The organism is Pseudonocardia sp. NPDC049635, assembly GCF_040659795.1.
Taxonomy (GTDB): Bacteria; Actinomycetota; Actinomycetes; order Mycobacteriales; family Pseudonocardiaceae; genus Pseudonocardia.
Genome location: NZ_JBFAON010000013.1, coordinates 111205 through 164320, shown reverse-complemented (window position 1 = coordinate 164320; position 53116 = coordinate 111205). Strand labels below are relative to the sequence as shown.

The window sequence follows — 53116 nt, the reverse complement described above, 5'->3', positions numbered from 1 at the left end:
CCTGGCCAAGCACCGTAACGGCCCGACCACCACGATCACCGTGGCGCACCAGCTGCACTACAGCCGCTTCTCCGACCTCGCACACGGCTGAGCGACGCCGCCCGCGGCACCGCCGGGCGGCTCAGCCCCTGCGCGCGGTCAGGCGGCACGGCCCTGCGCGGCTGGGTGGCACGGGCCCTGCGCGGTCGATCGGCTCAGCCCCCCGGGCGCCGCCGCTGCGGGATGGTCGCCGCGAGGCCGAGCGACAGCGCGGCGAGCACGCTCCCGGCTATCACCACGGGCACCGCCAGCAGCACGGCTCCGGCCAGCAACACCAGGAGCGAGACGCCCAGCAGCACCGACGGCAGCGGCCCGGCACCGTGCATCGAGCGGATCGGGCCGTGGGCGCCGCCCGGCCCGCGCAGCACGGTTCCCGGCGCGGCCGGGCGGGGCGCACCGGCCAGGGCGGCGAACCGCCGGACCAGGCGCGGGTCGGTGAGCCGCAGCTGGAACTCGATCTCGTGCAACCGTCGGGTCTCGCGTTCGCTCAGCACAGGAGCACCCCTCGGGAGGTCTCGGCCGGCACACGGGCGCGCCGGTGGGGAGCCTGGGGCGTCGTTGGTCCGGGCGTTCACGGCAGGCTACGTGACCTGATCGTGACCTTGAACGCAGGGCGGACGGCGTCACAGGTGCCGCCGCTCACCCTGCACGCGGGCCGGTCACCAGATGGAGACGCGGTCCCGCCGCGGGCCGGCCGGGGCGCGCAACCGCCTGCACAGTCCCGCCCACGACCGGTCGGGGCCGGTGGTCCTGGCCGGTCGAGCCCGTAACCAGCGAAGCTGCAGGTCGGGGTCGTCGGGATCGACGCTCACCCGGTCCCGGCGAGCGGACCGGCCGGCCGACCGGGTCTCGACGACGGTGCCGTCGGTCAACGACTGGATCCCGTAGAGGCACCCGGGCGGTACGAGCAGCATCCGCCCGTCGTCGAGCAGCGACGCCGCGAGCCTGCCGAACGACTCGGACTGCGGACGGGTGTCGATCACCACCGCGTAACCGGCTCCCCGCCGGACCCCGAGCAGCACCGCCTCGCTGCGGTCCAGGTGCAGCCCGTACACCGCGTCCCGCGCGATCCGCCGCCTGCGGCGCACGGTGAACGTGGCCGTCCCGTCCGGTCCGCCGGCTCCCGACGGGTCGACGAGCAGCGACCCCGGCACCACGGTCCTCAGCACGCTCACCCGCCGCTCCCCTCCGTCCGGTCCGGTCACGCCCGGTGGTTCGTGCCGGTCTCCGGCTCGCTTCGGCGTACCCAGGACGACAACGAGCGAGTGCGCCGCCGGTGACGCTGGGCAAGATCGCACTACTCCGAACGGGTCCGCAGGGTCCACGGTCCGTGGTGGTGTCCGGGATCGGAACGGGCTCGCTCACTACGATCGCGATGACCGGCCGTGGCGGTCGGGGACGGGGGCCGTGATGTCCGAGCCGGTGCGCTGCCGGGCCTGCCGTGACGACCGCGGCCGGATCGTCCTCGATCTGGGTGCGCAGCCGCCGTGGGACCGGATGCCCGCGCGGGACGCGCCGCTGCCCGATCCCACCGCGCCGCTACGGATGTGGCTGTGCCGCAGTTGCGGCCTGGCGCAGCTGGCCGACGACGTCGAGGTGACCGAGGAGCTGCACGGTGTGGAGCCACGGGCCTTCGTCGAACAGAGCGACCGGTCGATCACCCGGCTCGCCGACGAGGGCATGGTTCGGCCCGGCCGCACGGTGCTGGAGTTCGGCAGTCCGCACGGGCCGTCGTGGCGAACCCGGTTGACCGGGCACGGGATGACCGCGCTCGACCCGGACTCCGGCCGGCCCGCCGACCTGGTGCTGGACGTCTACGGGCTGCTGCACGAACCCGACCAGCGGACCGCACTGCGCCGCCGCGCCCGGCTGCTCGCCCCCGGTGGCACGCTCGCCCTGCAGCTGTTGCCGCTGGGCACGGTCCTACGGCAGCGGCAGTGGTACGACCTGCGGCACGGTCACCACGCCTACTGGTCGCTGCCCGCGCTCGCCGACGCGCTGGGCGAGCTGGGACTGGGCGTGCACCGCGCCTGGCGTTACCCGCTCTCCGGCGGGACCGTGCTGCTGACGGCCCGGGCCGGGGCCGAGCCGGACCCCGCCGCCCGGCGGTTGATCGAGGAGGAGGAGACGCTGGGGGTGCGGCGCCCCGCCGCGTTCACCGCACTCCAGCGGGCGGCCGACGGCGCCGGGGAGCTGCGCCGGTGGTTGCTGGCCGAACGGGACGCCGGGCGGACCGTCGCCGGATACGGGGCGGCGTCGCGGGCGATCCCGCTGGTCTGTCGCGCGGAGCTGCGCGCCGACCTGCTCCTCGCCGTCGGTGACGCGGCGCCCGCGAAGCAGGGGCGGCGGATGCCGGGTACGGACGTCCCGGTCGTCTCTCCCGCGGAGCTGGTGGACCTGCGTCCGGACCGGGTCGCCCTGTTCGTTCCCGAGCTCGCCGACGAGATGCGCGTGGCGCTGCCCGGGATCGAGGCGCGGGGCGGCCGCTGGGTGGTCCTCGACCCGGCCCCGCGGTTGCTACCGGTGTGAGCCGGGCACACCGGCCCCGCGGTTGCTACCGGTGTGAGCGGGCGGTCAGGCGGCCCGGCCGGGCCGTCGGCGGGGACGGGACCCGGCAGCCCGGTGCCAGGGGCGCCGCCGGGCCGGCTCGCGGCGGGCCGCCTCGCCGTCACCGGCCCGCTCGGCGGTCCGGGTGATGTTGCGGACCATTCCGCCGAAGACGATCCCGTGGAACGGCGCGACCGCCCACCAGTACAGGAACCCGGGTAGCCCGTGCGGGATGAACACCGCGCGCTGGTGGTAGGTCGATCCGCCGTCGCGGGGCCGGACCGTCATCTCCAGCCAGGCCCGGCCGGGGACCTTCATCTCGGCGCGCAGCCGCAGCAGCCCCGCTCCGTCGGGCCCGGCACCGGGCTCCACCAGCCGTTCCACCCGCCACCAGTCCAGCGCGTCACCGGTGTGCAGGTCGTCCGGGTCGCGGCGGCCGCGGGTGAGCCCGACACCGCCGACGGCCCGGTCCATCCAGCCACGCACCGACCAGGCCAACGGGAAGGAGTACCAGCCGCGCTCGCCGCCGATGCCCTTCACGACCGTCCACAGCTGCTCAGGTGCGGCGTCGCAGTCCCGCTCGCGCTCGTCGAGATAGACGCTGCCGCCCGCCCACTCCGGGTCGCTGGGCAGCGGGTCCGACGGCACGTTCTGTACGGTCGCGCCGGACCACCGCGTCTCCACCTCCCCGTCGGTGATCCGGGACAATGCCAGCCGGACAGCCCGGTCGTAGCCGATCCGGCCCTCCGGCGGATCGGGCACGAACGACAGGATGTCCTGTTCGGAGCAGACCACCTCGTGCACCAGTGACTCGATCAACGGGGCCGCGATCGACCTCGGCACCGGTGTCACGATGTTGACCCAGTGTGCCGACAGCGACGGGGTCAGCAGCGGCACCGGTACGACCCGTCGTCTGCTCAGCCCGGCGACGGCGGCGTAGCGCTGCATCATCTCGACGTAGGTCAGGATCTCCGGGCCGCCGATGTCGAACGTCCGGTTCGGCCGGCCGGGGATCTCGGCCGCCCGGATCAGGTAGCGCAGCACGTCGCGCACCGCGATCGGCTGGATCCGGTTGTGCACCCAGCGCGGGGTGACCATCAGCGGGAGCCGCTCGGTGAGGTGGCGGAGCATCTCGAAGCTCGCCGATCCGGAGCCGAGGATCACCGCTGCCTGCAGGACGACGGTGGGCACACCGGAACGCATCAGCGTCTCCCCCACCTCCACCCGGGACGCCAGGTGCGCCGACAGGTCGGCCGGGTCGCCGTCGGGGTGCAGGCCACCCAGGTACACGATCCGCTGCACGCCGGCCTCGCGGGCGGCCTCACCGAGGATCAGGGCGGCGCGCCGGTCGGTCGCCGCGAAGTCGGAGTCCGACAACGAGTGCACGAGAAAGTAGACGACGTCGATGTCGCGGCAGGCCTCCCGGACGCTGTCCGGATCGAGCAGGTCCCCCCGGACGATCTCGGCGTCGGGGGCCCACGGGACGTCCGCGAGCTTGTCCGGGTCCCGGACCAGGCACCGGACGTGCACCGGTCCGGTGGCCGGGTCGGGCACCAGGTCGGCCTCGGGGCCGTGGCCCAGCAGCCGTGGTGCCAGCCGGCCCCCGATGTATCCGGTCGTTCCCGTGACGAGATAGCGCACGGCGCCGATCGTCCCACCGGTTCGCCCGTCCGGCAGGTCTCACGCCTTCCCGGTGAACTCCGCGGGCGGGTTGCCGTCGCGCGGGCGCAACGGGTCGACCGCTTCCGGGGCGGCCTCCCGGGGAGCGACGAGCGAGCGCACCGCAGCGGTGAGGACCGCGAGCAAGGGCACCGCGAGCAGTGCACCGACGATCCCGGCGATCACCACACCGGCAGCGACGGCCAGCGCGACGGCGAGCGGATGCAGCCGCACGGCACGCCCGAGCAGCACCGGTTGGAGCACGTGGCTCTCCAGCTGTTGCACCGCCAGCACGATCCCCAGCACGATCAGCGCCGTCCCGATCCCGTTCGCGACGAGCGCGATCAGCACCGCGACCGCGCCGGTGACCACGGCACCGACGATCGGGATGAAGGCGCCGACGAACACCAGCGCCGCCAGTGGCAGCGCCAGCGGGACACCGGTGATCCACAACCCGAGCCCGATCCCGAGCGCGTCGACGATCGCCACCAGCACCGTGGCCCGCACGTAGCCGACCAGCGAGGCGAACGCGCGCCGTCCGGCGACGTCCACCCGTTCCCGGCGCTGGACGGGTGCGAGCAGCCGCAGGAAGCCCCACATCCGGCGTCCGTCGTAGAGCATGAAGATCAGCGCGAACAGACAGAGCGCGAACCCGGCGAGCACCTCGCCGACCGTGACCGCGGTGCTCACCGCACCCGAGGTGAGCATCTGCTGGTTGGCCTGCAGGGTCTCCAGCAGCTGGTTCCCGACCTGCTCGACGTCGACCTGGAACGGGGTCGCGTCCATGAGGCCCTGCAGCGAGGCCACACTGATGGTGAGCTGGCCGATCAGGTCGGCGGTCCCGTCGACCAGCGTGTTGACGACCAGGGTCAGCAGCCCCCCGAGGGCGGCGAGCCCGGTGACCATCACCAGTCCGGTCGCGACCCCGCGGGGGACCCGGCGCCGCTGCAGCCATTGCACCAGTGGCGCGAGCAGCGCGGTCAGCAGCACGGCGATCGCGACCGGGATGACCACCACCCGCAGCTGGATCACCAGGAAGATCATCAGGGCCAGTCCGCCGGCGATGACCAGCATCCGGGCGCAGATCTCCGAGGCGATCCGCAGCGGGACGGGCACGTCGGGGTGGCCCGTGGCCCGGCCGGGCCGGCGCTGCCCGGTGACCGGCCGGGGGGTGTCGGACCGGGCGAGGACCGCATCCTGGTCGGCCGCGGACCGGCCTGCGGAGGCCTCCGGTGGACCGGCGCCCTCGGCGAGGGCCGCCGCGGGGGACGACGGATCGTGGCCGGCGTCCCGGGGCCCGTCGTCCGGCTGGGACGGTCCCTGGCCGGCCCCGCCCGTGGTGCCGCCGGTATCCGGTCCGGGTGTGTCTCCGGCCGGCCGTGCATCACCTGGTACTGCCCGGTCCGCCATTGTCCCGACGCTAGCCCTCGCTGACCGCTCGCGCGTTGCGCGACACCGAGGCCGCTCGGCCGGCGCAGTGGGGCGGCCGGGGCGGCGGCCGGCGTACTGCGGCCCGGTGGGCGTCCACCCGGACGGCGGGGCGGGCACCGGTCCGCGGCCCCCGATCCGGGGGAACGCCGCACGGCCACGGTCGGCCCAGTGGCCGTGCGGACGGAGCAGCGTTCGCCCTCGACGCTCACCGAGCGTCGAACTACACCCGTGTAGTGGACACCCGTCCGTCCGATCTCGGCACCGACGGGTGGTGCGGTCGTCACGCGGTGCCCGATCACGGCCCGGGACGTGCTCGGAGGGCACTGCCGGCGGCCGGAGAGCAGGCGGAGGGCCGGATTGGCGACGGGATGATGGTTACTCGCTGCTCCACAAGAGCGCCAGACGGACACGCTCCGTATAGACAACTCAGCGTGACGCCGGCGTTGCGCCACCCGTACGAGCGCACTTCCCGATGCCGCTGTAACGGCCGTTTCCCCGCTCGTGTGTCACCCGTTGACGGAGTGAGTGAGCCGAACGGCGGTACAGCGAGTACGAGTATCGGGCGAACACGTTGCGGCGCACATCGACGTCAGCGAGCAGGAGGTACGGCGGGTGTACGAGTTCGAGAGTGGATCCAGCGGTCACGGTTCCGGCGGTCTCGAGTCGTCGATCCGGCGTCGGCGGGCGGGCCGGGACGGATGGCCGTTCCCCGGCCGGCACGAGTCGCACAACGAGATCCAGGACGAGACCCCGATCTTCCATTCGCTCACCGTGGGCGGATGGCGGGACCACCAGCGCTCGGGCTCCGCGGGCAACGCCGTCCGGCGGGTGCACCGCGGTACCGTCCGGACCACGCGCCGCGACCCCGCGGGTGCGATCCGGCAGACCGCGGACGCCGTTGCCGCGTTCCACTCCGATCCGCTCGTCTCCCCCGTCCCGCAGCAGCCGGAGCCGTCCCGCCGGGACGACTGGAACCGCCCCGGCGATGCGGCACTGGCGATGCTGCGGCGCCGCCGCGACGCCGAGCGGGCCGCCGACCGGGCGGCGATCGCCGATCTGCTCGGCGGCACCGGTCGGCACCGGCTGACCCGTTCGGCCTGATCTTCGCGGAGCAGGCAACCGGCGAACCTCCCGGGCGTCGGGAGAGGTGAACCGTCCGGTGCGCCGGGCACCGGAGTGATACGTCCCGCGGAGACCTTGGGCCGCGGGGTGGCGACGACCGGCTGGGGAGCAGGGTCGTCAGCACGCAAGGCGAGGGCCGGGACGCCGGGTCGGAGGGAGCCGACCGGGCGGCCCGGCCCTCGCACGTGCTCGTCCCGGCACGGTCGGGCGATGCCGGACGCGACCGAGCCGGCCCGGAATCGTGGGGAGCCCGATTCCGGGACCACCGGCTCGACGGGGCCGGGACGGCGTCGGCCCGGCCTCACGCGGCGACATGATCGCCACGGAGTGTGACGGTATCGGGCCGCCGTCCGGGTCACAAGGGTTCTGACACAGTCCGTCCTGCAGCAGCCGGTGGACACCGCAGTCACCACCGTCACGGCCGCCGCCCCGGCCGGTCCCGTCCGGCGGTCCGTTCGCCCGGTCCGTTCGTGTGGCCGCCCGGTGCCGACGTGGCCGCGTCGTAGGCGAATCGATCCGCACCGTGACGCCCGGGCGTTCTACCCTGCAGTCGATGAGCACCGATGCCGCGGCGACCGGACCCCGTCGCACCGACCGCCCGCTGGACGAGGCCGGCGTGGCGACCGCGGTCCGCCGTGCCGCCGAGCGGGGCACCAGGGTGCGCCCGACCGGAGCGGGAGCCCGGGCGCCGGGCCCACTCGTCCGGACCGACGACGTGCTGCTCGACGCGTCCGCCCTGACCGGTGTGGTGGACGTCGCCGAGGACACCGTCCGGGTCCGCGCCGGTGAGACCATCGCCGACCTGTGCGCCACCCTGGCCGCATCCGGGCGCGCGCTCGCGACCGTCCCGGACGCGCCGCGGGCCACCATCGCCGGTGCGACCGGTCTCGGCATGTACGGCGGGGAACCGGCCGAGGGATCACTGTCGGACCAGGTGCTGGCGGCCCGGCTGGTCGACGGGCTCGGCCGGGTCCGCGAGGTGACCGGGCCGGACCTGGACGCCGTCCGCTGCGGCCTGGGTGCCCTCGGTGTGCTCACCGCGGTCCAGCTGCGGACCGTGCCGCTGCGCAGGCTGCGGGTGCACGAGGAGGAGACCCGGACGGCGGAGATGCTCGCCGACGGCGTGCTGACCGCGCACGCCTGGACCGAGTGCGACGTCGCGGTGCACACCGGTCAGGCGGTCGTGCGGTGGGCCGAACCCGAGGACGTCGTCGAGGCCCCGGCGGAGAGCCCGGAGGGCCGTGGCGGATACGCAGGGTCGTGGGGGCGCGCGGTGTCGCGGATGGCGTCGTCCTGGTGGGCGTCGCGGTCGTCGCGGCCGCCGCCGCACCGCTGGGCGCCGGGGACCGCGGGCCCGCCGCACGAGGTGCTGCCCGATCCACAGCCGTGGGACCCCGATCTCGCCGAGTGGGCGGTGCCCCGCGCGGTGCTCGGCACCGTGCTCCGCGAGCTGGGCGCCGCCGTCGCCACCCGTGGGCACGAGCTGCGCCCGGTGCGGGTGCGGTTGGGGCCGGCCGAGAGCGGCCTGCTGCACCCGGCGTCCGGACGGGACACCGCGTACCTGCGGATCCGGAGCCGCGGGCCGGCCGAGGAACCGGTCCGCAGGCTGGCCGGCGCCGTCGTGGAGGACGCCGGCGGGCGACCCTGCTGGACGACCCGGCACGCGTGGGGGCCGGACGAACTGGCCGTCGCCTACCCCGGCTGGGCGGCCTTCGGCGAGGTCCGCGACCGCTTCGACCCGGGCCGGTTGTTCACCGATCCCTACCTGGCCTCGGTGATCGGTCCGTGACAGCGCATACGACCCGGCACACGGGGCTCAGGAGCCGGCGGCCAGCGCCGTCCTGAGCCGGGCGGAGACGGCGCGGACCGCGGCGAGCGCCTCCCGGCGGTCGGCCGTGGTCGGTTCGCCGTCCGCGACGACCTGCTCCCCACCCACCCACACGTCGCGCACCAGGCGGGAACCCCCCGCCCACACCAGGTTCGACACCAGCTGGGCGTCGTCCTCCGGGGCGACGAAGGCGGAGTCGTCGGTGTCCACGTGCACCACGTCGGCCCACCGGCCGGCTTCGAGCACCCCCAGGTCGTCCCGTCCGATCGCGGCGGCGGCGTCGGCGGTGCCCATCAGGAGCACGTCGGCGGCGGTGATCGCGGCGGCGTCGTCGGCGTCGATCCGGGCGAGCAACCCGGCGAGCCGCGCCTGGTGCCACAGGTCCAGGTCGTCGCCGGACGCGGGCCCGTCCGTCCCCAGACCCACCGCCACCCCGGCCCGGCGCAGGTCCAGCAGCCGCGCGGTGCCCGCCGCGAGCTTCGCGTTCGAACCGGGACAGTGCGCGACCGCGACGCCGTGCCGGGCATAGGTGGCGATGTCGGCGTCGGACAGGTGCACCGAGTGCGCGGCCAGGATCCGGCCGCCCAGTGCCCCGTCCGCGTCCAGCATCGCCGGGACGGAGCCGTGCTCGGCGCGCAGGTGGGAGTCCTCACCGCGGGACTCGGCGACGTGGGTGTGCACCAGCGCACCCCGTTCCCGGGCGTGCTCGGAGACCGAGGCAAGCGCGCCGGGCGGGAGCGTGTACGCCGAGTGCGGGCCGTAACCCAGCTCGATCCGGCCGTCCCCGCCCGGGAACAGCCCGTGTGCGTCGATCCGGGCCGACACGTCGTCCCGCATCTGCTCCCAGGTGCCCAGCCGGTCCCAGCCGGGCGCCGCGATGATCCCCGGTGTCAGCACCGCGCGCGACCCGGCGGCCCGGACGGCGTCGGTCAGCGCATCGGTGAAGAAGTACATCTCGACGCTGGTCGTGCAGCCGGTCCGAAGCAGGTCCAGGCAGCCGGCGAGCATCCCGGTGTACACGTCGGACTCGGTCAGCAGCGCCTCGGCCGGCCACACCACGTCGGTCAGCCACGGCATCAGCCCCAGGTCGCCACCCATGCCGCGCAACAGCGACATCGGCGTGTGGCAGTGCGTGTTCACCAGGCCCGGCATGATCAACCCGGGTAACGGCCGCACGACGGCGTCGGTCGCCGGTGCGGCCGCCGCCGGGCCGAAGTACGCGATCCGGCCGGTGTCGTCGACGTCGAGCGCAGCATCGCGGACGACCGGGAAACCCGGCGCGCAGCTGAGCGCGACGGGGGCGGTGAGCCGCTGGAGCACCGCCATCCTCAGCGCCGCTCGAGCAGGGAGCGCAGCGAGCGGAACGGCGGCAGCCAGGCCCCCTCGTCGGGCAGCGTGTCGAGCGAGACCCGCGGCAGCGGCTCGCGGAAGACCCCGTCGATGTCCTCCAGGTCGAGGAACGAGATCACCTCGGAGGACAGGGCGAACCCGGCGTACTCCCGGAACCCGATCACCGAGACGTCGGTGCCGGACTCGACGAGCTTCTCCAGCGGCTCCTTGAACGCCCGCCCGTCACCGGAGGCGACGACGACGTGGCGCAGCCTGCCCTCGCCGGCGCGCAGGTCGATGTGGGCGAGCATGTCGTCGTCGACGTCGGAGTCCTCGCTGCTCTTCGGCTTGGCGAAGACGGCGAAGCCGACGTTGCGCAGCGCCTCGACCCACGGTCGGACGATCTCGATGCTGCCCGCGGCGACGTTGGTGAACACGCACGCCTCGGCCTCGGCCTCGGGGCCCGCGAGATCGAGCAGCCAGCGGCCGACGGCGTCGAACCGGGGCCGGTACGCCGACGTCGGCCGGGCCCCCAGCAGCGAGCCGAGGCTCATGTCCATGTTCGGGGCGTCCCAGACGAGCAGTACCCGTTCCAGCGGTCCGGTCGGCGCCGTACGCCCTTGCTGGCCCGTCACGGTCCCCGCCCCGCTGTTCATGCGGCGAGCCTAGTCGGGACACGCCGCCGGCCGGTGGCCGCCGGGGTGGGTCAGACTGTCCCGGTGACGACGACGGGAAGTGCCGGCCCGGACGGGCAGCGGATCGCCGAGGACAGCGCGGCGGCGATGCGGGCGGCCGACCGCGCGGCCCGCGCCGCAGGCGTCGAGGTCACGCAGGTGGCGCCGGGCCGCGCGACCGCCACCATGACCGTCGGCGAGGACCATGCGAACGGCCACGGCGTCTGCCACGGCGGGTACCTGTTCCTGCTCGCCGACGCCGCGATGGCGTACGCGTGCAACGCCTACGGTGTCTCGGCGCTGGCCACCGGCGCGGACATCGCCTTCCTGCGCCCGGCCCGCTCCGGAGACGTGCTGACCGCCGAGGCGGTGGAGCGCGCGCTGACCGGGCGGTCCGGGCTCTACGACGTCACCGTCCGCAGCGGTGACGGCACGGTCGTCGCCGAGTTCCGGGGGCGCACCCGGCAGGTACCCGGCCTGGCCCCGCCGCCGCCCGCGTAGCCCGGTCAGATGCGGTGCGGCTCCAGGAACGCGGGCCGCAGGTCGGGATCCGGCTCGTCGTAGTAGCGGTGGAACACCGGGGTCTGCGACCCGGACATCGGCGGCACGATCCAGCTCCAGTCCGCGGGGCAGCGCCGGCCCGCGGCCTCCTCCTTCTCCAGGTGCCGCAGGAACCGCTCGGACTCGGTGTGGTGGTCGGCCATGGTGACGCCGTCGGCGTCGAACGAGTAGGTCACCGCGCGGACTAGCTCGACCATCGCCCGGTCCTTCCACATGGTGCGGACCGAGCGGGTGTCCAGGCCGAGCCGCTTCGCGATCTCCGGCAGCAGGTCGTAGCGGTCCGGGTCGGCCAGGTTGCGGGCGCCGATCTCGGTGTCGAGGTACCAGCCGTTGAACGGCGCGGCCGGGTAGACCACCCCGCCGATCTCCAGCGGCATGTTGCTGATCGCGGGGACCGCGTGCCAGCGCAGCCCGAGCCGGGCGAACCACGGGTGCTCCGGATGGCGCAGCGGGACCTCGTGCACTGCGTCCGGCGGTACGTCGAACAGCCGGGACCGGCCGTCCGTGCCGGTGATCAGCAGCGGCAGCACGTCGAACCGGCCGAGCGGCTGCGGTCGCGGCCAGCCCATTTCGACGACCCGGTCGGTGAAGTCGACCTGGGTGGGGTCACCGACGACGGTGCCGTCCGGGTTGCGGTGGCCGGCGTAGCGCACCAGTTGGTCGTTGCGGATCCGCGGCGCCGGCCGGCCGGGGGCGTCCGGGGCGAACACCGTGATCGTGGACCGGATCCGGCCGCCCCGGGTGGCTGCGCGCAGGTGTCCGATGCTCTCCTGCGCCACGTCCGCCGGGTCGCTCAGGTGGCGCAGGTCGCGGACCTGCAGCGACTGCCAGTAGAGCCGGCCGATGCACCGTGCCGAGTTCCGCCAGGCGACCCGGGCGCCGAACGCGAGCTCGTGCGCGGTGTGGGTGTAGACGCCCCGCCGGTCGATCTCACCCAGCACCTGCCGGAGCCGCTCGCGCAGCGGCACCTCGGGCTTGGTCTCGGCGTAGACCTGGCGGAGGAACTCCTCCGCGGCCTTCGGGTCGACCGGCTGCGGGGCGCGCTCGTCCGGCACGCCCGCGGCCACCGCGTGACCGCCGGAGCGCCCGTGCCCGGTGACCGGGCAGCCCGTGCCGGTCACCGGGGTGCGGGCCGCCGAGCCCGCCGCGGGGACGGCGGTGGTCGCGGCGACGGCGGGGACGGCGGAGACTTCCACCCGGCTGGTGACCATCGCCCCGGTGCTGCGCAACGGGACCGCCACGGTGGCACCCGCCGGAGCCGCCGGAGCTGTCGGAGCCGCGGCGGCCGAGCTGGGGGCGGCACGGCCCGTGCGGCCCGGTGCTGCCGAACCGACGACCGTGGTGGTCTCGGCACCGCCGGCGCGGGACCGGGCCGGGGTCGCCGTGGTGGCGTCGACGGCTCCGGCGAGCGGGACGACCGCGACCGCGCGGGTCGCCGGCTCGGGCGCCGGGTCGGGGTCGTCGGTGGTGCCCGGCGGGGTGTCGCTCGTCCGAGGGGTGGGGCTGGGGCGGAAACCGGCCGGGCGGCGCACCGGCTGGGTCGGTCGCGCGGGCGCAGGCTGGTTGCTCGCGGCGTGCTCCACCGTCGTCACGGGCGTCCTTCGGGAATCACTCGGGCGGGGATACATAGCGGGGGGAGTAATGACCCTAGTCGGTGACTCTCCGTGTGTCACTGGGGGCGGTTCCGTGGTCGGCGACGTACAACAGATCCCGTACCGGGCGTCCCTCGATCCGGGCACGTTCCTCGAACTTCGTGGTAGGACGCCATTCGGGTCGCGCCTGCCAGCCGTCCGGGCCGAGCGGGAATGCGTCGTCCGGTCGAAGGCCGGGCTCCGCGGTGACCACCCTGCGCATCTGCTCGGCGTAGTGCGGCCAGTCGGTCGCCAGGTGCAGGAAGCCACCGGGGACCAGCCGCGACACGGCCAGCCGGGCGAACCCCGGCTGGATCAGCCGCCGCTTGTGATGCCGCCGCTTCGGCCACGGGTCCGGGAAGAAGATCCGGATACCGCTCAGCGATCGGGGCGCGACGGCGCGCTCGAGGAGCTCGACGGCGTCGCCGCGGAGCAGCCGCTGGTTGGTCAGGTCGAGCTGTTCGATCCGCATCAGCAGCTGGGCCAGGCCGGGTTCGTAGACCTCGACGGCCAGGTGGTCGACCGCGGGCTCGGCCGCGGCGAGCGCGGCCGTCGTCTCCCCCATGCCGGGCCCGATCTCGAGCACCAGCGGGGCGTTCCTGCCGAACGCGGCGTGCGGATCCCAGGACGAGCCCGGGCCGCCGACCACCTCGGCCACCTCACCGCCGAGCACCGGCCACAACCGACGCCACGCCGACTCCTGGCCGTCGGAGAGCCGGACCCGCTGATGGACGTAGGAACGGATCCGGGTGTCGTGCGGTCGGTCCGAGGTCAGCGCCCGCTCAGGCACCGGGGGCGTTCCGGCCGGCGGCGGGCAGCCGCACGTGCGCGGTCGCGCCGGGCAGCCGGCCCCGGATGTAGCCGGCGGCGGTGACCCCGAAGCAGGCGACGATCGCCGCGGCCGACGCCGGGTTGCGCTCCTTCGCCTCCCGGATGACACCGGCCGGGAGCACCTTCAGCGTGTAGCTGCTCTCGGTGGACAGCGAGTCCCCGGTGCCGACGACCTTGGAGACGGCCGCCTTGGAGATGCCCTCCGCCCAGCCGCGGCGCAGCAGGTACCGCCAGGAGACCCGGTCGTCGGACACCCGGTGGTCGACCGCGGCCTTCGGCTCGAACAGGATCCGGGGGGTGCGGCCGTCGGCGCTGTAGGCCTGCCGGGCCCGGATGCAGAGCTCGGTCTCCTCGCACCCCAGCGGGTTCCTGCCGATCCGGCCCATGTCCTCGGCGAAACCGCCGACCCGCTTGAACACCTCGGCCCGCAGCGACATGTTGCAGCCCATGAGGTTGCGCATCTCGGCGCGTTCCGTGGGCTGTCCGGTGTAGGTGCAGCCCACCACCCAGTCCAGCTCACCGGTGGCGTCCGGGTCGCCGGGCGCGGCACCGGGCAGTGTGCGCGGGCGGCCGTCCGGCCACTTCGGGTGCGCGATCCCGCCGACGCCGATGACGTCCGGGTCGGCGTAGGGGGCGAGCAGCGCGGCCAGCCAACCGGGGCGTGCGGTGGCGTCGTCGTCGAGGAAGACGACGACCTCACCGGAGGCCAGGTCGAGTGCGGTGTTGCGGGCGCCGGACAGACCCTGGGTGCGGGCGTTGGGCACGACCGTGACGCCGAGCGGGCCGAACTCGCGTTCGGCGCGCTCCAGCAGCCGGTCGTTGTGGTCGACGACGACGATCGTCTCCAGCGGGGTGACGTCCTGGGTCCGCACCGATCGGACGGCCGACGTGATGTCGAACCAACGCTTCTCGGTGTAGACGCAGACGACGACACTGGCCGTGGGCAGGGCGCTCACGATGTACTCGCTCCTCGTGCTGCTGTTCGCGGCGGACCGCGCGGTGGCAGCGCTCTAGCGGGTGTACCCGGACGCCTTGCGGCGCTGCTCCATGCGACGGTGCTCTGCCATCAGGGTACGCAGCACCCGGGTGCCGTCGGCGAAGGTCCGCAGGTTGGTCTCGCCGAACATGCGCTCGCGCTCGACCGACGGCACCTCGGTGATCTTCAGGTCGGCCGCGGCGACCCGGCAGTTGAGCACGGTCTCGATCTCGAAGCCGTCGCCCCAGAGCATCGAACCGTCCTCCGGCTGCGGGGCCGCCGGGTCCGGGAGCTCGAGCTGCGGCAACAGGTCGGCCCAGAAGGCGTTGTAGCCGTAGCAGAGGTCGGAGTACTTCGTGCCGAACAGCCGGTTGGCGACCGTGTTGAGGCCTGCGTTGCCGGACTTGCGCAGCAGCGTGATGTCGTCCGAGCCGCCGCCCTTGCAGAACCGGCTGCCCTTGGCGAAGTCGGCGCCGTTGACCAGGGCGGCGACGAAGCCGGGGATCTCGTTCGGGTCGGCCGAACCGTCGGCGTCGAACATCACCAGCACGTCACCGGTGGCGGCGGTGAAACCGCAGGCCATCGCGTTGCCCTTGCCCTTGCGGGTCTGGGTGATCACCCGGGCCCAGGGCAGCGTGCGGCGGGCGACGGCGACCGTGTTGTCGGTCGAGTTGCCGTCGACCACGATCACCTCGTGCACGGCGGGCCGCACGGCGGCGATGGCCGGGAGCACGATCTCCAGGTTCCGGGCCTCGTTGCGGGTCGGGACGATCACCGACACCGCCGGGTTGGCGCTGCGCCGCGGCGCGGGCCGGGGCCGCGGCCGGCGGAAGCCCTCGGGCCCCTCCGGCTGCGCGGGCGCAGCGGTGCGGGCGACACCGTTCGTCGGTCGGGCAGGACTCGCCGGGAGGGGCGTCTGTCCCGTGCCGGGGCCGGTCTGGGGCCCGGGTCGCGCGGGTGCGCTCGACTCGGGCGTGACGGCCGGGCGGGCGGGCGTAACGGCGCTCACACTTCCTCCATACAGGTCCGCTCTACTCGTTCAACGACGGTGTCACGGTCTGGTTGCGGTTCTCGTGTCGGGCAGCTTCTCGGACCCGACTGTGCAGACGTGCGAACCACCCGGGGGGTTGCTCCGCCGGCCGATTCCTCCGCACCCGGGTGCACGGTCCCGGTCCTCCGGCAGCTCGGGCGACGTCCTCGTCGGGCCGCTGCGCAGTCCTACGCATCCGGCTGTCACCGGGGGGCGTCAGGCTCTCACCATGTCGTCGAGCCGTCGCCGGGCGGACCCTCTCATCGAGCTCCGTCCGCTACTCGCACTGGCCAGGATGGACTGTGCCGCGCACCTGTCGTCGCAGGTCGACGGGATGGTCGAGCAGGTGGCGCAGCGGCCGTCGCGGGCTGCGGACCGGCGCTGGTGGGCGAGCGAGCTGGCCCGGTCGGCCCGGGAGCTCGACGAGGGCTGGTCGCGCCGGGCCGGGCCGCCGGTGCGGCGCGCCGGTGGGGTGCGGGCACTGGGCCGCCCGGGGTCCTCGGTGACGCACATCACTCACGCAGGGTCATCATCGTCCGGCCCGATCCTGGTCGCGGCGGGCCTGGGCGCGGTCCCCGGGGCCGGCGTCCCGCGCTCGCGCCGGAGGGCCCCGGTCCCCGGGGCACCCGGATCGGGGACGCTCGGCCTGCTCGTCCCCGGGCTGGCGACCGGGACGCTGCTGCCGGGCGCATGGCTGTCCGGGCTGCTGGGTGCGGGGCGGTTCCTGCCCGCCGCCGGGCCCGGTGTGCTGCTCGTGCTGTCCGGGCTCGCGCTGCTCGGCGGGGCCGGCGTCGCGCTCCGGGTGCGTTCGGCCCGGGCCGCCCGCGCGCGGGAGATCGCGCACCGGGTGCGGGCCGCGGTCCTCGGCGCCGCCGACCGGGAGCTGATCCGTCGGACCCTGGACGCGGAACTCGCCGTCGGGGGCCGGCCGGGGCCGTGGCACCGGACGCCGCGCCCTGCGGCATGAGGTGGCGGGCGGAGCGGGTGCCGCGGCGAGCGGGCTCACCCGGAGCCGGAGCCGGGACCGGTCGGGCCCGGTGGTGCGGTGCGTGCGGTGCGGTGGTCGTGCCGGTCGCCGGCTCACCCGCGGCGCGGTGGCCGTGGGGGACGTCCGGGGTGGTGGTCGGTTCGGCAGCCGCCGCGCCGTGGTGGAACTCGGTGGAGGTCGCGCGGGCTCCGGCCGGCCCGGACCGGGGGCCGGCCCCCGGCGGGGCGGTGCCGGTCACCGGCCCGGCCGCCCGGGACACCGACGGCGACGGCCTGCCGGACACGCTGGTCCTCGACGGGCCGGCGGGGGCGTCGTTCTGGATCGACCTGGACGGCGACGGCCTGGCCGACCGGTCGATCGTCCCGGTACCGGCCGACCCGGGGATGTCGCTGCCCGGCGTCGGCACCGAGGATCTCGTCGCCGACGATCTCGCCGACCGGTGACCGGGGTCAGTCCCCCGGCTGCTCGGACGGGGTGCGGGCCTCGTTCTCCGGGGCCGCCGGGCCACCACCGCGCCGGAACCGGCCGGGGCCGCGGCGCTGCTCGGCGATCTTCTGGTCGATCTCCGCGGACACTGCCTGCTGCCGGCGCCGTTCCCGGATGCGCAGCAGCACCAGCATCGACACCCCGTAGGCGATGCCGACGAGCAGGAGCACCACGCCGATCTTGAACACCACGGTCTGCGCGGTGCCCGCGTCCGCCGGGACGTCGATGACCGAGATCATCCCGAGCACGCCGAGCGTCAGCAGGTGGAACAGCACCACCAGCAACCGGTTGATGGAGTGGGCGCTCTCCTTGTTCTGGAAGACGTCCTCCAGGAACGGTTGGCCGGAGCGCAACAGGATCTGGCCGACACCGACCGTGATCAGAATGCCGATCACGACCAACGTCAGGTAGCTGGCGGTTCCCTCCACAGTGGGCCCCTCCCCGTGCGTGAGCAGGGTCCGAGCCTACCCTGAGCGACCGCTTCGACGCGCTGCGCGCGCGGATGGTTCACCGGTTAGGACCGGTCGGCGATCAGCTGCCTCAGCCGGGCGTGCAGTTCCTCGGGCGAGACCTCACCGGTGAGCGGCGCCCCGGTGAGGGTGCGCAGGTAGAGGCCGTCCCCCACGAGCTGCACCAGCCAGGAGAGCACCGGGTCGCCGACCTCCTCGCGCAGCGCCGCCAGGCCGTCGGCGTCGACCGCGGCGAGTGCCTCCCTGGCGGGGGCCCCGGCCGCGCTGCCGTCGGCGATCCGCAGTGCGGCCAGGTAGGTGCGGGTCAGCCCGACCGGCGACTCGCCACCGGGGACCGAGGTCCGCAGGTAGTAGGCGACGGCGCCGTCGGGGTCGCTGCGCATCCGCTCGGCGTCCAGGGCGCTGCGCTCGCGGAGTCGGTCGAGCAATCCGCCGACCAGCGACTCCTTCGAGGAGAAGTGGTAGAGCAGTCCGCCCTTGGAGACCTCGGCACTGGCCGCGACGGCGTCCAGCGTGGCCCCGCCGGGTCCCTGCTCGATCAACAGCGTCTCGTACGCGTCGAGCACCCGGTCGCGGGCCGGTGGTCCTGCGTTCCGCCGCTCCGCCATTCGCGAAGGCTACCCACGCGCCCACCGGTGCTTCCGGCCACAGGTCCTTCGCGATCGGTGGACTGTACCGTCTGGACGGTATATAGATGTACCGTCTGGACGGTAAATCGCCGTTACCACCCGAGGAGGAGAAGACGATGTCGCGGCCCGAGGTCACCACGAACCCGGAGACGAGGCCCGGCCCGCGTGCATGGCTCGCACTGGCCGTACTGGTGATCCCGACCCTGCTGGTGTCGATCGACAACACGGTGCTCGGTGTGGCGCTGCCGGAGCTCAGCGCCGCGTTGAGCCCGGACGCCTCGACGCTGCTGTGGGTCGTCGACATCTATCCACTGGTGCTGGCCGGGCTGCTGGTCACGATGGGCACCCTGGGCGACCGGATCGGCCGCCGCCGGCTGCTGATGATCGGTGTGGCGGGCTTCGGCGTCGTCTCCCTGGCCGCGGGGTTCGCGACCTCCGCCGGGCAGCTGGTCGCCGCCCGCGCGCTGCTCGGCGTGTTCGGCGCGATGCTGATGCCCTCGACGCTGGCGCTGCTGCGCACCGTGTTCGTCGACCGGGTGCACCGGCGCCTCGCGCTCGCGGTGTGGGCGACCGGTTTCGCCGCGGGAGCCGCGCTCGGCCCGATCGTGGGCGGGCTGCTGCTCGAGCACTTCTGGTGGGGCTCGATCTTCGTGATGAGCGTGCCGCCGATGGCGCTGCTGCTCGTCGTCGCCCCGTTCCTGCTGCCGGAGTCGCGTGAGCGCACCCCGGGCAAGCTCGACCTGGTCGGCGTGCTGCTGTCCCTGCTCGCCATGGGCCCGCTGGTGCTGGCGGTCAAGCTGCTCGGCTCCTCCGGGTTCGGACCGGGTGCCGTGGTATCGGTGCTGGTCGGTGTGGGGGCCGCCGTGGCGTTCGTGCTGCACTACCGGCGGCGCGTCCGCAACGGCTCCGACCCGTTGATCGACCTGGAACTGTTCGCCCGCCCGGTGCTGCGCTACAGCGCGCTGGCCAACGCGACGACCATGTTCGGCCTGACCGGTCTGCTGTTCTTCGCCGCGCAGTACCTGCAGCTGGTGCTCGGTTCGTCGCCGCTGGAGGCGGGCCTGCTCCTGCTGCCCAGCTTCCTGGTGACGATCGTGGCCGGGCTGGCCGCCGCGCGTCTGGCCCGCCGGTTCGCACTGCACCAGCTCGTGTCGGTGGGCCTGGCGCTCGTGCTCGCCGGCTTCGTGGTCAGCCTGTTCCTGCAGGTCGACTCGGCGGTGCTGCTGCTGACCACGGCCGCGGTGCTGATCGGTGCCGGGATCGGCCTGTCCGAGACCGTCACCAACGACGCGATCCTCGCGGCCGCGCCCGCGGAGAAGGCGGGTGCCGCGTCCGCGGTGTCGGAGACGGCCTACGAGGTGGGCGCGGTGTTCGGCACCGCGGTCGTCGGTGGCGTGCTCTCGGCGGTGTACCGGAGCACGGTCGTGCTGCCCGACGGGGCCCCGGCGGCGGCGGGCGAGACGCTCGGCAGCGCCGTCGACGCCGCCGGGTCGCTACCCGCGGGGCCGGCCGCCGAGCTGCTGGCGTCGGGCCGGGAGGCGTTCGTGAGCGGCGTCGATCTCGCGGCCGGCGTGGCCGCGGTGATCGTCGCGGTGGTGCTGGTGACGGCGGGGTTCGGGCTGCGTCGTGCGCACCGGGCCGTGCTGGCCGCCGGGGCGTCGGGGATCGCGGAGCCTGCGCTGCAGCGGTCCGGCCGGTGATCCGGCCCCGGGTGCGGGTCCCCGGGGCACAGCGGTCGCGGCCACGGATCGTGGGCACGCCGACAGCGCTGCGTCGCCCGGCTGGTTGACTACACCGGACAGCCGGGCGACGCCGTGGGAGACATCCGTGCCGTACGAGGTGGTCAGTGCTTACACGCTGGTGCTGGGTGGTGGACGTGAGGAGCCGGGCTCGGCCGTGGGCGCCGCCGAGCCCGAGGTCTCGGTCCACACCACTGCCGAGGACGCCTGGCGGGCACTGGACGCCGGTATCCGCGAGCGCTGCGGGATGCGGCCCCGGCCCCGGCGCCGCATCGACCCGGACGCGGTCGTGCGGCTCGCCGACGCGTGGCGGGCGGCAGACCCGGTGGCGCGCTACTGGAACGTCACCGCGCACCGGCTGCCGATCATGGTTCCGGAGTTCGCCCGGCCCCCGGGAGAGGGCGTCCGCACCCACTTCGGCACGCAGAATGCGTAACTTCGTTCGGGCGAGGCGTTGAATCGGACCGTTCCGACGTCGCAGATGTAGTTCGACCGGGGACTGCTGGCGCAATTCCGCCAATCGTCATGAGGTGTCGGCGAATCCGTCGACCGCCTCGGGTTGCGTTCGTGTGACATGCCCGTCACCAGGAAGGACTCCGGCCGCCCCGGCGGGCTTCTGTATCGATTTACATGATCGGTGCTGTGCCTGACCTCTCAAGCGGTGGCATGGGTGAGGCTCCATTTCGCGGGTAACCTCGCATTACACCTTTTCCCGCACAGGCCCGTGCCGATGATCGGTACGGGCTCGTAAGACTTCCCCGGGTAGCGGGCCGGGGGCCGGCGAGGAGAACAGGACGACATGACTGCAGCCACCGTTCCGGGAACCGACAAGGCACCGACCACCAACCAGTCCGTCGTGGCCTGGGTGCAGGAGATCGCCGAGCTCACGTCTCCGGAGCGGGTCGTCTGGTGCGACGGGTCGGACGAGGAGTGGACCCGGCTGACCGACCAGCTGGTCGAGGCGGGAACCCTGACCCGGCTGGCGAAGAAGCCGAACTCGTTCTACGCCGCCTCGGACCCCGACGACGTCGCGCGGGTCGAGGAGCGCACCTTCATCTGTACCGAGACCGAGCGCGCCGCCGGGCCGACCAACAACTGGCAGCCCCCGGCCGAGATGAAGCAGACCATGACCGAGCTCTACCGGGGCTCGATGAGGGGCCGGACGCTCTACGTCGTCCCCTTCTGCATGGGTCCGATCGACTCGGACGACCCGAAGATCGGTATCGAGATCACCGACTCCGAGTACGTCGTCATCTCGATGCGGATCATGACCCGGATGGGCGCGAGCGTCGTCCCGCTGCTCGACGCCGCCGGCGAGAGCTGGGTGCGTGCCCTGCACTCCATCGGTGCCCCGCTGGAGGAGGGCCAGGCCGACGTCCCCTGGCCGTGCAACGAGACCAAGTACATCAGCCACTTCCCGGAGACCTGGGAGATCTGGAGCTACGGCTCCGGTTACGGCGGCAACGCACTGCTCGGCAAGAAGTGCTACGCGCTGCGGATCGCCTCGGCGATGGCGCACGACGAGGGCTGGCTCGCCGAGCACATGCTGATCCTCAAGCTGATCAGCCCGGAGGACAAGGCGTACTACGTGGCCGCCGCCTTCCCGAGTGCCTGCGGCAAGACCAACCTCGCGATGCTGCAGCCGACCGTCCCGGGCTGGCGCGCCGAGACCGTCGGTGACGACATCGCGTGGATGCGTTTCGGTGAGGACGGCCGGCTCTACGCCATCAACCCCGAGTTCGGCTTCTTCGGGGTCGCGCCGGGTACCAACTGGAAGACCAACCCGAACGCGATGCGCACGATCGAGCAGGGCAACGCGCTGTTCACCAACGTCGCGCTGACCGACGACGGCGACGTCTGGTGGGAGGGCCTCGAAGGGGACCCGCAGCACCTGATCGACTGGAAGGGCAACGACTGGACGCCGGAGTCGGGCACCGACGCCGCGCACCCGAACTCGCGCTACACCGTGCCGATCTCGCAGTGCCCGGTGGTCGCCCCGGAATGGGACGACCCGAAGGGTGTCCCGATCTCGGCGATCCTGTTCGGCGGTCGCCGCAAGACCACGATCCCGCTGGTCACCGAGGCGCGCAGCTGGCAGCACGGAACCTTCATGGGCGCCACCATGTCCTCGGAGAAGACCGCCGCCGCGGCCGGTGGGCTCGGTCAGGTCCGGCGTGACCCGATGGCGATGCTGCCCTTCCTCGGCTACAACGTCGGCGACTACTTCGCGCACTGGGTGAACATCGGCAAGGGTGCCGACGCCGACAAGCTGCCGAAGATCTTCTACGTCAACTGGTTCCGCCGGGGCGACGACGGCCGCTTCCTGTGGCCCGGTTTCGGTGAGAACAGCCGCGTCCTCAAGTGGTGCATCGAGCGGCTGGAGGGCAAGGCGGCCGCCGTCGAGACCCCGATCGGCTACGTGCCCACCACCGACCAGATCGACCTGGAGGGCGTCGACGCCGACCCGGCCGACGTCGCGGCGGCACTGGCCGTCGACGTCGAGGAGTGGAAGGCGGAGATCCCGCTGATCGAGGAGTGGTTCGCCAGCATCGGTGGCGACAACCTGCCGTCCTCCATCCGCGACGAGTTCGAGGCGCTCAAGCAGCGCCTGGGTGCCTGAGCGACCCTGACCGGACACCGAGCCCCGGCGGCCGACGGCCGCCGGGGCTCGGTCACGCCCGGCCCCCGCCCGGTGACGGAGCGAGATTTCACGCCGATGGAGCAGTGCCCGGCGTGGCCCCGTCACCCAGTGTGGACGCCGGAGGTTGTGCGGGTCGTGTCGCCGGGGAGTTCCGCGAGGTCGGAGCGCCGTGGCCGTCCGCCGGGTAGCCTCCGGGAGGACCGGCACGGGCGTGCCGCCGAGTTGTCGTGTGCCCGTTCGGGTTCCCGTCCGTCGCGGATCGTGATCGCGAACGGCGGTGGGCCGGACGGAGCAGGCGGCGAGGCGGAACGCCGGGCGCGCCACGGCGATACACACCGTGAGCGCCGTCCCCGGTACGGCGTTGCTGGTACGGCGGAGGTGTGAGCGAGATGCTGGATGTCCGGGTGTCCGAGGGCACGGACACGGAGGCGCTCGTCGCGTTCGTCGAACGGTTGGCGGGCAGTGGGCGCGGTGGGCCGGCGGTACGGGCCGCGACGACGCGAATCGTCGGCGACGTACGGGCCGAGCGGGTGCCGGCGGGTCTGCGGATCCTGTCCGGCTCACTGAACTCTCCGGTGCCCCCGCGGCCCCGGCCCACAGGCGACGAGATCGAGACCCTGGCCGGGGTCCTCGGTGAGGAACCGCTGGTGGTGCTGTCCGACACCGGCACCGACGAGCTGGCGCGGGCGCTGGCCGTGCTCACCGATCAGGGCATGCGGATCCTGCTGACCGGGACGGACGCCGAACGGCTCGCCGCGGTGCGCGCCGCGCTTCCCGGCTCCGTCGCCGGGCGGCTCGTGGACCGGCTGCCCGGTGTGTCCTCGGCCGACCTGCGCCGGCTGCGCCGGCTGCTGGCCACGGTCGGGCGTGACCGGTCGGCCCGGACCGACCAGGAGCTCCCGCCGGAGGACGCGCTGCCCGCCTACACCGAGGTGCTCGCCTGTTGCCGGCGTGCCGACCGGATCGTCGACGGCACCGCGGGGGACGGCGGTGCCGAGGCACGGGTGATCCCCGGCCTGCTCCGTGACCTCGACGCCGAGCGCCGCGCGGCCGTCACCCAGGTCGCCCGCGCGGTCGTCGGTTCGCTCGGGTCGCTGGCCGGCGGGATGGACGCCGCCAGGCTGCGCGAGGTCGTCGGCCGGCTGGTGCACGGCGGGCTCCGCGCCGAGTTCGAGTCACTGCAGGGGCTCGCTGCCCGCCAGCGCGACGACCGGGTGCGGTTCGCCGCCGGTCCGCCGGTGCAGGTGCGCTCACCGCTGCCCGAGGGCGGCGACGACGTGATCCGGCACTATCTCGACTTCCTCGAGGGCGGTGGCCGCAGCCGGTCCTACTTCCGCGCGCAGCCACAGCGCGACGCCGAGCCGATGCTGGAGCACTTCCGGGTCGCCGGCGCCGAGCCGCACACCTACGACCACATCGCCGCGATCGTCAACCACCTCGACCTGGCCCGGCGGGACGACGAGATCGCGCGGCTGTGCTCGGTGCTCGGGCTGCCGATCCCCCGGTCCGCCGACGACCTGCCGGAGCTGACCGACATCCTGGACCGGATCGCCGCGACCGCCCGCTCGGTCGGAGCGCTGCGGCACGACGTGCTGTTCCTGCAGCAGAACTCGCCGGTCTCGGTGCCCGACCTGGCGACCGCGGAGCGGGTCGCCCGGGCCATCGTCGACTACGACGAGCACGGCGACCCGGCCGAGGCGGCCGACGAGCTGGAGCGGTTCGCGCAGGCCTGCGAGGGATCGGTGCCGTTCGGGGCGATGGCACCGGAGCACACGGCGGCCGTCGCGGCCATCCGGACGCACGACCCGGAGGCCTACGCGGCGGCGCTGGACGAGCTCGGCCGGGCGCGCCGCGAGGTCGCCGACCGCCACGAGCTGGAGCGGCTGCTGACCGAACTCGCCGGGACCCACCGGGACCTGGCCCGGGCCTGGGCGGCGGACGCGGCACGCGGCGCCCGCGGGTTCGGCCTGATCGCGGTGTCCGCCACGGACGACCTGCTCGCCGCCCTCCCGCCCGCCGACTCGACCGACCTCGTCGTGGTGCTCGGTACCGGATCGATGCAGGCCGACGGCCTGCTGCTCACCGCGGCCGCGCCGCGGATGCTCGCCGTCGTCGGGGACGAGCCGCGGGCCGAGTCGTCCGGCACCACCCTGCTCGAGGTGCTGAACCAGGCCTCGGCCCGGTTCCTGCGGGGCACCGGCATGGCCGCGGACGACACCGCCGAGGAGGAGCCGGTGGCGGTCCCGGCGGTACCGCCGGCGTCGTCGGTGCCGGCGCAGTCCGGTCCGGTCGACCCGCGGACGGGCCCCGAGGTGCCCGCACCGCGCTCGGCGTCGGCACCGGAGGACCAGGAGCTGCGACCCTCGGCCCCGTCGGCGATGGCCCCGGCCGCCCGCCCGGCGGGCGACGAGCGCTAGGAACTCAGCTCGACCCGACCGCGCGGATGCCGTCCGCCACCCGGTCGAGCAGGACGAACGGGTCGTCGGCCGGGGGCTGCACGCGTTCCCACCGGCCGTCCGAGCCGGCCGGTGCGGGCAGGTACAGCGTCCACCGGCCGGGTTCCGGGTCGTCGGCCCGCAACCGGGCCAGCGACGTGGACGACCAGGCCGCACCCAGCTCGGGGAACGCGGGTGGTCTGCGATCGAGGATCGTGACGGTGCCACCGGCCGTGGTGTAGCCGATCCGGCGGCGGTCGCGCTGCGATTCGGGGACGAGCCCCGCACACCACGACGCGAGCTGCTCGCGCACTTGCTCCGGGACTCCCATGCGGGCACATGGTCCCCGATCCGGATCCGTCCGGAAAGTCCCTCTCCGGTCGCAGGCCTCCACCGGAGGTCGCAGGCGCGGCTGGGCACCCGCGCCCGATGTGCCGCGGACGCACGGTCACGAGGCTGGGACCCGGGACGACCGGTGGCGAACGAGCCGCCGGCGCCACGACGGGAGGACAACCGGATGCACCGGGTCGGGACCAGCTCACGTGGTCGGAGGGCGTCGGCGCTGTTCATAGCAGTGCTCGTCGCGCTGCTCGTGATCGTCGGATGCGCCGCTCCACCACCGTCTGCCGACGTGGTCCCGGGGACACCCCCGGCCACAGCGGAGCCGACCCGCGCCGACGTCGACGCCTGGCTGGACGGCCTGCTCCCGGCGGCACTGGAGCGCTCCGGCATCGCCGGGGCCGCGGTCGCGGTGGTGCACGACGGCGAGCTGCTCACCGCGCGCGGTTTCGGGCACGACGGGCGCGGGCCGGTGGATCCGGACCGCACCCTGTTCCGGGTCGGCTCGGTGTCCAAGGTGGTCACCGCGATCGCCGTCCTGCAGCAGGTCGAGCAGGGCCGGATCGACCTGGACGCCGACATCCGGCAGTACCTGGACTTCCCGCTGCCGCTGCGGTTCGACCCGCCGGTCACGATGCGCCACCTGCTGACCCACACCGCGGGTTTCGAGGAACGCATCCGTGGCCTGATCACGCACGGCGGGGCCGCCCCCGACCTGCGGACGACGCTCGCCACCGAACCCCCGGAGCAGGTCTTCGCCCCGGGCACGACGCCCGCCTACTCCAACTACGGCTACGCACTCGCCGGCTACGTGGTGGAACGCGTCACCGGCGTCGGTTTCGACGAGCAGGCCCGGCGCGCGGTGCTGGAGCCCGCCGGGATGACCTCCTCGACGTTCGCCCAGCCGCTGCCGGAGGTGCTGCGCGACCGGATGTCGGCGGGGTACCCGAGCACGGACCTGCCCGCGATGCCGTTCGAGACGATCGGGGCCGCCCCGGCGGGTTCGCTGACCGCGTCCGCGACCGACATGGCGAGGCTCGTCCGGGCGCTGCTCGACGAACCCGGCGCCGGAGCCCTGCTCGGCCCGGAGACGGCCGAGCTGATGCGCTCCCCCGCACTCGGCCCGGACACCCTGGGCACCCTGGCCGAGGGCCCACGGATGACGCTGGGGATGTTCGACGAGAGCCGCAACGGCCGGTCGGTGCTCGGTCACGGTGGTGACACCACGCTGTTCCACTCCCACCTGCAGGTCTACCCTGCCGAACGGGCCGGGGTCTTCGTCTCGTTGAACAGCACCGGGCGGGGTGGGATCGACACCCTGGAGATCCGTGACGCGCTGCTCGAGGGGTTCGCCGACCGTTACCTCCCGGCGGCCGTCGACCCGTCGCTCCCCGCTCCGGCCCCGGCCGCCGAGTCGTCGGCCGAAGCGGTGGCCGGGAGGTACGAGTCCACCCGGGCGTCGTACAGCACCTTCCTGTCCGTGCTCGGTCTGTTCGGGCAGACCGTGGTGACGGCCCGCCCGGACGGTGCGCTGCTCGTCTCCCCGGGGCCCGGGAGCCTTCGCCCGGTGGCGTACCGGGAGATCGGGCCCGCGCTCTGGCAGGAGGTCGGCGGGCAACGGGTGCTGAGCACCCGGACCAGCGGGGACCGGGTCACCGAGATCGGCTTCGGTTCCGCCTTCACCCTGCAGCGGGTCGGCCCGTTCCGGGACGCGTCGATCGCCGTCCCGGTGCTCGCGGTGTCCGTCGCCCTCCTGCTCGTGGGCCTGCTCGCCCGGCCGGTCGGGGCGCTGCTGCGCCGCGGCCGTACCCCGGTCCGGCCGGTGCGTGGCCGGACCGACCGGATCCTGGACCTGGCGACCCGGTTCGCGGCCGGGTGCGCACTTCTCGCGGCGGCCGGGTGGGTGGGCGTGGTGAGCATGATCAGCGGTTTCGCCGACGTGCCGGTACCACTGCTGTACGGACTGCAGGCGGCACAGTGGATCGCCCTGAACGGGACGCTGGTCGCGGCGGCGGGGGTCGTCACCGCCGTGCGCGGTGGCGCGGGCCGCCGGGTGGTCGCGGGGCGGGTCGGTCTGCTGCTCGGCCTGGCCGGCACGGGCACGATCGCGATCGCGTTCGGACTGCTGTCCGGTGTCGGGTACTGATCCGTGCCGCACGCCGAGCTGCGGGTGCCGGGCCGTGCCGGATGCCCGGGTGCCGGGTGCCCGGGCTGTGCCGGGTGCCCGGCTGTCGGGCAGTCGGCCGCCGGGCACCCCGTCCCGGATACTGGGCCCGTGAACCGACCCTCCGCCGGGCCGGAACCCGGTCCCGCCCGGGGCCGGTTGCCCGAACGGATCGACGCGCTGCTCACCGTCGTCGGACTGACCGGGCCGTTCCGCAGGGACTGCGCCCTCGGGGTGCTGGTGGCCGGGCTGATGGCGCTCGCGGTCGGGCTGGTGCAGACCGGGATCGAGCCGGGCGCCCGCTTCGACGACCCGGCCCGGCTCGCGCTCCTGCTGGTGCTCACCACCGCACAGGGACTGCTGCTGGCACTGCGCCGGACCGCACCGGTGCTCTGCCTGGCCCTCGTCGTCACCCTGCAGGTCATGGTGTTCGCGGCGGTCCCGGCCGAGCTGGTCGTGCGCGGCCCGGCGCCGCTGGTCGCGGCCTACACCTGCGGGGTGCTGCTGGCGCCGCGCCGGGCCGCCCGGCTGGTGGCGACGGCTGCGGCGGTCGAGTCGATCGGGTTCGTCGCGCTGTTGTTGCCGGTCCCGTCGGTCGGTGCGCTGCTGCTGCCGATGTCCACCCAGCTGGCGTCCGCGGCCCTCGGTTACGGGGCGGCCACGCTGATCGGGGCCTACGTCGCGGCGCGGCGTGGTTACGTGGCGCTGCTGCGGGCCCGCGCCGCGGAGGCGGAACAGGCGCAGCGCACCCGGGCCGACGAGGCCGTCCGGCGGGAGCGGACCCGGATGGCCCGCGAGCTGCACGACATCGCGGCCCACCACCTGTCCGGGATGGTCGTGCAGGCGGCCATGGTGGAACGGCTGGTCGACCGGGACCCGGACCAGGCGCGCCGGATCACCGGCCGGGTCCGGGAGCAGGGCCGGGAGACGCTGCGCGACCTGCGGATGGTGGTGGGTGCGCTGCGCGATCCCGGGACCACCGCTCCGGCCCCGCAGGACGAGGCGCCGGTGCCCGGCCTCGCCGCCCTCGACCGGCTCGTCGCGACCACCCGCGAGCTGGGTACCCGGGTCACCGTGGAGCGGCGCGGCGAGCTCCCGGAACTTCCGCCGATCGCCGACGTCACGGGTCACCGGGTGGTGCAGGAGGCGCTGGCGAACGCCCGCGAGCACGCGCCCGGCGCCGGTGTCCGGATCGTGCTGGAACACGTCGCGGACGAGCTGCGCATCGAGATCGTCGATGATGGCCCGGCCGGTGCGGGCGTCGCACCGGACCGGCCCGCCGGGCCGGGCCGGGATCGCGGTTTCGGCCTGGTCGGCATGCGGGAACGGGCTCAGCTGGTCGGGGCGCGGTTCGAGGCGGGGCCGACCGGGGCAGGAGGGTGGCGGGTGTTCCTGGCGCTGCGGGTGGAACCGGAGGTGGCCCTGTGATCAGGGTGTTGCTGGTCGACGACCAGGCCGTGGTGCGGGCCGGGTTCCGGATGTTCCTGGAGCTGGCCAGCGACATCGAGGTCGTCGGCGAGGCCGCGGACGGCGCGGAGGCGCTGCGGCTGGCCCGACGGCTCGCTCCCGACGTCGTGTGCATGGACGTCCGGATGCCCGGCGGCAACGGCCTGGTCGCGACCCGCGAGATCGTCGCCGGTGAGCCACCGGTGCCCGCGGTCCTGGTGGTGACCACGTTCGACCTCGACGAGTACGTGTTCGGGGCGCTGGAGGCCGGGGCCAGCGGCTTCGTCCTCAAGGACACCGACCCGGACGACCTGGTGGGAGCGGTCCGCCGGCTCGCCGCCGGGCACGGTCTGGTCGACCACACCGTGACCCGGCGGGTGATCTCCGAGTTCGCCCGGCGCCGTCCGGCCGTGGAACCGGCCGACGGGCCGGTCGCGGACCTGACCCCGCGCGAGACCGAGATCGTCCGGCTGCTGGCCGGTGGCCTCTCGAACGCCGAGATCGCCGCCGAGCTCGTCGTCGAGACGAGCACGGTGAAGTCCCATCTGGGCCGGGCCATGACGAAGATCGGCGCCCGGGACCGGCTGCAGACCGTGGTGTGGGCCTACCGGACCGGCGTCGCGACACCGGGCTGACCGGTCCGCACCCGGTAGCGTCGCCGTCCATGGCACAGCAGCACGAGGTCAGCCGGTTCGGACACGTCGATCCCGACGGGCTCCCGCCGGACCTGGCCGAGCGGATCGGCGCGATCGCCGAGAAGTCGGGGTTCGTACCCAACGTGTTCCGGGCGCTCGGCAGGCGGCCCGCCGAGCTCCGCGCGTTCCTGGACTACCACGACGCCCTGATGGAGCCCGCCCCCGACGCGGGCGGGTTGTCGAAGGCGGAGCGTGAGCTCGTGGTCGTCGCCACCTCGGGCGCGAACAGCTGCACGTACTGCGTGGTCGCGCACGGCGCGATCCTGCGTATCCGCTACCGGGACCCGGAGATCGCGGACCGGGTCGCGACCAACCCGTACGCGGTGGAGCTGTCCGATCGGGAGCGGGCGATCGTGGATCTGGCGCTGCTCGTGGCGCGGGAGTCCGAACTGCTCGGCGAGGCCGACCTCGACGCCGCCAGGGACGCCGGGCTGACCGACGACGAGATCTGGGACATCGGCGCCATCACCGCGCTGTTCGCGATGTCGAACCGGCTGGCGCACCTGACCGCGCTCCGCCCCAACCCGGAGTTCTTCCTGATGGGGCGGGTTTCGCGAGGTTGAGGCGGGGAACTTCCTGCCCGTAACGCAGTGTTCCCCTACCGTGGGCTCGACAGCCCGCGGCACGCCGTGCTGCCGCGTCCCGTCTCGGAGGTCCTTCACGATGTCCCTGTTCCGACGACTCGCCGTCCTGGCCGGTGCGGCCGAGGCCGCCCGCCGCTACGCCCGCTCGAACCCGGACAAGGCCGGGAAGGCGCTGGACTCGGCCGCCCAGTTCGTGGACAAGCAGACCGGCGGCAAGTACACGAACCAGATCGCCGGCGTCGCCCGCAAGGCGAAGGACGTGGCCGGGATCCCGCAGCCCGGCTACGGCTACGGGACGCCCGGCACCACCCCGCCGTCGCCGACGCCGCGTCCGGGCAACGGGCAGCAGCCCGGCGGGCCTGCGCAGCCGCCCGCCTTCCCGCCGCCGAACCCCGGTAACCAGCAGGGTTCCTGAGATCGTTCGGCCCCGGCACCGCGACGGTGCCGGGGCCGTCGCATGTGGACACCCGGTCGATCGGGCCGCACGAGCTGTCCTGGCGCCCGATCCCGTGCCAGGATCGGGGACGACGCACGAGCGTCGTCGACCCGCCCACCCGTGCGGGCACGGCGCCGACACCGCCGGCCGGCCACCCCGGCGCGGCGAGACCGAGGAGGTACGCCGTGGAGGAACCGCAGGCGTGGGTACCGGGGGATCCACGGTCGCGGCCCAGCCGTGACCAGGTCGTCGCCGGGTTGAAGGGGACGGACGAGGGCGGGGTCGAGCTCGTCCAGCTGCTCACGCCCGAGGGCGAGCGGGTGCACCACGAGCACTTCGACCGCTACATCGCCGACGTGACCCTCGACGACCTCACGTCGCTCTACCGGGACCTGGTGCTGGTCCGGCGGGCCGACCGCGAGGGGAACTCGCTGCAGCGCCACGGCGAGCTCGGTATCTGGGTCCCGCTGCTCGGCCAGGAGGCGGCGCAGGTCGGCTCCGGGCGGGCGCTGCGCCCGTCCGACATGTGTTTCCCCAGCTACCGTGAGCACGGCGTCGCCTGGACCCGCGGGGTGGACCCGACCGAGCTGCTCGGCATCTTCCGGGGGACCGACCACGGCGGCTGGGACTTCGCGGCCCGCCGCTTCCACCCGTACACGATCGTGATCGGCAACCAGTGCCTCAACGCCGCCGGTTACGCGATGGGCCAGCGGTTCGAGTCGAAGGTCGGCGACCGGGAGACCGGCGAGGCCACGATCTGCTACTTCGGTGACGGTGCCACCAGCCAGGGCGACGTGCACGAGGGCTTCGTCTGGGCCGCCGCCTACGACGCGCCGCTGGTCTTCTTCTGCCAGAACAACCAGTGGGCGATCTCGGTCCCGTTGGAGCGCCAGACCCGGGTGCCGCTCTACCAGCGCGCCCGCGGTTACGGGTTCCCCGGTGTCCGGGTGGACGGCAACGACGTCCTCGCCTGTCTCGCCGTCACCCGTTGGGCGCTCGACGAGTGCCGGACCGGCAACGGGCCGGTGCTGATCGAGGCCTACACCTACCGGATGGACTCGCACACCACCTCCGACGACGCCACCCGCTACCGGCTGGCGGACGAGGTGGAGCTGTGGAAGCTGAAGGACCCGATCGAGCGGGTCCGGGTGCACCTGGCCCGGCGGCACGGGGTCGACCAGGGCTTCTTCGACGCCGTCGACGCCGAGGCGAACGAGCTGGGTGAGCGGCTCCGCGCGTTCTGCCGCTCCATGCCGCAACCGGGCCCGGAGCGGATGTTCTCCGAGGTCTACGCGCAGGCGTCCCCGCTGGTCGAGCAGCAGCGCGAGGAGTACCTGGCCTACCACGCCTCCTTCGCGGACGAGGGGGGACGGCCGTGAGCACCACGACGATGGCCAAGGCCCTCAACGACGGGCTGCGGGCCGCGATGGAGCGCGACCCACGGGTCCTGATCATGGGTGAGGACGTCGGCCGGCTCGGCGGCGTCTTCCGGATCACCGACGGCCTGCAGAAGGACTTCGGCGAGCAGCGCGTGCTGGACACGCCGCTGTCGGAGTCCGGCATCATCGGCGCCGCGATCGGGCTCGCCGTGCGCGGATTCCGGCCGGTCTGCGAGATCCAGTTCGACGGGTTCGTCTTCCCCGGTTTCGACCAGATCGTCTCCCAGCTCGCGAAGCTCCGGTACCGGACACAGGGGACGGTGCCGGTGCCGGTCGTCGTCCGGATCCCGTTCGGCGGCGGGATCGGCGCGGTCGAGCACCACTCGGAGTCGCCGGAGTCGCTGTTCGCGCACGTCGCGGGCCTGAAGGTGGTCGCGTGCGCGACACCGGGCGACGCGCACTGGATGATCCAGCAGGCGATCGCGGGTGACGACCCGGTCATCTTCTTCGAGCCGAAGCGCCGCTACTGGGAGAAGGGGACGGTCGATCCCGACCTCTCCGCGGCCCCTCCGCTGCACTCGGCTCGCGTGGTGCGTCCCGGCTCGACCCTCACCGTCGCCACCTACGGTCCGATGGTGAGGACCTGCCTGGAGGCGGCGACCGCGGCCGCCGAGGACGGCCAGGACCTCGAGGTGATCGACCTGCGCACCCTCTCCCCGCTGGATCTGGGGCCGGTCGTGGAGTCGGTGCGTCGCACCGGCCGGCTGGTGGTGGTGTCCGAGGCACCGTCGGAGTCGTCGATCACCTCGGAGGTCGCGGCCCGCATCCAGCAGGAGTGCTTCTTCTCGCTGGAGGCCCCGGTGCTGCGGGTGACGGGTTTCGACACGCCGTACCCGCCCTCGCGGCTGGAGGACGACTACCTCCCCGACCTGGACCGGGTGCTGGATGCCGTCGACCGTTCGCTGGCCTGGTGAGGGACCCCGATGACGCGTGAGCTGTTCAACCTGCCCGACGTGGGCGAGGGACTGACCGAGGCCGAGATCGTCTCCTGGCGGGTCGCGCCGGGTGACACGATCGAGGTCAACGACGTGATCGTCGAGATCGAGACGGCGAAGGCGGCCGTGGAGCTGCCCTCGCCGTGGGCGGGCACGGTCGGCGAGCTGCTGGCCGAGCCGGGCGCGACGGTCGAGGTCGGGACACCGATCATCGCCATCGACACCCCCGGTGCGGCTTCCTCCGGTGCCGCGGACGAGGAGTCGGGCGCGAAGATCGGCGAGGCGGGCAAGGACGGCCGGATCGCCACCCTGGTCGGGTACGGCCCCCGGCAGGGCTCGGTGCGGCGGCGTCCGCGGCGCACGACCGGCGCGCACAGCGCGGAGCCGCAACGGCCCGGGCAACCGGACGCGCCCGCCGGGGTGGCCGCGGCGGCCGCGGTGGGGCCGGGCGAGGCCGCGGAGATCCGGGCGGAGGCGCCTGGTGTGCCCGGCACCCCCGGCGCTGCTGGTGCTCAGGACGCCCCTGGTGCTGCTGCCGCCACCGGCGCCGCCACTGCCACCGGGGCGCACGCTGCCGTCGGGCCGGACGCTGCCACCGGCCCGGACGCTGCTACCGGCCCGGGCGCTGCCATCGGGTCGGGCGCTGCCATCGGGTCGGGCGCTGCCATCGGGTCGGGCGCTGCCATCGGGTCGGGCGCTGCCATCGGGTCGGACGCTGCCATCGGGTCGGACGCTGCCACCGGGTCGGACGCCGCCATCGGCCCGGTCGCGTCGACCGGCCCGGCCGCGGCGCTGGTTCCGCTCGCGCCCCCACCGGTGCGGTTGCTCGCCCGCGAGCTGGGTGTCGACCTGCGCACGCTGACCGGCACCGGACCGCACGGGCGGATCACCCGCGACGACGTGCAGGCCGCCGCGGGCGGCTCGACCCGGCCGGTCCTCGCGGACCCGGCCGCCTCCCCCGCGCCGCAGGGCCGCCCGGATTCGGTGGCCGGTTCCGCGACCCCGGCCGAGGGCGCCGGTGCCGGTGCCGGTGCGGCGCCGTCGGACGCCCCGGCCATCTCCGGTGGTGCCGGTGACCGACCGGCTCCCGGCACTGCCGCCGCTGCCGTCGGGGTCCCGGCTGCAGCACCTGCGGCCGACCCCGGGCACGCGGCCGCGCCGGTGGCCGACCCCGGGCACGTGGCCGCGCCTGCGGCCGCACCGGCCGGCTCCGGCGACCGACGCGTGCCGATCCGGGGCGTCCGCAAGGCGACCGCCGCCGCGATGGTGGCCAGTGCCTTCACCGCGCCGCACGTCACCGAGTTCCTCAGCGTCGACGTCACCGAGACGATGGCGCTGCGCGACCGGCTGCGTTCCTCCCGCGAGTTCGCGGGGGTGAAGCTGACCCCGCTGGCGTTCGTCGCGAAGGCGGCCTGTCTCGCGGCCGCCCGCACCCCGGCCGTGAACGCGACCTGGGACGAACGGGCCGGTGAGATCGTCTACTACGAGCGGGTGCAGCTCGGGATCGCCGCGGCCACCCCTCGCGGCCTGCTGGTACCGAAGATCCGCGACGCCGACCGGTTGGCGCTGCGGCCGATGGCGGAGGCCCTGGCCGAGCTCACCGAGACCGCACGGGCCGGCCGGACGGCACCTGCCGACCTGGTCGGCGGCACGTTCACGATCACCAACGTCGGCGTGCTCGGCGTCGACACCGGCACCCCGATCCTGAACCCGGGCGAGTCCGCGATCCTGGCGGTCGGTTCGATCAAGCAGGCCCCGTGGGTGGTCGACGGCGAACTCGCCGTCCGTACCGTGTGCCGGCTCGCCCTGTCGTTCGACCATCGCATCGTCGACGGTGCCGAGGGCTCCCGGTTCCTCGCCGACGTGGGTGCCCTGCTGGAGGACCCGGGGGTCGCCTTCACCTGGTAGCCGCCGCCCGTCGGGCCGAATTCGGACGGATCGGGAGCAGAACGGCGTCCTCGTGCGTTGTCGGGACATGCCGTTCGTTCTGCTCTACATCGTGCTCGAGGTGCTGGCGATCGTCGCGCTGGCCTCCTGGATCGGTGCGGGCTGGACCATCCTGGTGCTGCTCGCCGGCTCCGTGCTGGGACTCCTGCTCGCCCGCCGCGAGGGGATCCGCGCCGCGCGGGCGCTCGGAGTCGCCGTGCAGCGGGGGAAGCTCGCGCACGAGGAGGCCACCGACGGCCTCCTGATCGCGATCGGCGGCGTGCTCCTGTTCCTGCCGGGTCTGATCACCGACCTGCTCGGGCTGGCGCTGGTGTTCCCGCCGACCCGTGCACTCGCGCGTCGGCGGATGGTCAGCGCCGCGGAGCGGGCCGCGCCGGGGCTGCGTACCGCGCGGATCCGCTACGGCGCGACGGTCGTCGAGGGCGAGACGGTCACCGAGCCCGGGCCGCACCGGGCCGGCGGGCACTCCGCGATCACCGGGCCCGCGGGCAGGGGAGGGCCGGTGATCGACGGCGAGGTCGTCGAGGACGACGAGCGGCACCGGCGCGACTGACCGGACGGCCGACGCGCCGGCAGGCGCCGCATCGCGTCACCAGCCGGGTCGGGCTCCGGTGAGCAGGTTGCGCAGGCTCTCCAGGCGACGACGACGCTGCGTGTTCGGGCGCATCCGCAACGTCGAGTGGTGGGTCTGGGCGGCGCGATGCCGTCCACGACGTCGGGTCACGGCGCTTCCTTCCGGGGGCGGGAACGAGTGCGACATGCTGTTCTGTAGTCATATTCGCTGGTGAAAGCCGGTTCTGGAAGGCCGATGGGCAGGAGCCACCGGATCGTGACGACACTCGTGTGATTCCGGCCCCCGGGTCTCACGGACCGTCGGAACGCTGTCGACCAGGCGTCGCCGGACCAGTGGGAGCGCGTCCACGTCATGACTCTCCGTGAACAGATTCCGGGCCGGAGCTCCGGGTGACCGGACGGTCCGGCGGGAGGGCCGGGTCCGGGCCGGTGGAGCCGCCGGCGCCGCGTCCGGTCGGGACCCCGCGGCCGGGCCGGGAGTCGTCCTGCTCGCGGTGTGCGCGGGTGCTCTCGTGGGCCGTGCGGCGACTGGGCCGGGCGGGTGATCGCCGCCGACACGCCGGGCGTTCGATATCACCGTCTACGGAATCCGGAAGATCGGCGGATACCGTCGGATCATGGACCCGGTGCGCAACCCGTTCGCCCCCGGTGCCGGGCAGCGCCCGCCCGAGCTGGCCGGCCGGGACCGCGAGGTGGACGCTTTCGAGATCGTCCTGGAACGCGTGGCGCGGGGCAGGCCGGAACGCAGCCTGGTGCTCACCGGGCTGCGCGGGGTCGGCAAGACGGTGCTGCTCGGTGAGCTGCGCTCGATGGCGATGCACGCCGGCTGGGGGGCGGGGAAGATCGAGGCACGGCCCGAGGCCGACCTGCGTCGCCCGTTGTCGGCGGCGTTGCACCGCGCCATCCGCGATCTCGCCGTGCGGCACCGCGCCCCGGAGCGGATCGACGAGGTGCTGGGCGTGCTCAAGGCGTTCGCGCTGCGCTCGTCACCGGAGGGGACCAAGCTGCGCGACCGCTGGCAGCCGGGTATCGACGTTCCGGTCCGCAACGGCCGGGCCGACTCCGGGGACATCGAGATCGACCTCGTCGAGCTGTTCACCGAGGTCGCCGAGCTCGCACAGGACGTCGGATCGGGCATCGCGCTGCTCATCGACGAGATGCAGGACCTGCGGCCCGAGGACGTCTCGGCGCTCTGCGCGGCCTGCCACGAGCTGTCCCAGTCGCGGGTCCCGCTGGTGGTGGTGGGGGCCGGGCTGCCGCACCTGCCCGCGGTCCTGTCGGCGTCGAAGTCGTACTCGGAGCGGTTGTTCAAGTACTCGCGGATCGACCGGCTGGACCGCGCCGACGCCGACTTCGCGCTGCTCGCACCCGCCGAGCGGGAGGACGCGTCGTTCGACGGCGAGGCGCTCGAGGACCTGTACCGGCGCTCCGGCGGCTACCCGTACTTCGTCCAGGCCTACGGCAAGGCGGCCTGGGACGCCGCGCCCACCAGCCCGATCGGGGTGCGCGACGTCGCGATGGCCGCCCCCGAGGCGGAGGCGGAGCTGGCCGTCGGCTTCTTCGGGTCCCGGTTCGAGCGCGCCACCCCGGCCGAACGGGAGTACCTGCGCGCGATGGCCGAGCTCACCGACGGTGAGGACCTGCCGGTCGAGACGGCGGCGGTGGCCAAGCACCTGGAGCGGCGGGCCTCCTCGCTGTCACCGGCCCGGGACAGCCTGCTGAAGAAGGGCCTGGTCTTCTCGGCCCAGCGCGGCCAGATCGCCTTCACCGTCCCGCACTTCGGGCGATACCTGCTCGCGAACACCTGAGCACTCACCCGTACGAGTGAAAAGCGGTTGCGTTGTAACGCTTCGGCGGTGCCGGCCGACGTCCCGGGTGAGCCCCGCGGTGCTACCGGACCCCCGACTCGGTCGCGCCGCGGGGCGTTCCACGTCCCGGGCCGCGCCGTGCCGCCGCCGTGCCACCGTCACACAGTCGTCACACCGCACCACGGCCACCGCCGCACCGCCCGGGCGCTGCCGGGCCCGCACCGCCCGGCCCGTAGCATCGTGCGGGTGGCCGAGCCCAAACTCGAGATCCAGATGCTTCATGACCGCGTCATGATCAAGGCGATCGAGGGAGCCGGTGAGCGACGGAGTTCGGCCGGAATCGTCATCCCGGCAACCGCACAGGTCGCCAAGCGTCTGGTCTGGGGAGAGGTGGTCGGGGTGGGGCAGCACGTCCGCACGGTGAAGGCCGGCGATCGTGTCCTCCTCGCCGCCGAGGACCAGTACGAGGTCGAGATCGGTGGGGTCGCCCATCTGGTGATGCGCGAGCGGGACCTGCACGCGGTGGCCAGCGAGGCCGCCCAGCACGGGACCGGTCTCTACCTCTGAACCCCGGCTCCGCGGGCCCCTGCGCGGGCGCGGAACCGTGGGGAATCACGGCAGTGCGGAAAGGAAGTCCGACGTCATGCCCGAACGTCAGTCGCCGCCCGGTGAGGCCACCGAGCACCCGGTGACGCCCTCTCCCGATCCGGTGACGGGAGACGGTGACGAGGCCGTTGGGGGTCCTGCGACCACGGAGTCGTCCGGCCGGCCGGTGATGCCGGCCCGTCGCCCGTCGCCCCGCCCCGACCCCGCACGCCAGGCCGCCCCGGCGGTCGCGGCCCCGGTGGCGCCCGCGTCCGGCGCCCGCCCCTCGCCGTCACCACGGCCCGCGGACCCGGCCGGGACCGCCGAGCAGGCACCCGCCGACTCCGCGACCGCTCGGCCGGGCGCCGACTCCGCGCCTGCCCGGCCGGTGGCCGAGTCTGCGCCTGCCCGGCCGGCGGCCGAGTCCGGGGCCGACCGGTCGGCCGGGCCGGAGTCCGAGCCGGACGCCCGGCCGGGTGCCGGGCCGGCCCCGGCCGCCGGGGGTGCCCCGGTGACCGGAGGTGCCCCGGCAGGCGGCGCGCCGCGGCCCACGCCCGGTCCGCGCGCCGCCGCTCAGCCCGGCCCGGCGGCGGCCGCCCCGGCAGCGACCGCCCCCGCAGCGACCGCCCCCGCAGCGACACAGCCGGCCGCCGGCGGTCAGCCGGGCGAGGATCGGGGGAACCACACCACCCAGCCGGGCAACGACCTCCGGCCGGCCCGCCCCGGGGAGGCCGACGAGTCCGCGGGCACTCCGCAGCCGGGCTCCCCGACCGTTCCCGCCCCGACCCCGCAGGCCGCGGACGCCCCGACCGTCGAGCACCCGGCCGCTCCCGCCGCGACCGACCAGGACACCGTCCGGGTCGCCCCGGTGAGCGAGCAGCAGACCCACGTCCTGCCCCGGGTCACGCCCGCCTCCGCGCAGGCCGAGCGCGCCGACCCGGCTGCCCGGACGGAGCGGATCCGGACCGGAGGGGCGGCCGCGCCCGGTGGCGGCACGGCGGCCCCCGGCCCGGGTGGACCCGGCGGTCCCGGCGGGCCGGGCGGGCCCGGCTCCGACGCAGCAGGACCGGGCGGAGGTGACGGCGGCGGCGAGGGCCGGTCCGGCCGCAAGCGCCCGAAGACGCTGATCATCGCGGCTGCCGCGCTCGGCGTGCTGGCACTGGCCTACGTGGGTGACCTCGTGCTCTCCTCGGGCAGCGTCCCGCGTGGGGTCGTCGTCGCCGGTCAGGAGATCGGTGGCATGTCCCGCGCGGCGGCGACCGAGAAGCTGCAGGCCGCGATCGAACCTCGGTCCACGGCTCCGGTGCCGGTGCAGGCCGGCGAGGTCCAGAGCGAGATCGACCCGCGGGCCGCGGGCCTGCGGGTGGACTACGAGCGCACCCTCGACGAGGCCGGGGAGCAGCCGCTCAACCCGATCACCCGCATCTCGTCGTTTTTCGGGCACCGGGACGTGCCGGTCGTCAACACCACCGACGACCGGGCCGTGCGCACCGCGCTCGAACAGATGGCGCCGCTGGTGATGAAGGAACCGAAGGAGGGTTCGGTCACCTTCGAGGGGTTGGACCCCCGCCCGGTCGAGCCCGAGCCCGGCCAGGAGCTGGACGTCGACGCGGCTGTCGGCGTCGTCGAGCAGCGGTGGGCGGACGGCGAGCCGGTGCAGCTGCCGCTGATCATCGAGCAGCCCGTCACCACCCCCGCGGACGTCCAGCAGGCGATCGACGAGGTCGCCCGGCCCGCGGTCTCGGGACCGCTGACGGTCACCGGTGAGGGCGCGAACGCCGTCATCAGCCCGGAGCAGATCGCGAGCTCGCTGAGCTTCACCGCGGACCCGGAGGGGACCGCGAAGCTCAAGCCGGTGATCGCGACGAAGACGCTGGAGGACGCGGCCTCACCGCAGCTGGCCGAGACCGAGCGCCCGGGTGTCGACGCCGAGCTGGACTTCGCGTCCACGCCGCCGCGGGTGGTCCCGTCCGAGGACGGCCGCGGGGTCGACTACGAGGCGACCTTCGCGAACGTCCTGCCGGTCCTGACCGGCGAGGGCCCGCGCGAGGTGCCCGCGGTGTACGCGGAGCAGCCTGCCGAGATCACCACCGAGGACCTGGAGTCCCTGGGGAACGCGGTCGAGATCAGCACGTTCACCACCGGTGGGTTCGCCGCCGACTCGGGGCAGAACATCCGGCGCGCCGCCGAGGCGGTGGACGGCCAGATCGTCGCGCCGGGCGAGACGTTCAGCCTGAACGCGGTGACCCTGCCCCGGAACGAGGCGAACGGCTACGTCGAGGCGGGCGTCATCGAGGACGGCCACCCGGCGCGCGGGGTCGGCGGCGGGGTCTCCCAGCTGGCGACGACGCTGTACAACGCGTCGTACTTCGCCGGGATGACCGACGTCGAGCACAAGGAGCACAGCTACTACATCAGCCGCTACCCGGTGGCCCGCGAGGCGACGGTCTTCAACAACTTGATCGACGTCAAGTTCCGCAACGACGGACCGACCGCCGTGCTGATCAGGACGAACTGGACGCCCAGCAACGTGACGGTGACCTTCCTCGGCCAGAAGATGTGGGAGGTCGAGTCGACGACCGGGCCACGGACGAACCCGACCGAGCCGCAGGTCGTGGACATCCCGGCGGGCGAGGCGTGCAGCCCGAGCAACGGCGCACCGGGCTTCACCGCGACCGACACCCGCACCATGCGCAACGTCCAGACCGGTGAGACGAAGACGGAGACGCGGACGGTGAGGTACAACCCTCAGCCGATCGTGCGCTGCGGCGGCTGATCCGGTGATCCGCGTGCCCGGGAGCTGACGAGAGGTCCGTCACGTTCGTACCCTGATCCCTCGGCCAACGGCGACCGAGGGATCGAGGGACCGGATGCGGATCGGGGACATTCTCAAGAGCAAGGGCAGCGCGGTCACGACCGTGGCGCCGGACGCGCCGGTGACGGAGGTACTGCGCTTCATCGCCGAGGGGAACCTCGGCGCCCTGCCCGTCGTGGACGCCGGTCGCCTGGTCGGCATCGTCTCCGAGCGCGACGTCGTGCGCCGGTTGCACCAGCGGGGCAGCGGACTGCTGGACGCCCGGGTGTCCGAGGTGATGACGCCGGACGTGGTGACCTGCACCCCGGACGACGGCGTCGGCGACCTGGGAAAGATCATGACCGACCGCCGGATCCGGCACCTTCCGGTGGTCGTGGACGGTGAGCTGGCCGGCATCGTCTCGATCGGCGACCTGGTCAAGGCCCGGATCGACATGCTCGAACTGGAGCGTGAGCAGCTGGAGAGCTACATCGCCCGGTAGTACCGGCCGGACGTGGGAGGGCCCCGGGCGGGGAGTCCGCGCCCGGGGCCCTCTGCCGGCGGGGCCGGATCAGAACGCGGCTTCGTCCAGCTCCATCAGCGCGTTGTCGGCCCGGGCGACGATCGCCTTGTCCGCGCTCAGGCGGGGCAGCACGGTCTTGGCGAAGAACGACGCGACGCCGACCTTGCCCTCGTAGAACGCTCGGTCCTTCGCCGTGACGTCAGCGCCACCGAGCGCGTCCAGTGCGACCGTCGCCTGGCGGAGCAGCAGCCAGCCCACGAGCAGGTCACCGACCGCCATCAGCAGCCGCACCGTGTGCTGGCCGACCTTGTAGAGGTTCGTGGTGTCCTCGGCGGAGGCGTAGAGGTAACCGGTCAGCGAACCGATCATCGCCTGGACGTCGCCGAGGGCGGTGCGCAGGAGCTCGCGCTCCTCCTTGAGCCTGCCGTTGCCGGCGTCGGAGTCGACGAACGCCTGGACCTCGCCGGCGACGTGGGCCAGTGCCTGGCCGTTGTCCCGGACGATCTTGCGGAACAGGAAGTCCAGGGACTGGATCGCGGTGGTGCCCTCGTACAGCGAGTCGATCTTCGCGTCCCGGATGTACTGCTCGATCGGGTAGTCCTGCAGGAAGCCCGATCCGCCGAGGGTCTGCAGGGACTGCACGAGCTGCTCGGTCGCCCGCTCCGAACCGACCCCCTTCACGATCGGCAGCAGCAGGTCGTTGACCTTCTCCGCGAGCTCGGCGCTGATCCCGTCACCGGCGCCGCCGAGGCGGACCCGGTCCTGGAACGTGGCGGTGTAGGTGTAGACCGCGCGCAGGCCCTCGGCATAGGCCTTCTGCAGCATGAGGCTGCGGCGGACGTCCGGGTGGTGGGTGATCGTCACCCGCGGCGCGGTCTTGTCGGTCATCCGGGTCAGATCGGCGCCCTGCACCCGCTCCTTGGCGAACTCCAGCGCGGTCAGGTAGCCGGCCGACAGGGTGCCGATGGCCTTGGTGCCGACCATCATCCGGGCGTACTCGATGACCTGGAACATCTGGGCGATGCCGTCGTGGACCTCGCCGAGCAGCCACCCGACGGCCGGGGTGCCGTGCGCGCCGAAGGTCAGCTCGCAGGTGGTGGACGCCTTGAGGCCCATCTTGTGCTCGACGTTCGTCACGAAGGCACCGTTGCGTTGGCCGGGCTCACCGGTCTCGGTGTCGAAGTGGTACTTCGGCACCAGGAACAGCGACAGGCCCTTGGTGCCCGGCTTCGCACCCTCGGGGCGGGCCAGTACCAGGTGCATGATGTTCTCGGTGAAGTCCTGCTCGGCCGAGGTGATGAACCGCTTCACACCTTCGATGTGCCAGGTGCCGTCGTCCTGCGCGACGGCCTTGGTGCGACCCGCGCCGACGTCGGAGCCCGCGTCCGGCTCGGTCAGCACCATCGTCGCACCCCAGCCGCGCTCGATCATGAGCTCGGCCCACCGCTTCTGTTCCTCGGTGCCGTTGCGGTGCACCACGGCGGCGAAGCTGGGCCCGGCCAGGTACATGAAGACGGCCGGGTTGGAGCCCAGGATCATCTCCGACGCCGCCCACTGCACGGACGGCGGGATGCCGTAGCCGCCCAGCTCGGTGGGCAGTCCGAGGCGCCACCACTCGCCGTCCCAGAGGACCTTGTAGGCGTCCTTGAGCTCCTGAGGTGTGGTGACGGAGAAGGTCGCCGGGTCGAAGACCGGCGGGTTGCGGTCGATCGTGGCGTAGTGCTCGGCGAGCGGGCCGGTGCAGACCGCGGACAGCTCGGAGAGCACGCCCTTGGCGGTGTCGATGTCGACGCCCTCGAACGGGCCGGAGCCGAGGTGGTCCTGGATGCGGAAGACCTCGAAGAGGTTGAACTCGAGGTCGCGCAGGTTGCTCTTGTAGTGGCCCATCGGTCCTTCACCGCCGTTCCTGCCAGGGCCGATCTCATTACCGGCCGGTAACTCCCCATAGGGTATTACCGGTCGGTAACTACTGGCAAGGCCGCCGCCGTCCGGCGCAGCGACACGGGCGAGTGACGTATTCGTCCGGCGTGCCCGACTCGTGGATCGCGTGTGATGGCCGAGAATGACGTGACGCCAGAGACGCAGGGGACGTTCGTGGCGCATGTGACTCAGGACGACGCCGGTGGTATCGGGTGACGTCCGGAAGGGCGGACGACCATGGGCGACGCGGAGGGCCGGTCCCGGTGGAGCCGGCGGGGGGCGCTGGCCGTGGGCGCGGCGGCCGGTGCCGGGCTGGTCGTGCCGGCCCTCACCGGGCAGGCGTACGCGGGTGAGCCGCCGACCACCGATCCGGTGCCGGGGCCCGGCAGCGTGCCGGGACCGGACACGGTGCCCGGGCCACAGGGGATGCCCGGGCCTGCGGCCGGGGCCGGTGCCCTGGCCGAGGCGGTCCGGGCCCCGTACATCGCGCGCTGCTTCGAATGGGGCGCGCGCAAGCCGAAGTTCCCACCGAAGATCTGGGACCGGCGGCCGATCCGGATCCTGGTGCACCACACGGCGGGCGCGAACACCACCGACTACAGCGTGGCCGCGGCACACCGGCTCGCCCGGAGCATCCAGGCCTATCACATGGACCGCAACGGGTGGCTGGACTCCGGCCAGCACTTCACGATCTCCCGTGGCGGCCACATCATGGAAGGCAGGCTCTGGAGCCTCGGCGAGCTCAACGGGGGCCGGCGTGTCGTGGAGGGCGCGCACAGTCCCGGCCAGAACGTGATCGCGATCGGGATCGAGAACGAGGGCACCTACATCGGCGTCGACCCGACCCCGGCGCTCTGGAACTCGCTGCGCGCCACCTGCGCCTACATCTGCCTGAAGTACGGGATCGCACCGTCCGAGCTCTACGGCCACCGCGACTACCGCAACACGATCTGCCCCGGTGACCGGCTCTACCGCATGCTGCCGCGGTTGCGCTCCGAGGTGGCCGGTCTGCTCGGACGCAGGCTGTCCCGCACCGAGGCCGAGAAGGCGAGCTGGCCGCTGCTGCGTGAGGGGGCCTCCGGTGCCGTCGTCGAGGCCGCCCAGTACCTGTTGCGTGACGCGGGGACGCTGCACGGCGAGCCGGACGGCCGTTACGACGACCGCACCGTCGCCGCCGTGACGGCGTTCCAGACCGCGCACCGCGCCGACGACGTGAACGGGATCCTCGGTGGTGAGTCGTGGCCGGAGCTCGCCCGCACCGTGCACGCCGGGTCGGAGGGCGACGCCGCGCGAGCGGTCGAGGTGCTGGCGGCGTACCGGAAGGTGGAGAGCGTGCCGGACGTCGTCGACCACCCGGTCTGGCAGCGGCTGCTCGGCACCGGTGGCTCACCGGTGCCGGTCGCCGAGGACCCGCCGGGGGTCCTGGACCGCTGACGTCGCCCCGCCCGGGTGCACGGCGCCGAGGCGGGATGGGCGTTTCGGGCGGAAAGCAGAGCTCTGTCGGGTATTCTCAGCGGGATCATGGATCGGTGACACTATGGATCGGCGACGTCATGGATGAGCCCCCACCGCAGCTGCGCCGCGCCGTCGGTTGGTGGGCAGCAGCCGTCCTGACGCAGGTCGCGGCGGTGCTGGTCGCCGCGACGACACCCCCGCGCAGCGGGGTGCTCACCACCACCGCCCTCGTCCTGATCATGCTGGCCGTGCCGACCGCGCTCGCCCACCGGATGCTGGCCGGGCGGGCCCGCGCCCGTACCGGGCTGGTCCTCGCCGGCGCCGTCGGTGCGCTGCTGGCGCTGGCGCCGCCGGGCACGCCGGTGCCGATCACCGCGCCGACCGGGGCCCCGGCGGTGCTCGTCGGGCTCGGCGTCGCCGCGGCCGTGCTGACCGTCGTCGCCGCGCTGGCGTCGTTCACCCCGCGTGTCTCGGACTACCTGGCCGTCCCCGGGGCGCCCACGGGCGGCTGAGCCGCCCGCCCGCCGGTGGGCTCAGCCCGCCAGCCGCCGTACGACGTCCAGGTCCTGCTCGGTCGCGACGTGCAGGTTCGCCGGGTCCCCCGGCACCGTCACGATCCGGTGCCCGCGCGCGGCGAGCAGCCCGGAGTTCTCCACCGGCCGCGGTGCGTCCGCGTGCGCCGCGCGCAGCGGGCCTGCCCGGAACGCCTGCGGGGACTGCGTGAGCACGGTGTCCTGTTTGGGCAACGTCTCGACGACCACGCCGTCCACCACCCGCTGCACGACCTCCAGCAGCGGGACGACCGGTACCGCGCCGTCCGCGCCGTCGCGGACCGCGGCGACGACGTCACGGAAGATCCGGTCCGCGGCGAGCGGGTGCGCCGGATCGGCCAGCACCAGGATCCCGGCGTCGTCCGGCACGACGGCCAGGCCCGAACGCAGGGACTCGGACTGGTGGTCGCCTCCGGTGGCCAGCGCGTCCACCGGAGGCCCGTCCCAGTCCAGCCCGGGCGGCAGCACCAGCGCCACCCGGTCACAGGTGCGCCGCGCCGCGCCGACGGTGTGGTCGACGAGCCGGGCACCGGCCAGTTCCTCCAGCTGCTTCAACCGCCCGTAGCGGTTCCCGCGCCCACCGGCCAGCACGATCGCCCACACCTCGTCCACCACAGGGGTGATCCTGCCCGGGCCCGGCCGGACCCCGATGACCGCACCCGATAGCCTCGAACACCCCGTTCGGGGGACGGGAGCGAGAAGGAGCGACGTGACGGCGACGGCCCCGACCACCTCTCCGCTCGCCGGTGGCCCGGTGTCGACCGCGCTGGTCCGCGCGGTCACCGAGGACCCGGCGGCGCCACGGACGCTGGCCGTGACAGGGCCTGCCGGGTCCGGGAAGTCGGTGGTGCTGCGGGAGCTGGTCCGGGTCTGGTCCGGCGCCGGCGCCGAGGTCGTCCGCACCCCCGCTGCGGAACCGGGGCGGGTGGTGGTGGTCGACGACGCGCACGAGCTCCCCGACGACGCCCTCGACGAGCTCCGCGCGTTCGCGGCCGGCCCGGACGCGCGGCTGGTCGTCGCGTTCCGGCCGTGGCCGCGCGGGCGGGCGCTCGCCCGGCTCGGGGCGGCGCTCGCCGCGTCGGCGCCGCCGCTGGTGCTGGGCGCGCTCGACGCGGCCGGTGTCGTGGCCCGGGCGGTGCGGATCACCGGTGCCCGGCCGTCCGACGAGACCGTGCGCGTCGTGCTGGAGCGCACCGCGGGCTCGCCGCTGCTGGTGGACCGGTTGCTCGCGGCGACCGGGGGGTCCGGGGCCGGCGCGGGTGTCCCGCCGGAGCTGGCCGAGCAGCTGGGTTACGCGATCGACGCCGAGGACCGCCGGGTCGTCGACCTGGTGACGGCGACGGCGCTGGGCGCACCGCACGACAGCGAGGTCCTGGTGCCGTTGCTCGGCCTCGCCGACGCCGCGGGCAGCGGCATCGACGAGCTGGACGAGCTGGTGCAGCGGGCCGTCGCCGCCGGTCTCTGCACCCCGGACGGCCGGGTGGTCCCGCTGGTCGGTGACGCCGTCCGCGGCCGCGTCCCGCCCGCCCGCCGGACCGAGCTGCGCCGCGCGCTCGCCGAAATCGAGCTGGACCGCGGCGGCAGCGTGCTCGCCGTCGCCCGGACGCTGCGCGGTTCCGGCGCCGGTGGTGACCGGGCCGCCGCGGTGTTCCGGGCCGCCGCCGCCGAGGCGGCCCGCTCCGAGCACCCGGATGCGGTCCGCCTCTACGCCGAGGCGGTCGCGGCCGGGACTCCCCCGCTGACCGTGGCCGCCCGGCGCGCCGAGGCGCACCTGGTCGCAGGCGACCTCGACGGCGCGCTCAGCCACGCCGACGCGGTGCTGTCCGCGGCCGACGCCGTCGAGCCCGAGGATGCGGTGCGCGCCGGATCGGTCGCGGCCGCGGTGCTGGCCCGCCGCGGTCTGCTGGTCCGCAGCGCGGAGCTGTACCGGTGGACGGCCGCGGTGGCCGGGGAGCCGCTGCCGGCCGCGGCCGTCCCGGTGCTGATCGGGACCGGTGCCTGGGAGGAGGCGCGCGAGATCGGCGGGGCCGGCGCGATCGTCCCCGGCCGGGCGCCGACGCTGCTCGACGGGGCCGACGACCTCACCGCGCGCGGCATCCTGGACTCGGTGCAGGGGTCGCCGACCGCCGCGCTGTCCGGTCTGGCCCGCGCGGCAGGCCTGCTGGAGGGCGCGCACGGTGCCGCGCTGCTGCCGGACACCCCGGCCGCGCTCGCCGCCCTGGTCGCGGTGCACACCGGTGAGTTCGACGTCGCATCCTCGGTGCTGGACCGGGCGCTGCGGACCGGGTTGGGCGGGGCCCCGGCGCGGCCGAGGCACCGGCTGCTGCTCGGCTGGATCGCGCTGCTGCGCGGCGCCACCGGCCCGGCCGCCGAGCGGCTCGACGCGGTCGACACCGAGGCCGGGGGTCGCCCGCTGGAGCCGCGTGACGAGTTCCTGGCCGCCGCCCTGCAGGTCGCGATCGCCCGGCGCAATTCCGACCTGGGCGCGTTGATGCGCGCCTGGACCAGGGCCCGGCAGGCGATCGTCCGGCACCCGGTCGACCTGTTCGTGCTGCAGCCGCTCGGTGAGCTGGTCACGGCGGCGACCCGGCTGCGTGAGGAGAGCTGGGTGCGTCCGCACCTGGACGAGGCGCAGACGCTGCTCGACCGGCTCGGCCGGCCCGCGTTGTGGGCCGCGCCGCTGCACTGGGCGCAGCTGCAGGCCGCGATCCTGGTCGACGACGCCGACGCCGCCCGCGAGCAGACCGCGGCCCTGGAGCGGGCCGCGTCCGGCAGCCGGTTCGCGCAGGCGATGGCGACCGCCGCACCGCACTGGGTCGGGGTGATCGAGGGGCGGGTCGACCCGGAGGCGGTCGAGGCTGCGGCGCGCGGGCTGCACGCGGTCGGCCTGTCGTTCGACGGTGGCCGGCTGGCCGGGCAGGCCGCGCTGCGCACCGACGACCGGCGCGCGGTGTCCGCGCTGCTCGCGTGTGCCAGGGCCCTGCAGGTCGCCGGTGCCGACGTGCGGACGGCACCGCTGCAGGGCGCGGCGAACGCGACCGGCCGGGCCGGCCCCGGTGGCCGGTCGCACGGCCCGGGCAGTACGGGTCCGAACAGCCGGGGTCCGGACGGCAGGGGCCCGAGCAGCAGGGATCCGAGCGGCACGGGTTCGGACAGCACGGGTTCGGACAGCACGGGTTCGGGCGGCGCCGCCCCGGACGGCAGCGGTGGCGCCGGCTCGGGTTCGGGCTCGGGTGACGCGGACGGCCGAGCACCGGACGCCGTGCGCCCGCAGGGCCGGCCGGTCCGGGACGGAACAGCACCGGACGACGCAGCTGCCGGCCGCCGGTCGGACCGCGCGGGAACCGGCGCCGCGGCGTCCGCGAGCACGTGGCCGGGGGGGACCGGCGGCGCGGGGAGCGCAGCGGCGGGAGGCGCCGGGCCGGGACGTGCAGGCCCGGTCGGCGCGGGACCGGAAGGCGGCTCGGCCGGTACCGGGCCGGACGCGGACGGCGCCGCGGCGCGCGGTGGCCGCGTCCCCGTGACCGCCGGTGCGCCCGGAGCCGGACCGGCCGGACCCCGTGGTGCCGCCGACGGGCCCGGGTCGCAGCGCGGCGGGGCCCGCGATCCGGGCCGGGCAGGCGGCGCCGCCCGGACCGAGCCGCCGCCCTCGCTGCTCTCCGATCGGGAGCTGGAGGTGGCGGGGTTGCTGGTGCAGGGGCGCACCCACAAGGAGATCGGCGAGGCCCTGTTCATCTCGGCCAAGACGGTCGAGCACCACGTCGCCCGGATCCGGCAGCGGCTGGGCGTCGGCAGCCGCAGCGAGCTGCTCGACGAGCTGCGCCGGATCCTCGACGAGCGCGGCTGAAGCGGGTCAGCGCCGGCCCGAGGTGCGGAACACCGCCCGGCCGACCTCGGTGCGCCACGCGGCCGGATCGGTGGTGTCCCGCGGACCGACCAGGTAGGTCTCGACGACCCCGTCACCGAGGACCAGCGCGTGCTCGGCCAGGTGTGCCCCGAGCGCCCCGTAGGTGATGTCGATGTCGTCGTGCGGGCCGTGGTGCACGGTGACGGCCAGCTCCCGCGCCGGGAGCTCGACGGTGCGCACCCGGCCGGTGGCGATCTCCCGGTCGGTGGGGACGTACACGGTCGCGACACCGGAACCACCGGTGAACAGCGCGTTCGCGTACTCCCCGCCCGGTGGCCCGGCCGCCCGCGCGCCGGCCACCGCGAGCGCGGCATCGATCTCGGCGCGGGCCTCGGCGTACCAGCTCTGCACCATGTGGTGGGTCACGTCGCCGCGCACGGCGGCGACCCGGCGGGCCGGGTCGCTCCGTCGGGTGATCGTGACCGGTGACCCGGTCGGGTCGAGCAGCCGGCGCAGCGCCGCGACGGCGTTGCGGGTCGTGGCGAGGCGGTCCTCCAACCGCGCCAGGTGCCCGGCGACGAGGGTGGAGCGTGTATCGAGATCGGTGGTCCGCAGGATCCGCGCGACCTCGGCCACCGGCATGTCGAGCTCCCGGAACCGCCGGATCACCTGCGCGTCGGCGACCTGGTCGGCGCTGTACCAGCGGTACCCGTTGCCCGGGTCGACGTGCGTGGGCTCCAGCAGCCCGTCGCGGTGGTAGCGGCGCAGCGTCCGGACGCTCAGGTGGGTCACGGCGGAGAAGTCACCGATGCTCAGCAGGGCGGTCACCCCGCCAGCCTGCACCCTCCCCCGGGGGGAGGGGCCAGCAGATGGACCCTCCCCCCGGGGGAGACGGCAGGCTCGGCCGGACCGACCGTGGGAAGGATCCCGATGACCGCACCGCACGACCTCGCCGACCGCTACTTCGCGCTCAGCGCACCGGAACACGTCGACGAGCTGGTCGCCCTGTTCACCGATGACGCCCTCGTCACCGACGACGGGCACGAGTACCGCGGGCGAGCCGCGATCCGCAGATGGCGCGCGTCGGTCCCGGCGGTGCAGCACCAGGTCCTGGAGTCCGGGGCGGACGGCGAGGGCCACCTCGCTCGGGTCCGGATCAGCGGGGACTTCCCGGGGAGTCCGGTGACGCTGCTGTTCCGGTTCGGCGTCGCGGGCTCGCTGATCGGGAGCTTGCTGATCCGCCCGGTCCCGGCCCCCTAGTGCGAGACCGGCGCCACGAGCAGTCCCTCGCAGCTGCGGACCACGATCCGTGCGGCCTCGGCGGAGGCCCGGCCGGTCAGCGGGCTCTCCGCCCGGCGCCGCCACCGGCGCAGCGCGTCGGTCGCGGCGTCGTGCACCTCGCGCGGTCCCGCGGCGTCGTCGAGACCGAGGCGGGCGAGCGCGGAGCCGCCCTCACCGCCGAGCAGCCGCTCGGCGTCGGCGAGGGCGTCCGGGGGGAAGACGACCTTCCCGGCGCGCAGGTCGGACAGCGCGCGCAGCTCGACGAACTCGTGCGCCCCGGCGAGGATCCGCTCCACCTCGGTACGCAGCGCGTGGGTCGCCGGCCGGGGTTCCCGGGTGAGCACGAGGTCCACGGCGAGCAGCGCGGAGCGCGACTTCAGCAGGTCACGCCGTTCGGAGAACTGGGTGTCGAGCACGCGGCGCAGCTCGTCCAGCCCGGACCGGCGGACCAGGTCGTCGGCGAGTTCCGTCGGGTCGGTCGTGCCCTGCCGGATCAGGGTGCTCGCCAGCCGCACCCCGAACAGCCCGAACCGCTCCAGCAACCGGACCCGGGTGGCGGCATCCGGCCGGTCGAGCTCGGTGCGGCCGAACCGGTCCGCCGACAGCAGCAGCGCCTCGACGTCGGCGCGGGGCAGGGCGGCCAGCTCGGCCAGCGCCACGTACTCGTCCTGACGCATCGTGCGGGCCGACTCGGCGAGCAGACCGGCCACCGCGACGACGGTCTGGCACAGCCCGCGCAGCTTGTCGTCACCTCGGTAGCGGCGGGCGATCCGCCGGGCCGAGGTGAGCGCGTCGAGCCGGCCGACACCGATCTCGTCGGCCCGCGACAGCACCGCGATCGTGTTGACCGGGGTCGCGCGTGCGACCCCGCGGTCGTGGAAGGACTCCAGGAACCGCACGTCACCGGCGTGCAGGTGGCGCATCAGGTAGACGACGGCGTCGGCGGGCGACGGAGCGTCCTCGGGCGTGAGGAACTCCCCGGCCCGCGCCGAGGTGTCGGCGGACAGCGAGGCGATCCCCGGGGTGTCGATCAGGTTGGTCCGCCGCAGGTGCTGCGAGGGCCAGTCCACGAGCAACCGGTCCACGGCCTCCACCGGCGCGCCCTGCAGGTCGATCCGCAGCGCACCGTCCCGCCGGGTCAGGGTCAGTGGGCGATCGGGCCCGGCGTCGCGCATCCGCATCCGGACGCCGGGGGCGGGCGCGTCGGAGTACCAGGTGACGATCCGGGTGCACTCACCGGCGTCGGTGGGTGCGATCCGTTCCCCGACGAGCGCGTTGAGCAGCGTCGACTTGCCGGCCTTCACCTTCCCGGCGATCGCGACGCGCAGCGGCTCGTCGAACCGTTCCAGGTGGTGGCGCAACCAGCTCGCGGCCTGCGGTGAGTCGCCGTAGGCGTCGAGCGTGCGCCGCAGCAGCCCGCGGACCTGGTCGGTGAGGGTGCTCACGACTCCACCGCCGCGGCCAGTTTGCGGGCCCGTTCGGCGAGACCGCCGACCCGTTCGAGCTCGGCCTCCAGGTCGGCGACCCGCTTCTGCCGGGTCGCGTCGTCCTTCAGCGCGGTCTGGGCGGCCGTCATCGACTCCTTCAACGATTCCGAGAGGTCCTCGGCGAGCGCGGTGAAGTGGTCACGCAGCTCCCGCTGGATCTGGCGCAGGTTGTCCCGCGAGTCCTTGCCGACCTGGAAGGTCGCCTCGTCGACGTGCCGGCGGACGGCGTTCTTGGCGTCGGCCTGCCGGCGCTGCACCAGCCGCTTCTTCTCGTCCTTGACGGTCTTCGCGCCGAACAGCAGACCCGCCCCGATCGACAGCGGGTTGAGCAGCCCGAACCCGGCAACGGTGGAGGCCAGACCGATCATCAGCAGGCCGCCGTAGCCGCCGCGCATCCCGACGAACAGCTTCTGGCCGACGCCGAACTGCTCCCCGACCGGCATCTCCAGCGCGTCCACCTTGCCGGCCACCGCGCCACCGGAGATCCGCAGCTCGGGCAGCTGGACGTCGACGTCCTCGGCGAAGTGCTCGGCGACCTGCTCGGCCAGCCAGCGGGCCCGCTCGGTGGTCCAGACGAAGTTCTGCGCGACGGCGTGCGAGACCTGCTTGTGGAACCACTCGGCGAACTGCTCCCAGATGTCCTTCGGGTCGGCGTCGTCGAGGAGCTGCTCGGCGTCGCGGGAGACGGCCCGGAGCCGGTCCCGCAGGTCGTAGTCGATGTCGGCGATGAGATCGGCGACGCCGTCGTTGAGCGTGGTCTGCCAGCGAGCCGAGCGCTGCCGCAGGGCCTCCACCCTGCTCCGGGCGGCTTCCAGCTCCTTCGCCAGCGCGCCGGCCCGCTCGGGGTCGTTCTGCGACATCAGCTCGGCGCGCATCTTCGACTCGAGGGCCTGACAGGTGACGAGCACGTCCTGGCTGGTGGACCTGCGGTCCAGGTCGTCGGCCCGGGAGACGACCTTGCGCAGCAGGAAACCGACCAGTGCCTGGAAGCCGGACTCGGCGATCAGGTCGAGATCCTGGGTCCGGGCCGCGTGCAGCCGCAGCGCGGACGAGACGGGCAACAGGTCGGCATCGATCCGGGCGTTGCGCAGGTGGCCCTCGTCGAGCTCGACGATCCGCCGCCAGTGCGGGTAGAGGTCGGTCTTGGTGACGACGCAGCCGACGTTCGGGCACAGCTTGCGTGCCGCCTGCAGGAAGTCGATCTCGGGGGCCGTGTACTCCTGGCTGGCGTCGGAGACCAGGAGCACGGCGTCGGCGGTCG

Annotated in this window: 46 protein-coding genes (1 of these 46 cut by a window edge); 27 read left to right on the top strand and 19 right to left on the bottom strand. The window is 74.2% G+C overall.

Annotation, left to right across the window (positions count from 1 at the left end):
- Nucleotides 1-194 precede the first annotated feature (194 nt).
- Together AB0J24_RS17585 and AB0J24_RS17580 are read right to left on the bottom strand one after the other, a co-directional pair.
- A complete protein-coding gene (locus tag AB0J24_RS17585) occupies nucleotides 195-533 on the bottom strand; it encodes a hypothetical protein (RefSeq protein ID WP_358682438.1) in 339 nt (112 codons plus the stop codon).
- Between the two features lie 165 nt (nucleotides 534-698).
- On the bottom strand, nucleotides 699-1214 hold the full coding sequence (locus tag AB0J24_RS17580) for a dTDP-4-dehydrorhamnose 3,5-epimerase family protein (protein ID WP_358682435.1): 516 nt from the start codon (nucleotides 1212-1214) through the stop codon (nucleotides 699-701).
- 235 nt (nucleotides 1215-1449) lie between these two features.
- Here AB0J24_RS17580 and AB0J24_RS17575 point away from each other — a divergent pair, with 235 nt between their 5' ends.
- A complete protein-coding gene (locus AB0J24_RS17575) occupies nucleotides 1450-2568 on the top strand; it encodes a methyltransferase domain-containing protein (RefSeq protein WP_358682432.1) in 1119 nt (372 codons plus the stop codon).
- A 45-nt stretch (nucleotides 2569-2613) separates the two neighbouring features.
- Here the strand turns inward: AB0J24_RS17575 and AB0J24_RS17570 are convergent, their stop codons facing one another.
- Together AB0J24_RS17570 and AB0J24_RS17565 are read right to left on the bottom strand one after the other, a co-directional pair.
- A complete protein-coding gene (locus AB0J24_RS17570) occupies nucleotides 2614-4227 on the bottom strand; it encodes an SDR family oxidoreductase (RefSeq protein WP_358682429.1) in 1614 nt (537 codons plus the stop codon).
- Nucleotides 4228-4266: 39 nt separating this feature from the next.
- Nucleotides 4267-5361 carry an AI-2E family transporter gene (locus tag AB0J24_RS17565; RefSeq protein ID WP_358682427.1) on the bottom strand — a complete coding sequence of 365 codons (1095 nt, stop codon included), beginning with the start codon at nucleotides 5359-5361 and terminating at the stop codon, nucleotides 4267-4269.
- A gap of 927 nt (nucleotides 5362-6288) precedes the next feature.
- Between AB0J24_RS17565 and AB0J24_RS17560 the strand changes: the two genes are divergently transcribed.
- Together AB0J24_RS17560 and AB0J24_RS17555 are read left to right on the top strand one after the other, a co-directional pair.
- Nucleotides 6289-6777 (top strand): hypothetical protein, encoded by a 489-nt coding sequence (locus tag AB0J24_RS17560; protein ID WP_358682424.1) that lies wholly within the window; start codon nucleotides 6289-6291, stop codon nucleotides 6775-6777.
- Nucleotides 6778-7351: 574 nt separating this feature from the next.
- Nucleotides 7352-8587 (top strand): D-arabinono-1,4-lactone oxidase, encoded by a 1236-nt coding sequence (locus AB0J24_RS17555; protein WP_358682421.1) that lies wholly within the window; start codon nucleotides 7352-7354, stop codon nucleotides 8585-8587.
- 27 nt (nucleotides 8588-8614) lie between these two features.
- Here the strand turns inward: AB0J24_RS17555 and AB0J24_RS17550 are convergent, their stop codons facing one another.
- On the bottom strand, nucleotides 8615-9952 hold the full coding sequence (locus AB0J24_RS17550; RefSeq protein ID WP_358682418.1) for an amidohydrolase family protein: 1338 nt from the start codon (nucleotides 9950-9952) through the stop codon (nucleotides 8615-8617).
- Nucleotides 9953-9954: 2 nt separating this feature from the next.
- Nucleotides 9955-10611 carry an NYN domain-containing protein gene (locus AB0J24_RS17545; protein WP_358682415.1) on the bottom strand — a complete coding sequence of 219 codons (657 nt, stop codon included), beginning with the start codon at nucleotides 10609-10611 and terminating at the stop codon, nucleotides 9955-9957.
- Nucleotides 10612-10674: 63 nt separating this feature from the next.
- Here AB0J24_RS17545 and paaI point away from each other — a divergent pair, with 63 nt between their 5' ends.
- The gene (gene paaI, locus AB0J24_RS17540) at nucleotides 10675-11130 is read left to right on the top strand and encodes a hydroxyphenylacetyl-CoA thioesterase PaaI (RefSeq protein WP_358682412.1); all 456 of its coding nucleotides are present in this window, start codon (nucleotides 10675-10677) and stop codon (nucleotides 11128-11130) included.
- A 5-nt stretch (nucleotides 11131-11135) separates the two neighbouring features.
- Here the strand turns inward: paaI and AB0J24_RS17535 are convergent, their stop codons facing one another.
- The 4 genes from AB0J24_RS17535 to AB0J24_RS17520 all read right to left on the bottom strand — a co-directional run bounded on the left by AB0J24_RS17535 (nucleotide 11136) and on the right by AB0J24_RS17520 (nucleotide 15403).
- A complete protein-coding gene (locus AB0J24_RS17535) occupies nucleotides 11136-12257 on the bottom strand; it encodes a nitric oxide synthase oxygenase (protein WP_358682464.1) in 1122 nt (373 codons plus the stop codon).
- Nucleotides 12258-12837: 580 nt separating this feature from the next.
- Nucleotides 12838-13611, bottom strand: a complete 774-nt coding sequence (gene trmB, locus AB0J24_RS17530) for a tRNA (guanosine(46)-N7)-methyltransferase TrmB (RefSeq protein WP_358682409.1) — start codon at nucleotides 13609-13611, stop codon at nucleotides 12838-12840.
- Complete coding sequence (locus tag AB0J24_RS17525; protein WP_358682406.1) at nucleotides 13604-14608, bottom strand: glycosyltransferase family 2 protein; 1005 nt, start codon at nucleotides 14606-14608, stop codon at nucleotides 13604-13606. Before AB0J24_RS17525 ends, trmB begins: the two co-directional genes overlap by 8 nt.
- Before the next feature lie 54 nt (nucleotides 14609-14662).
- Entirely contained in the window at nucleotides 14663-15403 is a 741-nt protein-coding gene (locus AB0J24_RS17520) for a glycosyltransferase family 2 protein (RefSeq protein ID WP_358682404.1), read from the bottom strand.
- A gap of 484 nt (nucleotides 15404-15887) precedes the next feature.
- Between AB0J24_RS17520 and AB0J24_RS17515 the strand changes: the two genes are divergently transcribed.
- Both AB0J24_RS17515 and AB0J24_RS17510 read left to right on the top strand, forming a co-directional pair.
- Nucleotides 15888-16625: a hypothetical protein gene (locus AB0J24_RS17515; RefSeq protein WP_358682401.1), complete on the top strand. Its 738-nt coding sequence runs from the start codon at nucleotides 15888-15890 to the stop codon at nucleotides 16623-16625.
- Between the two features lie 92 nt (nucleotides 16626-16717).
- Nucleotides 16718-17089, top strand: coding sequence for a hypothetical protein (locus AB0J24_RS17510; protein WP_358682398.1), 372 nt, complete (start codon nucleotides 16718-16720; stop codon nucleotides 17087-17089).
- Nucleotides 17090-17095: 6 nt separating this feature from the next.
- On the opposite strand, the gene AB0J24_RS17505 is transcribed toward AB0J24_RS17510, so the two are convergent.
- On the bottom strand, nucleotides 17096-17560 hold the full coding sequence (locus tag AB0J24_RS17505) for a hypothetical protein (protein WP_358682395.1): 465 nt from the start codon (nucleotides 17558-17560) through the stop codon (nucleotides 17096-17098).
- Between the two features lie 86 nt (nucleotides 17561-17646).
- Nucleotides 17647-18210: a TetR/AcrR family transcriptional regulator gene (locus AB0J24_RS17500; protein WP_358682392.1), complete on the bottom strand. Its 564-nt coding sequence runs from the start codon at nucleotides 18208-18210 to the stop codon at nucleotides 17647-17649.
- A gap of 137 nt (nucleotides 18211-18347) precedes the next feature.
- On the opposite strand from AB0J24_RS17500, the gene AB0J24_RS17495 reads away from it, so the two are divergent.
- From AB0J24_RS17495 to AB0J24_RS17480, 4 genes are all read left to right on the top strand, one after another.
- Nucleotides 18348-19931, top strand: coding sequence for an MFS transporter (locus AB0J24_RS17495; protein ID WP_358682389.1), 1584 nt, complete (start codon nucleotides 18348-18350; stop codon nucleotides 19929-19931).
- A 127-nt stretch (nucleotides 19932-20058) separates the two neighbouring features.
- On the top strand, nucleotides 20059-20406 hold the full coding sequence (locus tag AB0J24_RS17490; RefSeq protein ID WP_358682386.1) for a hypothetical protein: 348 nt from the start codon (nucleotides 20059-20061) through the stop codon (nucleotides 20404-20406).
- Between the two features lie 363 nt (nucleotides 20407-20769).
- Nucleotides 20770-22590 (top strand): phosphoenolpyruvate carboxykinase (GTP), encoded by a 1821-nt coding sequence (locus tag AB0J24_RS17485; protein WP_358682383.1) that lies wholly within the window; start codon nucleotides 20770-20772, stop codon nucleotides 22588-22590.
- A gap of 401 nt (nucleotides 22591-22991) precedes the next feature.
- Complete coding sequence (locus AB0J24_RS17480; RefSeq protein WP_358682381.1) at nucleotides 22992-25028, top strand: hypothetical protein; 2037 nt, start codon at nucleotides 22992-22994, stop codon at nucleotides 25026-25028.
- A 4-nt stretch (nucleotides 25029-25032) separates the two neighbouring features.
- Here the strand turns inward: AB0J24_RS17480 and AB0J24_RS17475 are convergent, their stop codons facing one another.
- Nucleotides 25033-25377: a hypothetical protein gene (locus tag AB0J24_RS17475; RefSeq protein WP_358682378.1), complete on the bottom strand. Its 345-nt coding sequence runs from the start codon at nucleotides 25375-25377 to the stop codon at nucleotides 25033-25035.
- Between the two features lie 144 nt (nucleotides 25378-25521).
- On the opposite strand from AB0J24_RS17475, the gene AB0J24_RS17470 reads away from it, so the two are divergent.
- From AB0J24_RS17470 to AB0J24_RS17430, 9 genes are all read left to right on the top strand, one after another.
- Nucleotides 25522-27531 carry a serine hydrolase domain-containing protein gene (locus AB0J24_RS17470; RefSeq protein ID WP_358682375.1) on the top strand — a complete coding sequence of 670 codons (2010 nt, stop codon included), beginning with the start codon at nucleotides 25522-25524 and terminating at the stop codon, nucleotides 27529-27531.
- A 129-nt stretch (nucleotides 27532-27660) separates the two neighbouring features.
- Nucleotides 27661-28977, top strand: a complete 1317-nt coding sequence (locus tag AB0J24_RS17465; RefSeq protein WP_358682372.1) for a histidine kinase — start codon at nucleotides 27661-27663, stop codon at nucleotides 28975-28977.
- Nucleotides 28974-29630 carry a response regulator transcription factor gene (locus AB0J24_RS17460; protein WP_358682369.1) on the top strand — a complete coding sequence of 219 codons (657 nt, stop codon included), beginning with the start codon at nucleotides 28974-28976 and terminating at the stop codon, nucleotides 29628-29630. The genes AB0J24_RS17465 and AB0J24_RS17460 overlap by 4 nt, the downstream gene beginning before the upstream one ends.
- A 29-nt stretch (nucleotides 29631-29659) precedes the next feature.
- Nucleotides 29660-30253, top strand: coding sequence for a peroxidase-related enzyme (locus AB0J24_RS17455; RefSeq protein ID WP_358682366.1), 594 nt, complete (start codon nucleotides 29660-29662; stop codon nucleotides 30251-30253).
- 100 nt (nucleotides 30254-30353) lie between these two features.
- The gene (locus tag AB0J24_RS17450; RefSeq protein ID WP_358682363.1) at nucleotides 30354-30689 is read left to right on the top strand and encodes an antitoxin; all 336 of its coding nucleotides are present in this window, start codon (nucleotides 30354-30356) and stop codon (nucleotides 30687-30689) included.
- 206 nt (nucleotides 30690-30895) lie between these two features.
- Nucleotides 30896-32089 carry a pyruvate dehydrogenase (acetyl-transferring) E1 component subunit alpha gene (gene pdhA / locus AB0J24_RS17445; protein ID WP_358682361.1) on the top strand — a complete coding sequence of 398 codons (1194 nt, stop codon included), beginning with the start codon at nucleotides 30896-30898 and terminating at the stop codon, nucleotides 32087-32089.
- A gap of 11 nt (nucleotides 32090-32100) precedes the next feature.
- A complete protein-coding gene (locus tag AB0J24_RS17440) occupies nucleotides 32101-33063 on the top strand; it encodes an alpha-ketoacid dehydrogenase subunit beta (RefSeq protein WP_358682461.1) in 963 nt (320 codons plus the stop codon).
- Nucleotides 33064-33072: 9 nt separating this feature from the next.
- Nucleotides 33073-34992, top strand: a complete 1920-nt coding sequence (locus AB0J24_RS17435) for a 2-oxo acid dehydrogenase subunit E2 (RefSeq protein ID WP_358682359.1) — start codon at nucleotides 33073-33075, stop codon at nucleotides 34990-34992.
- 67 nt (nucleotides 34993-35059) lie between these two features.
- Nucleotides 35060-35584, top strand: a complete 525-nt coding sequence (locus AB0J24_RS17430) for an FxsA family protein (RefSeq protein ID WP_358682356.1) — start codon at nucleotides 35060-35062, stop codon at nucleotides 35582-35584.
- A 36-nt stretch (nucleotides 35585-35620) separates the two neighbouring features.
- Here AB0J24_RS17430 and AB0J24_RS17425 read toward each other — a convergent pair whose 3' ends face one another.
- Nucleotides 35621-35755 (bottom strand): hypothetical protein, encoded by a 135-nt coding sequence (locus AB0J24_RS17425; RefSeq protein WP_358682353.1) that lies wholly within the window; start codon nucleotides 35753-35755, stop codon nucleotides 35621-35623.
- A gap of 466 nt (nucleotides 35756-36221) precedes the next feature.
- Here AB0J24_RS17425 and AB0J24_RS17420 point away from each other — a divergent pair, with 466 nt between their 5' ends.
- The 4 genes from AB0J24_RS17420 to AB0J24_RS17405 all read left to right on the top strand — a co-directional run bounded on the left by AB0J24_RS17420 (nucleotide 36222) and on the right by AB0J24_RS17405 (nucleotide 41293).
- The gene (locus tag AB0J24_RS17420; RefSeq protein ID WP_358682351.1) at nucleotides 36222-37412 is read left to right on the top strand and encodes an ATP-binding protein; all 1191 of its coding nucleotides are present in this window, start codon (nucleotides 36222-36224) and stop codon (nucleotides 37410-37412) included.
- 246 nt (nucleotides 37413-37658) lie between these two features.
- On the top strand, nucleotides 37659-37979 hold the full coding sequence (locus AB0J24_RS17415) for a co-chaperone GroES (protein ID WP_358682348.1): 321 nt from the start codon (nucleotides 37659-37661) through the stop codon (nucleotides 37977-37979).
- Between the two features lie 76 nt (nucleotides 37980-38055).
- The gene (locus AB0J24_RS17410; protein ID WP_358682345.1) at nucleotides 38056-40773 is read left to right on the top strand and encodes a VanW family protein; all 2718 of its coding nucleotides are present in this window, start codon (nucleotides 38056-38058) and stop codon (nucleotides 40771-40773) included.
- A 94-nt stretch (nucleotides 40774-40867) separates the two neighbouring features.
- Complete coding sequence (locus AB0J24_RS17405; protein ID WP_358682342.1) at nucleotides 40868-41293, top strand: CBS domain-containing protein; 426 nt, start codon at nucleotides 40868-40870, stop codon at nucleotides 41291-41293.
- A gap of 69 nt (nucleotides 41294-41362) precedes the next feature.
- Here the strand turns inward: AB0J24_RS17405 and AB0J24_RS17400 are convergent, their stop codons facing one another.
- The gene (locus tag AB0J24_RS17400; protein ID WP_358682339.1) at nucleotides 41363-43201 is read right to left on the bottom strand and encodes an acyl-CoA dehydrogenase; all 1839 of its coding nucleotides are present in this window, start codon (nucleotides 43199-43201) and stop codon (nucleotides 41363-41365) included.
- 270 nt (nucleotides 43202-43471) lie between these two features.
- On the opposite strand from AB0J24_RS17400, the gene AB0J24_RS17395 reads away from it, so the two are divergent.
- Both AB0J24_RS17395 and AB0J24_RS17390 read left to right on the top strand, forming a co-directional pair.
- Nucleotides 43472-44668 carry an N-acetylmuramoyl-L-alanine amidase gene (locus tag AB0J24_RS17395; RefSeq protein ID WP_358682336.1) on the top strand — a complete coding sequence of 399 codons (1197 nt, stop codon included), beginning with the start codon at nucleotides 43472-43474 and terminating at the stop codon, nucleotides 44666-44668.
- Between the two features lie 119 nt (nucleotides 44669-44787).
- The gene (locus AB0J24_RS17390) at nucleotides 44788-45201 is read left to right on the top strand and encodes a hypothetical protein (RefSeq protein WP_358682334.1); all 414 of its coding nucleotides are present in this window, start codon (nucleotides 44788-44790) and stop codon (nucleotides 45199-45201) included.
- Nucleotides 45202-45222: 21 nt separating this feature from the next.
- Here AB0J24_RS17390 and AB0J24_RS17385 read toward each other — a convergent pair whose 3' ends face one another.
- A complete protein-coding gene (locus tag AB0J24_RS17385) occupies nucleotides 45223-45855 on the bottom strand; it encodes a 2-C-methyl-D-erythritol 4-phosphate cytidylyltransferase (protein WP_358682331.1) in 633 nt (210 codons plus the stop codon).
- A 94-nt stretch (nucleotides 45856-45949) separates the two neighbouring features.
- On the opposite strand from AB0J24_RS17385, the gene AB0J24_RS17380 reads away from it, so the two are divergent.
- Nucleotides 45950-49087, top strand: a complete 3138-nt coding sequence (locus AB0J24_RS17380) for a LuxR C-terminal-related transcriptional regulator (RefSeq protein ID WP_358682328.1) — start codon at nucleotides 45950-45952, stop codon at nucleotides 49085-49087.
- Nucleotides 49088-49093: 6 nt separating this feature from the next.
- Here AB0J24_RS17380 and AB0J24_RS17375 read toward each other — a convergent pair whose 3' ends face one another.
- Nucleotides 49094-49915: a MerR family transcriptional regulator gene (locus AB0J24_RS17375; RefSeq protein WP_358682325.1), complete on the bottom strand. Its 822-nt coding sequence runs from the start codon at nucleotides 49913-49915 to the stop codon at nucleotides 49094-49096.
- A gap of 102 nt (nucleotides 49916-50017) precedes the next feature.
- On the opposite strand from AB0J24_RS17375, the gene AB0J24_RS17370 reads away from it, so the two are divergent.
- On the top strand, nucleotides 50018-50347 hold the full coding sequence (locus tag AB0J24_RS17370; protein ID WP_358682323.1) for a nuclear transport factor 2 family protein: 330 nt from the start codon (nucleotides 50018-50020) through the stop codon (nucleotides 50345-50347).
- Here AB0J24_RS17370 and AB0J24_RS17365 read toward each other — a convergent pair.
- Together AB0J24_RS17365 and AB0J24_RS17360 are read right to left on the bottom strand one after the other, a co-directional pair.
- Nucleotides 50344-51813, bottom strand: coding sequence for a dynamin family protein (locus tag AB0J24_RS17365; RefSeq protein ID WP_358682321.1), 1470 nt, complete (start codon nucleotides 51811-51813; stop codon nucleotides 50344-50346). The genes AB0J24_RS17370 and AB0J24_RS17365 overlap by 4 nt on opposite strands.
- Nucleotides 51810-53116, bottom strand: partial view of a dynamin family protein gene (locus tag AB0J24_RS17360; protein ID WP_358682318.1) — the 3' portion only. The gene runs 496 nt beyond the window's last position; the window shows 1307 of its 1803 coding nt (coding positions 497-1803); the start codon falls outside the window, past its right edge — the gene reads right to left on this strand; its stop codon occupies nucleotides 51810-51812. The genes AB0J24_RS17365 and AB0J24_RS17360 overlap by 4 nt, the downstream gene beginning before the upstream one ends.

Excerpts from the sequence above, each read along its gene's own strand:
- AB0J24_RS17575 (WP_358682432.1), top strand. The coding sequence starts at position 1,450 with ATGTCCGAGCCGGTGCGCTGCCGGGCCTGCCGTGACGACCGCGGCCGG.
- AB0J24_RS17555 (WP_358682421.1), top strand. The coding sequence starts at position 7,352 with ATGAGCACCGATGCCGCGGCGACCGGACCCCGTCGCACCGACCGCCCG.
- AB0J24_RS17550 (WP_358682418.1), bottom strand. The coding sequence starts at position 9,952 with ATGGCGGTGCTCCAGCGGCTCACCGCCCCCGTCGCGCTCAGCTGCGCG.
- AB0J24_RS17545 (WP_358682415.1), bottom strand. The coding sequence starts at position 10,611 with ATGAACAGCGGGGCGGGGACCGTGACGGGCCAGCAAGGGCGTACGGCG.
- AB0J24_RS17515 (WP_358682401.1), top strand. The coding sequence starts at position 15,888 with ATGTCGTCGAGCCGTCGCCGGGCGGACCCTCTCATCGAGCTCCGTCCG.
- AB0J24_RS17500 (WP_358682392.1), bottom strand. The coding sequence starts at position 18,210 with ATGGCGGAGCGGCGGAACGCAGGACCACCGGCCCGCGACCGGGTGCTC.
- AB0J24_RS17495 (WP_358682389.1), top strand. The coding sequence starts at position 18,348 with ATGTCGCGGCCCGAGGTCACCACGAACCCGGAGACGAGGCCCGGCCCG.
- AB0J24_RS17485 (WP_358682383.1), top strand. The coding sequence starts at position 20,770 with ATGACTGCAGCCACCGTTCCGGGAACCGACAAGGCACCGACCACCAAC.
- AB0J24_RS17475 (WP_358682378.1), bottom strand. The coding sequence starts at position 25,377 with ATGGGAGTCCCGGAGCAAGTGCGCGAGCAGCTCGCGTCGTGGTGTGCG.
- AB0J24_RS17455 (WP_358682366.1), top strand. The coding sequence starts at position 29,660 with ATGGCACAGCAGCACGAGGTCAGCCGGTTCGGACACGTCGATCCCGAC.
- AB0J24_RS17450 (WP_358682363.1), top strand. The coding sequence starts at position 30,354 with ATGTCCCTGTTCCGACGACTCGCCGTCCTGGCCGGTGCGGCCGAGGCC.
- AB0J24_RS17440 (WP_358682461.1), top strand. The coding sequence starts at position 32,101 with ATGGCCAAGGCCCTCAACGACGGGCTGCGGGCCGCGATGGAGCGCGAC.
- AB0J24_RS17435 (WP_358682359.1), top strand. The coding sequence starts at position 33,073 with ATGACGCGTGAGCTGTTCAACCTGCCCGACGTGGGCGAGGGACTGACC.
- AB0J24_RS17430 (WP_358682356.1), top strand. The coding sequence starts at position 35,060 with ATGCCGTTCGTTCTGCTCTACATCGTGCTCGAGGTGCTGGCGATCGTC.
- AB0J24_RS17420 (WP_358682351.1), top strand. The coding sequence starts at position 36,222 with ATGGACCCGGTGCGCAACCCGTTCGCCCCCGGTGCCGGGCAGCGCCCG.
- AB0J24_RS17410 (WP_358682345.1), top strand. The coding sequence starts at position 38,056 with ATGCCCGAACGTCAGTCGCCGCCCGGTGAGGCCACCGAGCACCCGGTG.
- AB0J24_RS17405 (WP_358682342.1), top strand. The coding sequence starts at position 40,868 with ATGCGGATCGGGGACATTCTCAAGAGCAAGGGCAGCGCGGTCACGACC.
- AB0J24_RS17400 (WP_358682339.1), bottom strand. The coding sequence starts at position 43,201 with ATGGGCCACTACAAGAGCAACCTGCGCGACCTCGAGTTCAACCTCTTC.
- AB0J24_RS17395 (WP_358682336.1), top strand. The coding sequence starts at position 43,472 with ATGGGCGACGCGGAGGGCCGGTCCCGGTGGAGCCGGCGGGGGGCGCTG.
- AB0J24_RS17390 (WP_358682334.1), top strand. The coding sequence starts at position 44,788 with ATGGATGAGCCCCCACCGCAGCTGCGCCGCGCCGTCGGTTGGTGGGCA.
- AB0J24_RS17370 (WP_358682323.1), top strand. The coding sequence starts at position 50,018 with ATGACCGCACCGCACGACCTCGCCGACCGCTACTTCGCGCTCAGCGCA.